Below are 54,866 nucleotides of genomic sequence, written 5' to 3' on the forward strand. Positions count from 1 at the left end.
CGGCGAGGCGAGCAGGGTCGCCGAACCCATGGTGTAGGAGGCGATGGCGGACAGGGGCTGGTTCAACTCGTGGGCGAGGGCGGCGGCCATTTCACCCATCGCGGTGAGCCGGGAGACATGGACCAGTTCGGACTGCAACTCCTGAAGCCGCCGCTCCTGCGCCCGCCGTTCGGTCAGGTCCCGGACGAAGCCGGTGAAGAAGCGGCCAGTCCCGATCCGCGCCTCGCCGACCGCCAATTCCATCGGGAAGGTCGAGCCGTCCTTGCGCTGACCAACGACGATGCGGCCGATGCCGATGATACGCCGTTCTCCCGTCGTCTGGTATCGGCCGAGATAGTCATCGTGCTCGGAACGGTAGGGTTCAGGCATAAGAAGACAGACATTCCGGCCGATCGCTTCCTCGGCGCTCCAGCCGAACAGTCGCACGGCCGTCGGGCTGAACGACTGCATGATCCCGGCCTCGTCGATGACGATCATGGCCTCCGGCACCGTCTCGAGAATGGATTGCAGGTGCGCCTGCCGGCTCTCGGCCTCGCGGGCGCCTCGCCGCAGTCGCTCCCCGACCACAGCGATCGCCGGCGCCATGACGAGGAAGACCAAGGTCTCGATCCGGTTGGCGGGGCCAAGCCAGAACGCCTCGTCCAGGACCAGGGCGTTCCCGATCAGGCACAGGCCCGCAGCCCACAGCGCCGGGCCCCGTCCGCCCAGGGCCGCCGCCGCGAGCATCACAGGGACATAGAGCAGCAGGAAGCTACGGTCATTGAAGGCCGGATCAGCCAATAGACGCAGAAGCAGGGCGATCAGGGCGCCAAAGACTGCAACCGCATAGCCCCAGCGGTCGGGCGTACAGTGCAGAATGGACGGCCGGATTTCCAACGCCTCTCCCATGCTCCAGGTTTTGGGAGAGTATAGCACGTCTCGGAATGCGGCGGTTCAGAATGCGGCGCTGGCGGCGAGGCTGGTCGGCCGAACTACGTTGAAGCGACGCGCGCCGGTGAAGCGGATCAAGCCATCCGATTGGAACCGGCTCAGCATCCGTGAGACGGTTTCGATCGTCAGGCCGAGGTAGTCGGCCATGTCCTGCCGGCTCATCGGCAGGATCGACGCGTCGCCCGAGCACCGCGCCTGGACGTCCAGAAGGAAGCGGGCCACCTTCTCTGCGGCAGTGGTCCGGCCAAGCAGCAGCATGTGAGACTGCGCCCGAGCCAGCTCCGACCCCGCCGCCGCCCACATCAGCCGGTCGATCTGGACGTCACGGCCGGACGCCGGGGAGGTTCGACGGATCATGGCGATTTCACAAGACGTGAGGGCTTCCGCCGAGAACCGGTGCGCCGACGACAACTCCAGGCCGAACACTTCGCCTTCGTAGTAGAAGTCGCCGATCTGGCGGCGTCCATCTGCCAGCAGGTGGGAGGTCCGCACCGCGCCGCGGATCACGCGGTAGATCAGGTCGGCGTCTTCGTCCTGGGCGTAAATCTCCTTGCCCTCGGCGAAACTCATCCGAGCCGCGCCGATCCAGGCGTCGTGGCCGATCGAACGGGCGGAGGCGAAGCTTTCAGCGGCGCTCATCGTCTGGTTCTCCCTGTCTGACCCGATCTGAGTAGAGAGCCGCCAATCTGCGCGACATTCAGGAGCGGCCCCTAAGGGTCGGTACGGAGGCGATCGAAACGCCCCGCCTTGAGCGAGATCAAGGCCGCCGCCCGTCGGTGGGGCATGGTTGGATCATGACCCAGTCCCTCCACATCGCCGTCATCGCCGCCCATCCTCGCCGCCGCAGCTTCACATTGGCGATGGCGACCGCCTTTGCGGACGCGTGCCGCGCCGACGGGGCGGTCGTGGAGGTGCGCGACCTCTATCGTCTGGGCTTCGATCCGCGACTGCGCGCGCGGGAGATGCCGGACCATCCCGGTTACGCGCCTCGGGCGGATGTCGTGCGCGAGCGCCAGGCGATCGGCGACGCTAATGTTTTCGCCCTGTTCTATCCGCTCTGGTTCAATGCGCCGCCGGCTATGCTGAAGGGCTATGTGGATCGCGTCTTCGGGATGGGCTTCGGCTATTCGCCGATCCAGCGCGGCGGCAATCAACCTCTGCTGGTCGGGCGCAGGCTCGTCAGCTTCACCTCTTCCGGCGCGCCTCAGGACTGGGTGGAGCGTAGCGGCGCCTGGGCCGCCATGCAGAAGCAATTCGACGAGCATCTCTCGCTCATGACTGGCCTGAAGATCGAGGGTCGTCACAACTTCGGCGCCATCGGGCCAGGACTGGCTCCAATACGGTTCAAGGAATGTTGCGCCGAGGTCGACCGCCGCGCCCGCCGACTGACGGCCAGCCACACACCGACCGCCTAGGTTCTGCGCACCCTGGGGCCCTGTTGACCTCCATCAAGTCGCGCCTTCACTCGCAGTGGCATCGTTCGAACATGCCCGGACAGGGTCCGCCTGGTCTCAAGCTTCATGTCCTCGCCCCTAGCAGCCTCTGACGTCGCGATCGCCTTCGACATCCAGGGGCTGACCAAGGTCTATGAGACCGAGGCCGGGGCCGTGCATGCGCTGCGCGGCGTCGATTTCCAGATCCGCGAAGGCGAGACCCTGGTGCTGATCGGTCCATCGGGTTCGGGAAAATCGACCCTGCTCAACATCCTCGGGGGTCTGGATCGTGCGACGGCGGGCTCGGCGAAATTCAGGACCTTCGAGCTGACGGGCGCGTCCGACGCGGCGTTGACCCGCTACCGACGGGCGTCCGTGGGTTTCATATTTCAGTTCTTCAACCTCGTGCCGAGCCTGACGGCCCGGGAGAATGTGGCCCTGATCACCGAAATCGCGACCGACCCGATGTCGCCGGAAGAGGCGCTGGAGCGGGTGGGGCTGGCGGATCGGATGGATCATTTCCCGGCGCAGCTGTCCGGGGGGCAGCAGCAACGCGTGGCGGTGGCCCGCGCCATCGCAAAACGGCCGCAGCTGCTGTTTTGCGACGAGCCGACCGGTTCGCTCGACAGCGAGAGCGGGATCCAGGTCCTGGAAGCCATCGCGGAAGTGACCGCCGCCGTGGGAGCCACCACCCTGATCGTGTCGCACAACGCCGCCATCGCGGACATGGCCGACCGGGTCGTCAAGTTCCGGGATGGACAGATCGCCGAGACGATCCGGAACAGCCGCAAGATCGCGCCGCGGGAGATGCGCTGGTGAAACCTTCGTCGCTGGATCGCAAGCTCCTGCGCGACCTCTGGCGCATGCGGCTGCAGGTGCTCGCCATCGCCCTGCTGATCACATGCGGGGTTTCGGTCGCCGTCATGAGTTTCTCGGCCCAGGAGGCCCTGGTCGTCGCCCAGGGCCGCTACTATGAGACGACCCGGTTTGCCGACGTCTTCGCCCGCGTCAAGCGCGCGCCTCTGGCCGCCGCCCGGGAACTGGCGACCATCGACGGCGTCGTCGCGGTGGACGCCCGCGCGGTGAACTACGGCCTGATGCAGATTCCGGGGCTGACGCGTCCGGCCACGGCCCAATTGATCTCTCTCCCGGACGATCCGCGGCAGGCGCTGAACAAGCTGGTCCTGATCCAGGGCCGGTATCCCGAGCCCGGGCGGACCGACGAGGCCCTGGCGCTCAAGACCTTTCTCGACGCCGCGCACATTCAGATGGGCGAACGGGTGACCATGGTCATCGACGGTCGTCAGGTCGCCTTCAAGGTGGTCGGCGCCGCCCTGTCGCCGGAGTTCGTCTATGTGCCCGGTCCTGCCTCCATGATGCCGGACGAAGCGCACCAGGGCGTGTTCTGGGCGCCGAGGACCACGGTCGAGAAGGTGACGGGCCTGGGCGGAGCCTTCGCCATGGTCTCGCTCAAGCTTGCGGCGGGCGCGCGCGAGGCGGCCGTTCTGGCGGCGGTCGACCGCATTCTCTCTCCCTATGGAGGGGTTCCGGCGGTGGGGCGCGCCGACCAGGTCTCGAACCGGTTCCAGCAGGATCGCATCGACCGGTTCGGCATCGTCGCCTGGGTCATTCCGCCGGTGTTTCTGCTGGTGGCGGCGGCTTTGGTGCAGATGGTTCTGGGGCGTCTGGTGCAGAGCGAGCGCGAACAGATCGGCCTGCTGAAAGCCTTCGGTTACGGCGATATCGACGCGGCGGCCGTCTATCTGAAGATGGCTGCGCTGATCGGCGTGGTCGGAGCGATCGGGGGCGGACTTCTGGGCGCCTGGATGGGCCGGGTCATCACCGAGCTTCTGGCGCAGTACATGCGCTTTCCGCGCCTCGACCTGCAGTTTTCCTGGCAGGCCTTTCTTGTGGCCTCGGTCTTCTCCGTCGCGGCCGCCCTGGGCGGATCGCTGTTCGCCGCCAGGCGCGCCGCCCGCCTCGAACCGGCGGTGGCCATGCGCCCGCCGGCCCCGGCGGCCTATCGCAAAGGTTTCCTTGAACGGATTCCGTTATGGGAGCGGCTGGACCAGTCCAGCCGGATGATCGTCCGCAATCTCGAGCGTTTTCCGACCCGGGCCGTATCGACGCTGCTGGGCCTGGCGGTGAGCCTGGCTCTGCTGGTCGGTTCGCAATTCATGTTCGGCAGCCTCAACGAGGTGATCGACCAGGCCTATTTCCGGGCGCGCCACTGGACGGACGCCGTGGCCTTCGCCGAGAACCGAGGCGTGGTCGCGGTGGCGGAGGTTCGACGGCTGCCGGGCGTGGTCGCGGCCGAAGGCGAGCGCTACGCCGCCGCGCGCATCCGCGCCCACGGTCGCGAGGAACAGGGGTACGTCGCCGGCCTTGAGCCGGACGCGGTGCTCTCCCTGCCCATCGACGCGGATGATCACCGCGTGCCCTTCAAGGGGCGGGGCTTGATCCTTTCGGAATCGCTGGCGGGACGTATGGGCGTCAAGCCGGGCGACCTGGTGGAACTCGAGGTCAGCGAGGGCCGGCGTCCCCGGGTGGTGCTGCCGGTTACGGGGACCACGCGGGACTACGCGGGCTTCTCCACCTATATGGACCGCCGGGCGCTCGGCCAGATCATGGGCGAGGGAGACCTGGTCAATCTGGTGACCCTCCAGGTCGCGAGCGACCGTCGCGCCGAATTCTACCGCTCCGTCGTGGGCGCGCCCGCGATCGTGGGCGCCGCGTCACGCGCGGATACGGTCGAGGCGTATCGGACCAATTTCATGCGCATCCTGAACGACGAGATGACCTTCTTCGCGGGCTTCGCCGCCGCCATCGCTTTCGGAGTCGCCTATAATGTCGCCCGGATCGCGCTCGCCGATCGCAGCCGTGATCTGGCCACCCTGCGGGTTCTCGGCCTCGACCAGTCGGAATGCGCCTACATCCTGCTGGGTGAGCTCTTCCTGTTGGCCCTCGTGGCCATGCCTCTCGGCGTCATTGGCGGCGTGGCGCTCGCCAGGACGCTCGTCGCGGCCTTTGCGGAGCAGGAGATGCAACTTCCGATGATCATCACCGCGCACGGCTACGGCGTCGCCGTCTGCGTCTATTTCGCCGCCGTCCTGGCCGCCGCCGTTCTCGTCGGTCAGCGTATCTGGCGCCTTGACCTTGTCGCCGCCCTCAAGACCCGGGAGTAATCATGGCCGCAAAACGCAACACACGCTGGATCGTCATGGGGGGGCTGGCGCTCGCGGCCGCGGCGATTCTGGCGGTCCTGTTCGCGCCCCGTCCGGTCACGGTGGAGGCTGCCGCCGTGCATCGCGGGCCGATCGCGGAAACCGTCTCGGACCAGGGGTGGGCGCGTGTACGTCAGGCCTATGTCGTGTCGGCCCCGGTCAGTGGTCATCTGACCCGGCTGCCGCTTGAGGTGGGCGACGCCGTGATCGCGGGGCGCACGGTCGTGGCGACCCTGCGCCCCGCGCGTTCTGCCTTTCTCGATCCACGCATGCGCGCCCAGGCCGAGGCCTCCATTTCAGCTGCGCGCGCGATGCTGGCCCAGGCCGAGGCGCAGCGCCTTCAGTTCAGGGCCGAGGCTGACCGGGCGGCGAGGGCGCAGGCGCGGCTGGAGCCGCTGGCGGCGCAGGGCGTCGTCTCACGCCAGGGTCTGGAGAACGCCCAGGCGGCGGCCACATCCGCGCGCGAGGCGCTTCGGGCGGGTGACGCGGCGGTTCTCGCCCGGCGCGCGGATGTGGCGGCGGCCCAGGCGGTTTTGACCGGTCCCGAAGCAGCGGGCGCCGGCCTGATCCCCATCACGTCCCCGACATCCGGCGTGGTGACGGCCCTGCTGCAGCAGAGCGAGCGCGACGTCGCCGCCGGCACGCCGCTGGTGGAGGTCGGGGCGACCGCAGGGCTGGAAGCGCAGATCGAATTCCTGTCCCAGGACGCCGTCAGGATCCGGCCGGGCGACCGGGCCGAGATTTATGACTGGGGCGGCGCCGCAGACCTTCCCGCCGAGGTGCGGCTGGTCGAGCCGCAGGCCTTCACAAAGATATCTGCTCTGGGGATCGAGGAGCAGCGGACGCGGGTCATGCTGCGTTTCACTGGTCCTGAATCCGGCCGCGCGGGGCTCGCGCCCGGCTATCGCGTCTGGGGACGGGTGTTCCTGCACGAAACCCCGTCGGCGGTGATCGCCCCGGCCGGTGCGCTGGTGCGCGACAGCGGAGGATGGGCCGTGTTCCGGATTGAGCAGGGCAGGGCGCGTTTGCGTCCGGTCAAGGTCGGGGCGATCACGGACCGGGACGCGGAAATTCTGGAGGGCGCAGCCGACGGCGATTCGTTGGTGGTCTTTCCTTCGGACCAGGTGCGGGACGGCGTCCGGGTGAAGGCCCGGCGCGCGGGGTGACGTCCGGCCGAGCTTCGTCGGCCGCACAGCGACGCCATTCCGAACGATGTCAGGGTCGGATACGGGTGCCCGATGCGCCGGCCAGGAGGCCGTCGATGTCGTCCAGCGTCCCGATCAGGGCGGGCCGCCCGGTCTGAAGCGCAAAGCCGCACGCGGCGCGCACCTTGGGCGCCATCGAGCCCTCGGCGAAGTCGCGGCCCAGCAGGTCTTCCGCCCGGGCGTCCCGAACCGCTCGCGCATGGGGCCGCCCCCAGTCGAGGTAGACCGCGTCGACATCGGTGAGGATCAGCAGTTCGTCGGCGTCCAGCCGCGCGGCCAGCAGGGCCGCCGCCAGATCCTTGTCGATCACGGCCTCGACGCCATGGCGGGACCCGTCCGGGGCGTCGGCGACCGGAACGCCGCCGCCGCCGGCGCAGACGGTGATCACGCCGGTCCCCACCAGCCGGGCGATGGTCGCCGCCTCGACGATCTCGAGCGGCGTGGGCGAGGCGACGACGCGTCGCAGTCCGGAGCCGTCGGGCGCGAAGGTCCAGCCCCGCGCCGCGCCCAACGCCTTGGCCACGTCCGACGCATAGACCGGGCCGATCGGCTTGGTCGGCCGAAGAAAGGCGGAATCGGCGGAATCCACCCGCGTCTGGGTCAGCACCACGGCGACCTCGCGGGCGGGAAGGGCGTTGCGCAGCGCCTGAGCGATGACATAGCCGACCATGCCCTGGGATTCCGCTCCCAGCACGTCGAGCGGCCAGCCAGGGGCCGCCTCATAGGCTTCCGCCTCCAGCGCCAGGAGGCCGATCTGGGGACCGTTGCCGTGGACCAGGGCGATCTCGTGACCGTCGCACGCCCGGCCCAGCCCCGGGGCGGCCGCCGCCATGGTGCGCCGTTGATTTTCGGCCGACAGCGGCTCGCCCCGGCGCAACAGGGCGTTGCCGCCCACGGCGATCACGCGCCGCATGTCACCGGGGCCGACTTGCGGCGCGCTCGCGCGCCCCCAGCGGTTCCTGCTGGGTGATGCAATGGATGTTGCCCCCGCCCAACAGGATCTCCCGCGCAGGCACGGAGAGGATTCGCCGGTTCGGGAACAGTCGGGCCAATGTCTCCATTGCGGGGGCGTCCTGCGGATCACCGAAGGCAGGCGCGACCACCACCGCGTTGGCGATGTAGAAATTCACATAGGAGGCCGCCATCCGGTCGCCGGGCTCGCGCGGCAGGGTGCCGGCCACCTTGTCGACGCCGGCGGCCTCTTCAGCGGTGATCAGCACCGGCGCCGGTTGGTGCAGCTTGTGCACCCGCAGAGGACGCCCGCGGGCGTCGCGATAACCCGCCAGGCGCTCCAGCGCCGCGGCCGAGCGGGCGTACTGCGGATCGGCGCGGTCGTCCGTCCAGGTCAGCACGACCTCGCCGGGGGCGACGAAGCGGCACATGTTGTCGACGTGGCCGTCGGTTTCGTCGAGATAGACGCCGTGCTCCAGCCACAGCACGGTTTCGACGCCGAGGTAGTCGCGCAGCGACTGCTCGATCTCCTCACGGGTCTTGCCGGGGTTGCGGTTGGGGTTCAGCAGACACTCCTCGGTCGCGAGCACCGTTCCTTCGCCGTCGACGTCGATCGAGCCGCCCTCCAGCACGAAGTCCGGGGCGTAGCGATCGTCGCGCTCAAGTTCGATGACCTTCTCGCCGACCAGATCGTCCTGGTCCCATGGGAAGTAGAGGCCGTCGGTCAGGCCGCCCCAGGCGTTGAATTTCCAGTCGACGCCGCGCACCACGCCCTGGTCGTTGACGACGAAGGTCGGGCCGCAGTCCCGGATCCAGCTGTCGTTGCTGGTCATCTCCACGACCCGCACGCCCGGCGCGAGCATGGCGCGCGCGATCACATACTGGGCGGGCGAGACGCAGACCGTGACCGGCTCGCCTTCGGCGATCGCGGCCGCCACCGCAGCGAAGGCGTGCTGGGCCGGCTTGGCGCCGCCCCGCCAATTGTCCGAACGCTCGGGCCACAGCATCCAGCAACCGATATGGGGCTCCCATTCGGCGGGCATTCGGAATCCGTCGGCGCGGGGCGTGGTGTCGAGAACCTCAGACATGGCGGACCTTTTCGGAAACGAGAGATTGGGTTCAGCGGACCGGGCCGGGGGGCGGTCCGCGCCGGTTGGCCTTCATCACGCCGATGACGATCTCGCCGAGCCCCAGGATCAGCAGCACGCCGGCCAGGATCGGGCCGGTCTTGCGCCAATCCACCGGCTGTCCTGGAACCCAGAGGAAGAAGAAGATCGCCTGAACGATGAACAGGGTGCAGACCAGCGCCATGACGCTGGCCCCGATCGCGCCTCCGGGAACCCGGTAGGGACGGGGCGTCTCCGCGTCGCGGGCCCGAAGACGCAGGAAGGCGGGGAACAGGACCAGGTAGGGCAGCAGGAAGATGACCGAGCTGAAGGCGAACAGCGACCAGAACAGGTCCTCGGCGCTGCTGGCGAAGACGCCATAGACGACGATCACGAAGGTCGAGACCAGGCCGGTGAGGAGATAGGCTCCGACCGGGGTCTGGTTGGACTTGCGCAGCCGCCCGAACACGGTCGGCAGTTCGCCGTCGGCCGCTGCGGCCTGGGCGGTGCGGTTGGCGCCCATGGACCAGGTGACCAGATTGGCCAGGATGGTGAAGACCGCCCCGACGCCGATGAGGAGGATGATCACGTCCAGCCCCGGAGCCCCGGCCATCAGCGACCTCAGGGTGTCGAGCAGGCCTTCGATCAGGCCGATGTCCTTGACGGGCAGGGCCACGAGAATGCCGAAGGTCGCCAGCAGGTAGAAGCCCGAGATCAGCAGGCCGGCCGTGATGACCGCGATCGGCACGTCGCGGGCGGGGTTGCGCATCTCTTCGCCGGCCCCCGAGACCAGTTCGAAGCCCATGAAATTGTAGACAATGACCGGAAGGAAGGCGAGACCGGCGCCCCATTGCGGGATCAGGCTCGGCCAGGACAGGTCGTTGGCCGGTCCCCGGGTGGTCAGGACGTAGATCCCCGCACCGCCGATCAGCAGCATGATGGCGGCCTTGATGACCGCCCCCAGATTGGGCACCCATTTGGCCGTCGCCAGGCTGGTGACGCCGATCAGGACGGTCAGCCAGGTGGCCCCGATCCCGATGCCGATCTTGCCCCACAGGCTCATCTCGACGCCTGCGATCTGGGCGACCAGTCCGGCCATCAGGATGTATCCCGACGGCATCCACAGGGCGACGTTGACCCAGTAGTACCAGGTCGTGCGCGCCGCCCAGCGATCGCCGAAGGCGCGCCGGATCCATTGCTGGATGCCGCCCTCGCCGGGATAGGCCGCCCCCAGTTCAGCGGTGATCAGGCCGTAGGGGATGAAGAACAGCAGGAAGGTGATCACCCACCACGACAGGGCCGAGGGGCCGATCGCCGCCGATGCGGCCAGGGTGTCGATCACCAGGATGGCGCAGACGGTGAACAGGGTGACGTCGAACAGGCCCATGACGCGCTTGAAGCGCGGGCGCGGCGTGGCGGAAACAGCGTCAGACATGGCGGTCGACCTCCGACAGGAGAGCCGGCGAAGCCGGCTCGGTGAGGGGATGGTGCTTGAGAAACTCTGCAATGCGCCCGGCATGCCAATGCGAGCGCGCGGCCGACCGCGGCTTCAGGCGCGGGGCGACGAAGGCGGCGAGAATGGCCTTTTCCGCGTGCAGCCGGTTCTCGGACTGGTCGTAGATGATCGAGCGAGGGCCATCCATCACGGCGTCCGTCACCTCGACGCCTCGCGAGGCGGGCAGGCAGTGCATGAATTTGGCGTGCGCCGGGGCATGGGCCAGCAAGGCCTCATTGATTTGGTACCGGGGCATGAAGGCGGCGGTGCGCTCAGGGATTTCGGCCTCCTGGCCGACCCACCACCACAGGTCTGTATAGACGAAATCCGCACCGGCCACGGCGGCCTGCGGATCCTCGGTGACCGTGAAGGAGCCGGCGGACGCAGCGCAGTTGGCCCGGGCGATCGCCTGCCACGCCTCGGGGGCCTGGTAGCGGGCGGGCGCGCAATGGGTGAAGTTCAGGCCCAGCCGGGTGCAGATCATCATCAGCGACGAGCAGACATTGGTCGCGTCGCCGATGAAGGCGACCCGCAAATCCTCGAGCCGTTTCCCGTCCGGACTGTGCTCGATCATGGTGAAGACGTCGCACAGCACCTGGGTCGGGTGATTGTAGTCGGTCAGGCCGTTGATCACCGGGACGGTCGCCCAGCGCGCCAGTTCGGTCACCGTGGCGTGTTTCAGGGTCCGCGCCTCGATGGCGTCGACCATCCGGCTCATCACCCGGGCGGTGTCCTTGATGCTCTCGCGAACGCCGAGGTGAATCTCCCCGGGCTTCAGATAGAGGGCGTGCCCGCCGAGCCGCGTCATGGCGACCTCGAACGAGATGCGGGTTCGGGTCGAAGGCTCCTCGAAGATCATCCCGAGGGAGGCCCCCGCCAGCAGAGGCGGCAAGCCTCCCTGTCTGTCGGCGGCCTTGAGCAGGCCGGTCAGCTCCAGCAGCGACCGGAGCTCTGTGCTCGTGAAATCTTGCGTGTCGATGAAATGACGCATCGTCCTGTCCCGCGCTTCGAGCCCTGGATACTAGGGGCAAGGTCGGGAGACGATCTGATCCAGATCAAGTCGGTGATCATCGCTCGCTGTCGGCTCGTCAAAGGCAGTAGGTCGTGACCACCGTCGGCAACAGCGTCCAGACCGCCGCGATCAGTCCCACCCAGGCTGTGGCGCGGCTGACGAAGCGCACGAACGGCGAGGGCGAACTGAAGCGCGCGGCGTGAAGGGCCAGGATCAGACCCAACTGCAGCAGCACCGCCAGCCCATAGCCCCCCCCCATCAGCAGGCGCGGGACGGAGACCAGGCCGAAAGCCGACCCGCCGATCCCGTGTCCGCAGATCAGCCCGTGCAGGCCGTACACAGCGCTGAAGCTGGCCAGCCAGACCAGGGGCGCGACCAGGATGCGCAGGATATCCTTCACGTCAGCAATCCCGGAAGATGGGCGACGACGAGGATCAGCGTCGAGGCGCCGGCCAGGTAGTCGACCCAAAGGGTCACCACCGGGAATTCGGCCTGACGGCTGGGCGAGGTGAAGCCCCTGACGACGCGGGCGGTGAGGAAGGCGGCCATCAGGGCCGCCAGGACGGCGTGAAACAGGGCGTAGGATCCGAGCACCAGGAGCGTCGCTCCATAGGCGTGGTCGCCGGGCGTCGGGGCCCGCAGGACCACCCCGCCCGCCGCCGCCGCAACCCCCAGGGCGGCGACGAAGGTCAGGCCCAGCCAAGGCCGGGCGTCCTGGCCCTCTCGATTGGTCCGCGCGGCGCGTCGGATCGCCACCACGCCAAGCCCGGCCCCGATGAGGCCCAGCGCCAGCTCCGGCGCCGACGAAGTCAACCAGGCGGGCGGCGGCCAGGACGGGGCGACCGTCCACAGGAAGGCGAAGCCGAACAGCAGCGAGCCGAAAAAGGTCGCATTGGCCGTCAGCAGGAGGGCCGACCCCCACCAGCTGGGCGAACGGCTGACCTGGGTGGCGTTGGGCAGCGTCAGGCCGCGACCGATCGACCGAGGGGGCAGATCGGTCGTGCGTCCCAGCGACCAGGCCCAGCGCCACGCCAGGATCGTCACCCCGACCACCGCCAGCGGAACCGTCCAGTAGAACTTCAGCAACAGGGAGACGAAGAACACCCCGGTGACCGCCGCCATCAGGATCGGCAGGCGGGTGTTTGTCGGGTAGATGATGTGAAAGTCCGGCTTGCCGGTCGCGATCTCGACCGTCAGGCTTTCGCGCCACCCCTGTTCGGGTTCCGAGAGATAGCCTTCACCGCGCGCAAGGCGGAGCGTCAGCTCGGGATCGTCGGCGAGCGGCTGGCGGCTGTCGACATGGGGCAGGCTGGCGAAATTATACGCCGGCGGCGGCGTCATCATCGCCCACTCCAGGGTTCCGGCCTGCCAGGGGTCGCGACGGCTGCGTCGCGCGGTGAAGGCGTGGAGCACCAGATCGACGATCACCATGGCGATGCCGATGGCCAGCACGAAACTGCCGATCGACGAGATCAGGTTGACGGTCGTCCAGCCGTCCTCCGGCAGATAGGTCGAGATCCGCCGCCGCTGGCCCAGCAGACCGACCCAGTGCATGGCCAGGAAGGTGACATGGAAGCCGATGAAGACGAGGGCGAAGGCCAGCTCGCCCAGCCGGAAGAACCGCGCACGGCCGCTGACGTGCGGCATCCAATAGTAGAGGCCGGCCAGGATCGGAAAGACGAAGCCGCCGAACAGGACGTAGTGGAGGTGGGCTGTGATGAAGGCGGTGTCGTGCGCCTGCCAGTCGAAGGGAACCACAGCGACCATGACCCCGGTCAGCCCTCCGATCACGAAGGTGAAGAAGAAGCCGAGCAGGTGCAGCATCGGCATGCGCAGACTGGGCCTGCCCTTCCACATGGTGCCGATCCAGGCGAACAGCTGGACCCCCGTCGGCACCGCCACCAGGGTCGAGGCGGCCGAGAAGAAGGCCAGCCCCATGTGCGGGATTCCCGTCGTGAACATGTGGTGGACCCAGATGCCGAAAGACAGGAAGGCCAGTCCCGTGGCCGAGGCCACGATCCAGCCATAGCCGAGCAGGGTCGTTCGGCACATGACCGGCAGAATGGTCGAGATCACCCCCGCCGCCGGCAGGAAGATGATGTAGACCTCCGGGTGACCGAACAGCCAGAACAGGTGCTGCCACAACAGGCTGTCGCCGCCGAACTCGGCCTGGAAGAAGGGCAGTCCGAACGCCCGTTCCAGCTCCAGCAGGATCGAGCCCAGGATCAGCGGCGGAAAGCCGGTCAGGATCATCAGGGCGGTGACCAGCGCGTACCAGGCGAAGATCGGCATCTTGTCCAGCGACATGCCGGGGGCGCGGTATTTGAGGATCGAGACGGTGATCTCGACCGCCGCCGCAATCGCCGAAATCTCGACGAAGGTGATGCCGATCAGCCAGAAATCCGTGTTGATGCCCGGCGAGTAGATCGGCCCGGTCAGCGGGGGATACATGAACCAGCCGCCATCCGGCGCGATGCCCAGCACCATCGACACCAGCAGCATCGTCCCGCCGAAGACATAGCACCAGAAGCCGTAGGCGGAGAGGCGGGGGAAGGCGAGATCGCGCGTGCCCAGCATCTTGGGTAGCAGATACATGGCCAGTCCCTCGAACGTCGGGATGGCGAACAGGAACATCATGATGGTCCCGTGCATGGTGAAGATCTGGTTGTAGATCTCCGGCCCGGCGAAGGCCGAATGGGGCGTCGCCAGCTGGGCCCGGATCAGCATGGCGAGCACGCCGCCGACCAGGAAGAAGAAGAAGGACACGGCCAGGAACATCCGGCCGAGGTCGGTGTGGTTGACGGTCGAGAACAGGCCGCGAGCGCCGGGCTCGGACGACCAGATTTCGGTCAGGCGGCGGTGGCGCTGGAGCATGTTCATGGCGTGCCGCTTCGGACGAAGCGCTCCCAGGAGGCGGGGTCGTGGGCGACCACGGTGAAGGCGAAATCGTCGTAGCCGACGCCGCTGAACTCGGCGCTTCGGCCGGCATAGACGCCGGGGGCGTCGGCCTCGATGCGCAGGATGTTCACATGGCCGGGAATGGCGTCGATCTTGCCGGCCAGGCGCGGCGCCCAGAAGCTGTGGATCACGTCCGTGGATGTGATCGCGACATCGACGGGCCGCCCGGCGGGAATGTGCAGCACATGGTCGGTCCTCAGCCCCGCAACATCGGCGTAGCTGAAGGCCCAGGCGGACCGGCGGGCCTCGGCGCCGACGCGGACGACATCCGCGCCCTGCCTGGGCAGCAAGCGCTCCCCCGCCGCCAGCCCATAGGCGAGAAGGGCCAGCAGCACGACGACCGGAAAGGCTACGCCCAGCTTGATCACCCACAGGCGCTCGTGCCGCGTCTCGTCAACGGGGCCGCGCGCCCGGAACGCCAGCGCGACCAGGGCCATCACGAGGGCGAAGATGGCGACGGCCCCCATCAGCATCACCCACCAGATCTGAGCGATGGTGCGGGCGGCGGGGCCGGCCGGATCGACGGTCGACAGGGCCCCCTCGCAACCCGCCAGCGCCAGCGCCGTTGTCAGAACCACCATGGGACGCGGCAGGGACGGGAAATGACGGACAAGATCGAAGAGGAAGCCGAGGCCCTGATCGACCCGATTGCGGCCGCGCCCGGATTTTCCGCGACCGAGTCGCGCGTCGCGGTGTTCGGTCACCCGATTCATGCGATGAGCGTCGCCTTCCCCGTGGCCCTGACCTTCTGCACCCTGGGTGCGGACGCCCTGTACTGGTGGACGGGCGACGGCTTCTGGGCCCGGGCCGCCCTGTGGTCCGCCGGCACGGGTTTTCTGTTCGGCATGTTGGCGGGCGTTTCCGGCACGGCTGAACTTCTGATGGTGTCGGGCATCCGGGCGCGGGCTCCGGCCTGGACCCATTTCATCATCGCGGTGACCCTGCTGGCGCTGCTCGGGGCGAACTGGGGGCATCGTCTCTATGGATATGAGACGGCCGTTTTGCCTTACGGCATCCTGCTCTCGGCCCTGTGTGTCGGGGTGGTGGCGGTAACGGGCTGGCATGGCGGCAAACTCGTCTTCGACTATCGACTGGGCGTGTCGAACAAGAGCTGACCGCTCCGGGGGTCCGTCAGCCAGTCCGGCAGGACGACCCAGGCCAGCGTCGGCTTGGCCAACACCAGGGTGAGGATCATCAACATCGGCAAGAGAACCAGGGCGATCGGGATATAGGGCCGGGGCGGGGTGTGTTCGTCAGGGTCTTCGCCGATCCGCGCGAGGGTGTGGCCGATCCAGCCATGGGCCATCACCAGCATCGCGACGAACGCCAGTTTGGCGAACAGCCACGGCACATAGACCTCGCGCAGGAAGATCAGCCAGGTGCCGGCGATCACGGCGATGACGGCCGCCGGCGTGACGCACATCGTATAGGTCAGGTGCGAGGCGTTCCGGACGACGCGATAGTCTTCAATCGAGATGTTCGGGTCATGGCGCGTCAACATCAACGGCAGGGCCAGCAGCCCTCCGCACCAGATCACCAGGGCGACGATATGGGCCGCCTTGAACAGCGGAACGGCGGGTGCGAGCCAGTCGATCATGCGCGCGTCGCCTTCAGTCGCGACCAGCCCTGGCGCGCGATCCAGATGGTTGCGATCGCGTAGGGTATCCCCGCCGGCGCCCACATGATCAGCCCTCCCAGGGCCTGATCCTCAAGCGGGGTCATGCCCCAGGCCAGGGGCGCGAATCTGTGCGCCGCATAGAGGGACGTCGGGGCGAAGGTCAGCAGGGCGCCGAGCAGCCCCATCTGGGCGAAGGCGGCGATCACAAACCCGAGGCGATCCACAGGCGCGCCGTCCCCGGCCAGGACCGCCCGCCAGAACAGCATCGCGCTGCCGAGCAGCGAGATTTGCATCACCCAATAGACTGGGATGTTGGTCAGGGCGGCGTCATAGGCTGCGGGAATGTGCCAGATCCAGAGGACGGCGGTCGAGACCACGAAGGGAATCACGATCCCCCCCGGCCGTGGCGCCGGGACCGCCAAGGCCAGAAGCGGTGCGGCGACGGCGATGAGCAGGACGTGGTGCACGACCCGCGCTGAAAACAGGGCCGCCGACAGGGCGCAGAGCGGAGAGACGAAGGCGATCGCCAACACCGCCACGCCGGCCAGTCCGGCCCGGTCGCGCCGCAGGCCCACGCCCAGCGCGAACAGCGCGGCGAGAAGAATCGGGTCCAGATTCCAGCTCGTGGCGAGTTCGCCGGGAAGCGGCGCAGGACCGCAGTAAGTGGCGTGCATTCAGGGCGTTTCCCTGCCGATTGATGAGTGTCGTGCGTCCGTGGCCCCGGCTTGTCTTCGCGGCCGTCAGATACCTAAGCCGTATTGGACAAGGATGTTCCGACCTGAGTGTTTCGGCGCGATCGGCGTCTCGCCACCCTTCAGGGCTCGGCTATGGTCAAAGCCATACCGCGTGGTCGCCCGTGCCTTCCCGACTGAAACGCCGTGAAAGCGCACCCGTTCGATATCGGTCTGTGATCCGCTGCGCCCTCAAGGCGCCACCTGCAAAACTGCAGGGCCAAGTCGTGAAGAGATGGTGCCGGTTGCAGGAATCGAACCCGCGACATCCAGTTTACAAAACTGGCGCTCTACCAACTGAGCTAAACCGGCCCCGGTCTTGAGGACTGGCTGGCCTTATGCGGACGGATTCACGCCTGTGCAAGACGGATCCGCCACGCTCAGGCCAGTTCTGCGGCGATCCGGTCGGCCAGGGGCCTCAAGGCGGCGGCTTCGGCCATGGGCGCGTGGCCGTGTCCCTTCATCGGCCGGTCGGCCCAGCGGGGGATGATGTGGAAATGCAGGTGGAAGACGGTCTGGCCGCCGGCGTCGCCGTTGAACTGCATCACGGCGATCCCGTCGGGCTTCAGCGCCCTTTCGACCGCCACGGCCGTGCGTTGCAGGGCGGCCGTCAGCCGGGCCAGGATGTCCGGCTCGACCTCCAGCAGGTTCCGCGCCTGCGACTGTTTGGCGATGATCAGGACATGGCCTTCCGACTGGGGAAACACGTCCATGAAGACCAGGACGTGGTCGTCCTCCCACACCTTCACCGAGGGGATCTCGCCGCGCAGGATCTTGGCGAAGATGTTGTCGGGGTCGTATTCGCCGTGAAGGCTCATGGCCGGTCTCCGTATCGTGTCGCAGTCTGGATCAGCGCCCTGACTAGCAGCCGGGGCGGGCGAGGGGGAGCCTTTGCCGGCATGCCGCGTTATGGTGACGCTTCCACATCATTGAGGACAACATGATCCGTTTCATCATCCAGGCCGTCGTCACCATGGCCGGCCTGTGGCTGTCGGCCCAGATCGTGCCGGGCGTCGACTTCACCAATAACGGCTCGCTGATCGCGGCGGCGATCATTCTGGGCCTGGTCAACGCGATCGTGCGGCCGATCATGGTGGTGCTGACCTTCCCGATCACGGTCGTCACCCTGGGTCTGTTCCTGCTGATCGTGAACGCGGCGATGATCGGCTTGACCGCCCTGTTCCTGAACGGCTTCGCCGTGGACGGCCTGTGGGCGGGAATCGGGGCGGCCATCGTCACCGGCGTGGTCAGCTGGATCGCCGGCGCCTTCATCGGCGGTGACGAAAAGCGCGGCTAAAGTCGGGAAAAGGCGCGACCTTCCGCGTCGAACAGATGGGCCTGGTCGGCGGGGACGTGCAGGGTCAGCGATTCGCCGACCCTGGCCGGAGCCCCGCCCGCCAGCTGGACCGTCAGGGTGTCCTGCGACGCCGGATGTTTCAGATGGGCCATGGTCGTCGCCCCCAGGGGCTCGACGAACAGGACCTTGGCGGTCAGCCCGTCGCCCTCGGCCGCCAGGTTCAGATGTTCGGGCCGGACGCCCAGGGTGATGCGGTCGCCGGCCTTGGCCGAGGCGGCGTCCACCGCCACGCGGATCGTCTCGCCTGCCGTCGTCCGCACCGTGGCCCCGGCGGCCGAGGCGGCGACCACCTCGCCCGCCAGCAGGTTCATGCGCGGACTGCCGATGAAGCCGGCGACGAACAGATTGGCCGGGCGCTGGTACAGGTCCATCGGCGCCCCGACCTGTTCGATCCGGCCGCCGTTCAGCACCACGATCCGGTCGGCCAGGGTCATGGCCTCGACCTGGTCGTGGGTCACATAGATCATCGTCGTCTTCAGCTCGGCGTGCAGGCGTGCGAACTCGTAGCGCATCCGAACCCGCAGGGCGGCGTCCAGGTTCGACAGCGGCTCGTCGAACAGGAAGACGTCGGGTTCGCGCACGATGGCGCGGCCGATGGCGACGCGCTGGCGCTGTCCGCCGGACATGGCCTTGGGCTTGCGGTCCAGATAGTCGGTGATGCTCAGGGCTTCGGCGGCGGCGCGCACGCGGCGATCGATCTTGGCCCTGTCCGTCTTGGCCAGTTTCAGCCCGAAGGCCATGTTTTCATAGGCCGTCATGTGCGGATACAGGGCGTAGGACTGAAACACCATGGCGATGCCCCGGTCGGACGGCGACAGGTCGTTGACCACCCGGTCGCCGATGGAGACTTCGCCCGTCGTCGCCTCTTCCAGCCCGGCGATGGTGCGCAACAGGGTGGACTTGCCGCAGCCGGACGGGCCGACGAAGACCACGAACTCGCCGTCGGCGATCTCCAGATCGACGCCCTTCAACACCTCGACGGCGCCGAACGCCTTCTTCACGTCGACCAGACGGACGTTCGCCATGCTTCTTCCCTGAACTGTTTCCATTTTTCTCTACCGTAACCGGTTACATCGCCGGATCAATGGCTCGCGATATTCCAGAGCGTATGCAGAATCGCTAATTTGCAAATCTGCAAAATTACTCTTTCGCAAAATACCCGCCCTCGCTAGAAGCCGCCGTCACGGTTTTGGGGAGCACAGACATGGCGCGGCGTAAAATCCTGATGGCGACGGCTTCGGTCGCCTGGCTGGCGGGCGTGTGTGCGGTTCAGGCGCAGGAGGGGCCGTCGCGCGTGGACGATATCGTCGTCACCGGATCGCGCATCGCCGGCGGCGACCGGATCGCGCCGGTCGAGACTTTGGAGCGGAACGTCATCGCGGCCGCCGGCGTCGCCGACGCTTCGCAACTGGTCCGCCTGATCACCGCCAACTCGGGCTCCGAGGCCCAGGTGGATCAGCTGAATCAGCCGCAGAGCTCCGGCACGGCCCAGTTCAATCTGCGCAATCTCGGCCTGGGTTCGACCCTGGTCCTGGTCGACGGCCAGCGCTGGACGACCAGCGCCGTGGTGGCGACCGACGGCTCGGCCTTCGTCGACATCAACTCGCTCGTTCCCATGATCGCCTTGCAGCGGGTCGAGGTGGCCAGGGACGGCGCCTCGGCCGTCTATGGCTCGGACGCCGTGGCCGGGGTGGTCAACTTCATCACCCGTTACAATGTGGCGGAGCCCGAGATCAGCGCCAAATACGCCGTGGCCGACGGATCGGAAGAGAGCGTGATCCAGGCCATCGGCGGTTTTGCGCTGCTGGGCGGCGACCTGACCCTGGCGGCCTCGCATTTCCACCGGTCGGCGCTCAGCACCGACGAGCGCGACTTCACCCAGGCGGACCGTTACGGCCGCGCGTCCTGGACCGCCGTGACCAGCTACGGTCAGCCGGGCTCCTATTACCGGCCCGGCACGGGGGGCTATGCGCCGGACCCGGTCTGCGACAATCCCGCCTTCGACGCCGCCTATCGCAACAGCGCCGGCGACGCCTTCTGCCGCCTCGACTATTCCGACTTCTTCGACCTGACGCCGGAGGAGACGCGCACCCAGGTCTTCGCCGACTATCGCCGTCCGGTCGGGGACATGAGCCTGTCGCTTCAGGCGGCCTGGTCGACCTCCGAAACCCGCGCCCGCCAGACGCCGTCGCTGCCCATCCTGGCTCAGTCCCTGACCGTGCCGGCCTCGCACCCCGACAATCCGTTCGGCGAGGACGTCCTGTTCCGGGGCCGGCTTCTGGGCGCAGAGGCCGGGGCTTCGACCGCCGTGTTCGAGTATGAGACCTGGCGCCTGGCCGCCGGTCTGGACGGTGACTTCGCCGGCGGCTGGACCTGGAGCCTGGCCGCGACCGCCAGCCGCCAGCATGTCGCCTATGACAAGCCGGACGTGATCGGCAGCGCGCTGCGGAACGCCCTGAATGGTCTGGGCGGCGCCGGCTGCGATGCGGCGACGGGGTCGCCGGGCGTCGGCGCCTGTCAGTATTTCAATCCCTTCGGCAGCGCCTATCTCGGGACCGGCACGGCCAACAGCGCCGAACTGATCGACAGCCTGACCGGCTCAACCGGTCTGCGCGGCGCGTCCAGCCTGACCACGGCCGACGCCTCGACCGGCGGCCAGGCCCTGGCCTGGGCCGGGGGGCGGGTCGATGTGGCCCTGGGCGCCCAGTATCGCCGCAGCGTTTTCCGTCATGACTGGAGCGATCTGGTCAACGCCGGCGAACTGCTGACCGCCGGGTTTTCGCCGGACTTCGAGGGCGACCAGCAAACCCTGGCCGGCTTCGCCGAGGCCAGAATCCATCTGGGCGGCCGGATCGAGGCGCAACTGGCCGGGCGTTATGAGTCCTATGACGGCGATCAGGGGCGGTTCAGCCCCAAGGCGGCGGTCCGCTGGGACGTGACCGACGCCCTGGCGCTGCGCGCCTCGTGGGGGCAGGGGTTCCGCGCCCCGTCCGTCTACGCCCAGTCCGGCGCCCAGGCCTCTCAGCCGTCGGTGTTCGATTGGGGGGCGTTCGTCTTCGTCAACACCCTGACCTCGGGCGACGCCGACCTGAAACCCGAAAAGTCCGAGAGCCTGACCTTCGGCGCCCTGTGGCGTCCGATCGAGGGGCTGGAACTGGGCCTGGACGCCTGGCGCTTCGACTATGCCGACCAGGTGGTCAAGGAATCGGCCCAAGCGATCATCGATCAGGCGGCGGCCGATACGGCGGCGGGCCGCACCGGCACGGACGCCCAGTCGCGCATCACCCGTTCGGCCGGCGGCGCCCTGACCTTCGTCCAGCTCTATTTCGTCAACGCCTCTTCCATCGAGACGCAGGGGATCGACCTGGCGGCGCGTTACGGTCGCGAGCTGTGGGGCGGGCGGGCCTCGGCCTCGGCGACCTGGACCTATGTGGACCGTTACGACATCCGGCTCAGCGACGGCGCGGCCCAGGTGTCGGGCGTGGGCTCGACCAATCTGAACAATATCGGCCGGTCCCTGCCGCGCAATCGCGGCGAATTCGCCCTGTCCTGGAGCGGCGGCGGTCACGCCCTGACCGGCCTGGTCCACTACACAGCCGGTTATCGTAACGACCGCAGCGGGATCAACGACACCACCATCGCCAGCCAGACCACCGTCGATCTGCTCTACACCCGCACGCTCGGCCTCGATCTCGACCTGGCCCTGGGCGTGGTCAATCTGGCGGACAAGGCGCCGCCTCTGGCCCAGTACGCCTTCGGCTACGACCCGGTCGTCGCCGACCCGCGTGGACGGGTGTTCAGCCTGGGCCTGACAAAACGATTCTGATCAGGGCGCGGGAGTCAGGCGGCCAGCGTGTGGGCGGGCGGCAGGGCGGCGCTCATCGCCTCGATCAGCATATGGATGTCCAGCGGCTTGGCGACGAAGCCGTCCAGACCGGCCTCACGGCCTTGTTGGCGCACCGACGCGGAGACGTCGCCGGACAACAGGATCAGGGGCGTGCGCTGGCCGGGCGTCTCTTCGGCGCGAATTCGGCGGGCGGCCTCGAAGCCGTCGCAGAGCGGCATGCGCAGGTCCAGCAGCACCAGATCATAGGCGCCCTCACGCCAAGCGGCCACGGCCTGGTCGCCGTTTTCGACCACCGTCAGCTCGACGCCCAGACTGGGCAGGATGGCGGACAGAACCTGGCGATTCACGGCGTTGTCGTCGGCCGCCAGGACATGCAGGTCGGCCAGGCTTCTTGCGCTCTCGGGCTCGGTCGCGGCCGAACGCCCGCGTTGCAGCGGAAGCTCCAGGGTGAAGCAGGAGCCCTGACCGAGCGCGCTGGTGACGGTTATGTCGCCCCCCATCATCCGCGCCAGCGAGCGCGAGATCGCCAGGCCCAGGCCGGTGCCGCCATGCGTATGCGCGGTTTCGGCGCTGGCCTGCGCATAGGGTGAGAACAGGCGGTCCAGGGTGGCTTCATTCATGCCCATGCCGCTGTCACGCACGGCGATCCGAAGCAGGCCTGCGCTCGGGACGTCGACGGACAAGGCCACTTCGCCCTGATCGGTGAACTTCACGGCGTTCGAGATCAGATTGGCCAGGATCTGGCCGATCCGCACCTTGTCCCCGATCCAATCGCCTGCCGCTTCGGGCGCGATGTCGATCCGCAGCAGCACGCCCTTCTTGCGCGCCGTCTCGCCGAAGGCGGTCTCCATGCGCGCGAGCAGACGCGTCAGGTCGAAATCGGCCTCCAGCAACTCCAGGCGTCCTGCCTCGATCTTCGACGCGTCCAGCAGATCATTGAGCAGGGCCGTCAGGGTTTCTCCCGATTCAAGCGCGACCTCGAGCCGTTCCTTCTGGGTCGCCGCCATCGGCTCGGCCGCCATGGCCTGCAACATGCCCAGCATGCCGTTCAGCGGCGTGCGGATCTCGTGGCTGACGACGGCCAGGGTTCGCGTCTTGGCCTTGGCGAAGGCCACGGCTTCGCGTTCACGTCGCGCCGAGGCGCGGACGGCCCAAAGACCCAGGCTCGCCCCGAACCCCAGCGCCGCCAGGCCGACACCGCCGACGACGATCCGTGCGGTCGTATAGGCGCGATCACGCGCCTTCTCGCGTTCCTGGGTGGCCAAGGCCTCCTCCGCACGAAGATCGTCCAGCAATTGGCGCACCTCGTCCATAGCGGCTCGACCTCGGTCCGCCAGGGCGGGATCGGCGATCTGGCTTTGGGGACGGGCCAACTGAGGGCTTGCATAGACGGAACGCCAGCGGTCCAGCCCCTCACGCAGGGCGTCCAGTCGGGCGGTCTGCTGCGGACTGTCGCTCGACAGACGGTAGAGGGTCTGCAGTTCTTCGCTGAACTTCGCCTGGCCTGCAAAATAGGGTTCGAGCGCAGCCGGTTCGCCCCGGCTTTCGCCATATCCCCTGACGCCGGTTTCCTGATCCAGGCTGGACGCCAGAAGATCGGCCGCCGCGGTTTCGACAACCCGGGTGTGGTGAACCGCGCGGTCTGCGGCCTCGATGGTGGACAGGTTCCCGAACACCACGACGATCATGGCGGCCATCATCGCCGTCATCGTCGCCATCATGGAGACTGCGGACAGCGCCGCCCTGGTCCTCATCAAGGCCAGGACACGTTTTGAAGCGGCGCGGATCGACATGGGAAACCGTGTTCTGGCGGGGCGATGAGTATTGGGTCCCCGCTCATGAACAGCGGGTTTCCAGGCTTGTCAGGAGGACTATCTACAGGCACAGCGGCCGCCCCAAGGAAAAGGACCGCCCATGACCGTCGTCCTCTACGGCATTCCCAACTGCGACACCGTCAAGAAGGCCCGCGTCTGGCTGGACCAGCACGGCGTCGATTATGTCTTTCATGACTACAAGAAGGCGGGCGTCGACTCGGTCCAACTGGGCCAGTGGATCGACGAACACGGCTGGGAGACGGTGCTGAACCGCGCCGGCACGACCTTCAGGAAACTGCCCGAGGCCGACCGGGCGGACATTGATCGGGACAAGGCCGTCGCCCTGATGACGGCCCAGCCCTCGATGATCAAGCGGCCGGTCCTGGATCTGGGGGACCGGCGCCTGGTCGGCTTCAAGCCCGAAGCCTACGCCGCCGTCTTCGAATAGGGGCGGGGGCCGTCAGTCTTCGACGTCGGTCGCCGGGCGGTCGTGTCCGTCGGCGCTTTCCGTGACCCAGCGGCCGTCGGCGGTTTCGTATTCGATGGCGGCGTTTTCGTCCGGCACCTTCTGTTCGCGCGCGGCCCGGACCGCAGCGGCCTTGGCGGCCTCGTGGGTGGCGAAGGTCTCGGAATAGGTGCCCCCGGACTGGTAGGCCCATCCGCCGTCGTGCTCGACGATGCGATAGGTGACGTGGGCCATGGGAATCTCCTTCAGGGGGTCAGGCCATGACGTTAGCCCGAACCCGTTGTCGCGTCATGGGCTTCGCGTCGCGACCTTACGAAGATTTCACGTCGGGCCGCGCATCCGTACGCGCATCCCACAGCCTCTTGTGATCAGAAGGCCGCCGCATCAGGCTGTCGCATCGGATCAAAAGGGCCCACGCCATGGAAGACTTCATCCCGCTGTTCGCCATATTCGCCGTCTTCGGCACCATCACGGCCATCGTCTTCGGTCCGACATTCCTGAAGTATCGCGAGAAGCGCGACATTCAGGAGACCGTTCGTCATGCGGTGGACAAGGGACAGCAATTGCCGCCTGAGTTGATCGACGCCCTGACCAAGGACGTGCAGAAAAGTCTCCCCTCGCGCACCAAGGATATCCGTCGTGGCATCATCTGGCTGGCGACGGGCATAGGCATTGCAGCATTCGGCATCGTCAGTGATCTCGGCGGCAATGCCTGGAACGGCGGTATGCAGAACCCCCTGTTGGGCGTCTCCTGCATACCGATCACCATCGGCCTCGCCTTCATCGTCCTCAGCTTTTTCAACAAGCACGCGGACTGACGGCCGCGATCGGGGAAAGACGCCATGAGGCCGTCATTGCTGCGCGATCTCCACGACGTCGAGCTGGCCGCCCAGGCGGCGGCCGGCGGACGGCGGGAGTATGGCGAACTGGTCCGTCGGCACGGGTCGGCGGTCCGGGGCCTGCTCCGCCGCATGGGCGCGGCGCCGTCCCTGGCCGACGACGTGGCCCAGGACGCCTTCCTGCTGGGGTTCCAGCGCTGCTCGGAGTTTCGGGGGCAGGGGACCTTCGCCGGCTGGATCAAGAAGATCGCCGCCCGCCTGTATCTGAAGCGCGTCGCGCGCGAGGCCCGTTATGTCGCGGAAGTCGAGGCGGACGAGGCCGACGTCGTGGTCGATCACGCCGGCTTCATGGACCTGGACGAGGCGATGAAGACGCTCAACGAAACCGAGCGGGTCTGCGTCTCCCTGTGCCACGGCGCAGGAATGTCCCACCCCGAAATCGCGGCGGCCATGAATTTGCCGCTCGGCACGGTGAAGTCTCATGTCAAACGTGGTCTGGATAAACTCCGCGCCCGGCTTCAGCCGGCGCAGGCATCAGGCGGGAGGTCGACCCATGTCGGCTGATGAATTCGATCCGATGATCGAGCGGCTGTTCGCGCAGAGCCCGCGACTGGCCGACGAGGCCCTGTTCCTGGCGACCGTCCAGGCCAGTATGGAGAAACGGTCGCGCTGGCGCACCCTGGCCCTGACCGGGGCCGGCCTGGTCGGCGGCGTCCTGGCGGTGCGCGAGGGGGTGAATTTCAACTTCTCTGCGGACGGAGAGACGACTCTGACGCAGGGCGTGCGGACGGCGGCGGCGACGGCTCAGGGCGCGGCCCAATCTGGGCTGGAGGGCTTGGGTGTCGGATCGTTCGATCTGATGGACGGGTCGGGCATGATGGCCTTCTGGATCGTGGCTGGAGCCCTCGTCGCCGTGCTGGCGGCGGGCCTGGTGAAACTGTCTCAGGACGTGTGAGGGTGACTTGCGGGATCGCGGGGCTTATCTGACCCGACTTGAAGTCAGGAGCCTCTCGATGTCCGTTCACACCCAGGAGAAGATCAAGCGCGTCTCCGTGCCTGATATCGCTGGCCGCAAGGGCGGCGAGCCCATCGTCTGCCTGACCGCCTATGACGCCCCGATGGCGGGATTGCTGGATCCGCACTGCGACGTGCTGCTGGTGGGCGACAGCCTGGGCATGGCGGTCCATGGCCTTCCGAACACCGTCGGCGTGACGCTGGAGATGATGATCCTGCACGGCCAGGCGGTGGTGCGGGGCTCGCGCCGGGCCCTGGTCGTGGTCGACATGCCCTTCGGCTCGTATGAGGGCGGCAAGGAAGCCGCCTATGACAACTGCGTGCGCGTCATGAAGGAAACCGGCGCCCAGGCGGTGAAGCTGGAGACCAGTGTCGAACTGGCCGAGATCGTCGCCTTCCTGGTCAAGCGCGGCATCCCGGTCATGGGCCATGTGGGACTGCGGCCTCAGGCGATTTTGGCCGAGGGCGGGTTCAAGGCCAAGGGACGCACCGATTTTGAACGCGACCGTGTCATGGCGGAAGCAAAGGCCACGGGCGAGGCCGGCGCCTTCTGCATCGTCATCGAGGGCGTGGCCGAATCGCTGGCGCGCGAGATCACCGAGAGCATCGACGTCCCCACCATCGGCATCGGCGCCTCGGCCGCCTGCGACGGCCAGGTTCTGGTGGTCAACGACATGCTGGGACTGTTCGACTGGACCCCGAAATTCGTGCGCAAATACGCGGATCTGCGCACCGAGATCGACCGTGCGGCGGCCGCTTTCGCCAATGATGTGAAAACCCGCCGTTTTCCTGCCGAAGTCGAGACCTACTTCTCGAAAAAGCCGGCTTCGCAGTAACGGGCTACGTTGCGGCGGCAAGGGCGAACCTCTAGGGTCCGCGCCGGTTTGCTTTTAGCGATTTTGGGGCGACGTTTCAGTGGTTGATGTCTTCGAGCAGGTCGAGGAGGAGCTTCGCTCCGACCGGTACAAGCGCCTGGCCCGCACCTGGCTGCCCGTCGTGGGCGTCATTCTTGTGGTCGCCCTGGTCGCCGCCCTGGGCTGGTGGGGCTGGGACAGCCTGAATTCGAGCAAGGCCGCCAAGGGCGCCGAGGCCTATGATCGCGGCATGGAGGCCCTGCGCGCCGAAAAGCCCGCCGAGGCCCGTCTCGCCTTCGAGGAGACGGTCAAGGAAGGCAATGACGCCTACAAGGTCCTGGCCCTGCAGCAGCAGGCCGGCCTGGCCGTGACCGCCGACAAGATCCCTGACGCCGTCCGCCTGTTCGACCAGGCCGCCAAGACCTCCAGCGATCCGATCCTGTCGGACCCGGCGGCGTTCAAGGCGGCCCTGCTGATCATGGACACGGCGCCCCTGGCCGATATCGAGGCTCGCCTGACGCCCCTGGCCGAAGACAAGCGCCCGCTGCACGCCTTCGCCCAGGAAGCCCTGGCCCTGGCCCGCCTGCAGCACGGCAAGACCAAGGAGGCCCGCGAGGCCTTCGTCCTGCTGCAACTGGGACAGGACGTGCCTGATGATGTTCGTCAGCGCGCCAACGTTGCTGTCGCCACGATCGACGCCGGCACGGCGGGGGCGCTCAAGAGCATCGCCGATGCGGCCAAGAACGCGGCTCCGCCGGCCGCCGGCGCCGCCAATGCGCCCACTCCCATCGCCCCGGCCCAACAGTGACGACCCCCTACAGGACGCCCAAGATGAACCGAGTTCTGAAAGTCGCGCTGATCTGCGGCGTCGCCGCCACCATGGCCTCATGCGGCACGGTCAGCCGTAACCTGCCGTTCGGCCTGGGCAAGAAGGACGACGCCAAGGCGACCGCCTCGGCCGGCGAACGCATCTCGGTGCTCGAGTTCGAACAGCAGCTGGCGCCGTCGGCCGCCCTGTCCGGCCGCGACTACTTCCTGCCGGGACCCCAGGCCGCCACGGCCTGGACCCAGCCGGGCGGGACCTCGGAAAACCTGGTCGAACACGTCATCGCGGCCCCCAATTTCCAGATCGCCTGGAAGCGCAGCGTGGGCGAGGGCTCGGCCCGCGTCGGCAATGTCATGGCGCCCATCGTCGCCGCCGACGGCAAGATCTTCGTGCTGGACGGCGAATCGACCGTCTCGGCCGTCTCGGCCGACACCGGCGACATCCTGTGGAAGGTCAACGTCAAGGACGCCGAGCGTGACCGCAGCGGCGGCTTCGGCGGCGGCGTCGCCTTCGCCGGCGGCAAGGTCTTCGTCTCGTCCGGCTATCGCTCGGTGACGGCCTTGGACGCCGCGACCGGCGCCGTGGTCTGGACCCAGCAGGTCGATTCCCCGATCCACGGCGCCCCGACGGTCGTCGGCGCGCATGTCTTCGTCGTCGATGTGGACAGCCAGCTGTTCGCCTTCGACGTCAACAGCGGCGCCCAGGACTGGACCTATCGCGGCATCGCCGAGCCGGCGCGCGTCATGCGCGCCTCCAGCCCGGCCGTGACCGGAAACACCGTCATCGCGCCGTTCTCGTCGGGCCAGTTGGTCGCGCTCAGCGCCCTGAACGGCCAGCCGCTGTGGGAACAGACCCTGTCGCGCACCAGCCGCACCAGCGCCCTGTCGGAAGTCCGCGACGTCGCCGGCCGCCCCGTCATCAGCCGGGGCATGGTCTATGGCGTCAGCCATTCGGGCGTTCTTTCGGCCCTGGACCTGCGCTCGGGTCAGCCCAAGTGGCAGCTGCCGGTCACCGGCGTGAACGCCCCCCTGCCGGTGGGCGACGTGGTCTTCATCGTCTCCACCTCGGGCGAGCTGATCACCGCCAATCGCGACACGGGCCAGATCTACTGGACCCGCGAACTGAACGAGGGGCGCAAGCGCAAGGTCGGCGGGTTCCTCAACTTCGGCCGTCGGACCATCTATCCCCAATGGTCGGGTCCGCTGCTGGCTTCCAACCGTCTGGTGATGGTCAACTCCTACGGCGAGGCCGTGGCCTTTGATCCCAAGACGGGCGTCGCCCAGACGACGCTGAAACTGGGCGCCCCCGCCTATATCGCCCCCGCCGCCTACAACGGCGCCCTGTACGTGCTGACCGACAACGGCCAGCTGATCTGCATTCGCTGACTCTTCAGCCCGAATTAAGCTAGAAAGCCGAAATGGCTCTGAAGGTCGCGATTGTCGGCCGCCCCAATGTGGGCAAATCGACACTGTTCAACCGCCTCGTCGGCAAGCGCCTCGCGCTTGTCGATGATCGCCCCGGCGTGACCCGCGACCGGCGCTACGCCGACGGCAATATCGGCGATATGGACCTGACGCTGATCGACACGGCGGGCTACGAGGACGTCACCGACGACAGCCTGGAAGCCCGGATGCGCGAGCAAACCGAGGCCGCGCTGGAAGACGCCGAACTGGTCATGTTCATGATGGACGCCCGCGAAGGCGTCACCTCGCTGGACCGGATCTTCGCCGAGCGCCTGCGCAAGGTGCACAAGCCCATCATCCTGCTGGCCAACAAGTCCGAGAGCCGCGAGAGCGGCGGCGGCGTCGGCGAGGCGCACGCCCTGGGCTTCGGCGAACCCGTCGCCATCTCGGCCGAGCATGGCGAAGGCATGGCCGACCTGTACAAGGCCATCCGCACGGCGTCCGAAGACATCTTCATCGAAGAGATCGACGAGCCGGACAAGCCGATCCGCATCGCCGTGATCGGTCGTCCGAACGCCGGTAAGTCCACTCTGATCAACCGCCTGATCGGCGACGACCGCCTGCTGACCGGGCCGGAAGCAGGCATCACCCGCGACTCCATCTCGGTTGACTGGACGTTCGAGGGCAAGAACATCCGCCTGGTCGATACGGCCGGGATGCGTCGCAAGGCGCGGGTGCAGGAGAAGCTGGAGAAGCTGTCGGTCGCCGACACCATCCGCGCCATCACCTTCGCCGAAGTCGTCATCCTGATGATGGATAAGGACGACGCCTTCGACACCCAGGACCTGCAACTGGCCGACCTGGTCGAGCGCGAAGGCCGCGCCCTGGTCTATGTCGCGTCCAAATGGGACCTGGAGGACGAGCCCCAGGCCCGCATGGCCAAGCTGAAGGGCATGGCCGAGGACAAGCTGCCGCAGCTGAAGGGCTCGCCCTTCGTGGCCCTGTCCTCGCACTCGGGCCGGGGCGTCGAACGCCTGATGCCGGCCGTGCTTCAGGCCTATGACACCTGGTCGGTCAAGGTGAAGACCAAGGACCTGAACACCTGGCTGTCCATGGCCACCCAACGACATCCGCCCCCCGCCGTGGACGGCAAGCGGATCAAACCGAAATACATCGCCCAGACCAAGGCCCGTCCGCCCACCTTCGTGCTGATGGCCAACCGCGCCGAGTCGATGCCCGAGCATTACAAGCGCTATCTGGTCAACTCGATCCGCGAGAGCTTCGACCTGCCGGGCACGCCGATCCGGCTGAACGTCAAGTCCAGCGGCGTGAACCCCTATGCCGAGGGCGGCGCCAAGTCCGGGCCGGAACGCTACAAGGGCGACGCCAAGACCGCGCCGCGCCGGATCAAGAAGGCCGAGAAGGAAGAGGCCCTGTCCAAGCTGCCCGGCAAGGCGCTGGAGCAGAAGAAGACCCGCAAGGCCCAGCCCAAGGTTCTGGGCGGGCTGAAGTCCAGCGCGTCGAAGAAGGCCGGCTCGTCGGTGGCGGTCCAGAAGGGCGCCCGCGGCGGCGCCCGCCAGGTCTCGCGCTCCGGGCGTATCCGCACCGGCCAAAAGGGCGGCGCCAAGAAGTGAGCCTGTGATGCAGGTCGCGCCCGTCCTTCCCGACCGGCCGACCTCGCGCTGGCTGATTCTGGACGGGAAGGGGCGGGTGCTGCTGTTCCGCTTCGTCTACGCCGACGGGCCGATCGCCGGCACGGCCTTCTGGGCCACGCCCGGCGGCGGCTGCGAACCGGGCGAGACCTATGCCGACGCTGCTCGCCGCGAACTGTTCGAGGAGACCGGCCTGATGGTCGCCGATCCTGGCCCTGAAGTCGCCCGCCGCCTCGTGGATTTCCACCTGCCCGACGGCCGCCTGTCCCATGTGGACCAGCGCTTCTTCCTGCTGCGCACCGAACCCTTCGACCCCTCGCCGACCGGCTGGACCGAGGAAGAACGTCGCGTCCTGATCGAGCATCGCTGGTGGACGACGGCCCAGATCACGGCGTCGGAAGATACGATCTGGCCGGACGATCTGCCTGAAATTCTATCGACGCTCTAAACCATCCGTCCACAGCATTCGCGAGCGAGTTTCGCTTGCATTTAAACTTCTTGCCACGGCCTAAAAACCGGCGCTTGGATTTTCGCTCTACTGGAGCGATTATGACAACCACCCCGATTTTCGATCTTCAAGCGATTCAAAAAGTGCGCAAGGGCGCCGTCCTGATCGCCCTGCTGGCGCTTGTCGGCCTGACCATGGTGTCACAGTCCGCTTTCGGCCTGGACAGCCCCATGCACGAAGGGGTGGAGGCCGTGGGTCTCGCCGCCATCGTCTTCGCCATCGTCGGTCGCGCCTGGTGTTCGCTCTATATCGGCGGGCGCAAGAAGGCCGAGATCGTGTCGCGCGGCCCGTATTCGATCAGCCGTAATCCGCTCTACATCTTCAGCTTCTTCGGCGCCTTCGGCATCGGCGCCCAGAGCGGCAGCCTGACCCTGGCGGTGCTGTTCACCCTCGCGTCCCTGGCGGTCTTCTATCTGACCGTTCGCCGCGAAGAGGCCTGGCTGGGCGCGACCTTCGGCGCCGCCTACGCCGCCTACAAGGCCCGCACGCCGCGCTTCCTGCCCAACTTCGCCCTGTGGCGTGACGAGGCCGAACTGTCGATCCGCCCGTCCTTCTTCCTGACCACCATCCGCGACGGCCTGGTCTTCCTTCTGGCCATCCCCCTGTTCGAAGCCATCGACCTGGCCCAGGCCGAAGGTTGGCTGAAGGTGCTGGCGCACCTGCCCTAGGCGGCTCGGATCCCGGCCAAACCCTCGACCACCAGGGTCTCGCGCATCCGCGCCGCGTCCCGGCCGGGCGGCAGACCGAACTGGCGGGCGTATTCGCGGCTGAACTGGGACGGGCTGTCGTAGCCGACCGCGAAACCCGTCTCCGCCGCCCCGTCGGCGCCGCTCAGCAGGCGGGCGCGGGCTTGTTGCAGCCGCACCTGCTTTTGGAACTGCAACGGGCTCATGGTCGTCACCGTCCGGAAATGCCGGTGGAAGGTCGACAGGCTCATCCCGGCCAGGTCCGACAGGGCCTCAAGCCGCATCGGCTCGGCGTAGTGGGCGCGGATCCAGTTGATGGCGCGGCTGACGCCCGACAGGCGGCTTTCGGCCGAGCCGATCTGGCGCACCGTCGCGGCGTGCCGGCTGTGCAGCAGCCGCCACACCAGTTCCCGCTCGATCATCGGCGTCATCACCGCGATCTCGTGCGGCCGGTCCAGCAGGCGCAACAGGCGCGCCATCGGTTCCAGCAGTTCGTCCTCCAACTGTGTCACATGGATGCCCGACGGCGGCGACGGGTCCGAGGCGGCGGGGGCGCCGATCTCCACCATCAGGCCGGCGATCGTCGCCGGGTTCAGGTCGAAGCTCAGGGCGCGGTACGGCGCTTCGATAATGCTGCCGCAGACCGGCAGTTCCGCCGACACCACCAGGCAGTCGCCGGCCCGATAGGAATAGACGGTCTCCCCCAGGATCGTCTGTTTGCCGCCGGACACCACCAGGCACAGCATGGGGTCATAGCCGACCGACACCATCCGCGTCGGCGCGTCGCTGCCATACAGGCGCAGGCCCGGCACGGCCGAGCGCGACAGGTCGGGCGGCGCATGGCGCGCGACGATGGCGCTCATTTCGGGCAAGAGGATCATGTCAACATCCAACGCCTGTCGTCGGGCCCGCGCAAGCGGCGGAGCGCGCTTTGGCAGGATCGTGCAAGACTTCGCCTGGATCGCCCTAACGCCTGGAAGGCGAAGGCGCGTCTTCTCCGTCCCGTCAGACAGAGGAGACATCTCATGACCACCCCATCCCGGAAGACCTGGTTCGTCACCGGCGCCGCCCGCGGCCTGGGCGCCGCCATCGCCCGCGCCGCTCTGGACGCCGACGACCGGGTCGTCGTCGCCGGCCGCAACCGCGACGCCCTGGTCGAGGCCTTCGGTCCCGACAGCGACACGGTCCTGTCCGTGACGCTCGACGTCACCGACGCCGCCGCCATCGCCGCCGCCGTCGAGGCGACGGTCGCCCGCTTCGGCCGCATCGACGTCCTGGTCAACAACGCCGGCTACGGCCACCTCGGCCTGTTCGAGGAGACCCGGCCCCAGGACGCCCGGACCCAGTTCGACACCAATGTCTTCGGCCTGTTCGACATGACCCGCGCCGTCCTGCCGGTCATGCGGGCCCAGCGGTCGGGCCATGTGTTCAACATCTCGTCGATCGGCGGCCTGCGGGGCGGCGAGAGTGGGTCGATCTACTGCGCGTCCAAGTTCGCCGTCGAAGGCTTCACCGAGTCGGTCGCCGCCGAAGTCAGGCCGTTCGGCGTCCGCATGACCATTGTCGAGCCTGGCTTCTTCCGCACCGACTTCCTCGATGCGACCTCGGTCCGATTCGCCGACAGTCCCATCGCCGACTACGCCGAGGCCTCGGCCGCCCTTCGCGCCTTCTATGAGGGGCGCAACCAGAACCAGGCCGGCGATCCGGCCAAGCTGGGCCAGGCCCTGGTGACCCTGGCGAATGCGGAAAACCCGCCCCTCCGCTGGTCGGCGGGCACGGACGCCGTCGCCGTGGTCGAGGGCAAGGCCGCCGACCTTCTCAGCGAACTCGACGCCTGGCGGTACCTGTCGGCCTCGACCGACGGAAGCTTCGCCTTCCGCGCGGAACCGGGGCTGGACACCGCCTGGAGCTGATCAGACCAGCGCCTCCGTCGTCGGCGCGTCCCGCCAGTCGCGGAATCGCACCGTCAGCGGCGGCGTCAGGTCGCCGCGCGCCAGCTCGACTATCAGCGGGCCGATCTCGGACGGGTGGGGCAGGGTCTGCGGATCCTCGCCGGGGAAGGCCTGGGCGCGCAGGGCGGTGCGCATCCGGCCGGGATCGACGATGCTGACGCGGATCGGGGTGCTCTCCACCTCGTCCGCCCAGGCCTTGACCAAGGCCTCGGCCCCGGCCTTGGTCGCGGCGTACATGCCCCAGAAGGCGCGCGGCGAGGTGGCGACGCTGGAGGTGAGGTGGATGGCCCGCCCGGCGTCGGAGGCCCGCAGCAGCGGCTCCAGCGAGCGGATCATCCGATAGACGGCGGTGAAATTGACCTTCTCGACCTTGGCGAATTCACGCGGGTCGGCATGGGCCACCGGCGTCAGGCCCGACGGCCCCATGGTGGCGGCGGCGTTGACCCAGACGTCCAGCTTCTTGAACCGTTCGAAGATGGCCCCGCCCAGTCGGTCGATCCCGCCGCCGTCGACCAGGTCGAACGGAACCAGGGTCGCGTGCTGGCCGGTGGCGGAGAAGACGGCGTCGTCCAGTTCCTCAAGCCCGCCCTGCGTCCGGGCTGTGGCCACCACATGCGCGCCGGCCTTCGCCAGGGCCAGGGCGCTCTCATAGCCTATGCCGCGCGAGGCCCCGACGACGAGGGCGATACGGTCTTTGAGGGGCAGGTCTGACATAGCCCTGCTTAGCCCGCGTGGGCGGCGGTCGCCAAGCGGGATCAGGCAGAAGGCGACCACAGGTTGATGCTGACGCCCTGATCGTCAACGACCACGACATTGCGTCCCGAGGGCATCCGGATGCGGCTCAGTTTCCGCCGGAGGCTGCCTGGGCGAGGCTGTATGACGCCGCAGCGGCGACCAAGATCATCAGCAACCCGACGCCCAGCCAAACCATAGACGGGACGCGAATGCGGCGCTTGCCGGGGAGTAGCTGCCCCGCGCCCAAGCCCGTCGTCAAACCAGCGAGGGTCCAAGGCGACAGGGCGGCTTGGTTTCCCGCCAGGATCAGGTTGAAGACGAAGAACACCCCGACAATCGCCAAAAGTCGGCCGCCAAATCTGATCAGGAAGAGCCTCCCCTCCTGCAACTGGCTAGTTTGAACAGGGTGGTGCGCCATCAACCCAAGATATCAGGCGCTGACCAGCAGGGAAAGTTGCCGCGCCGAAACCTCCCGGCCGCCTTCCTCGATCTCGCGATCCAGCAGGCGGGTGGGGTAGTCGCCGGTGAAATAGTGGTCGGTGTACTGGGGACGGGCGTTGTTGCGGCCCGTCTCGCCCATGGCGCGGTACAGGCCGTCGATCGACAGGAAGCCCAGCGAATCGACCTCCAGCAGTTCGCGCATCTCTTCCAGCGTCTTGTTGGCCGCCAGCAGTTGCGCCCGTTCCGGCATGTCGATGCCGTAGAAGTCGGGGAAGAGGATCTGCGGGCTGGCCGAGCGCAGGTGGACTTCCTTGGCGCCGGCGGCGCGCACGGCGCGGACCAGTTTGACCGAGGTGGTGCCGCGCACGATGGAATCGTCGATCAGCACGACCCGCTTGCCTTCCAGCGCCGACTTGTTGGGGCTGTGCTTCATGCGCACGCCCTTCTGCCGGGCGCCCTGACTGGGCTGGATGAAGGTGCGGCCCAGATAGTGGCTGCGGATGATGCCCATCTCGTAGGGAATGCCGCTCTCCTGGGCGTAGCCCAGGGCCGCCGGCACGCCGGAGTCGGGCACCGGCACCACGATGTCGGCCTCGACACCCCATTCGCGGGCCAGACCCCGGCCCATCTCCTTGCGGACCTCATAGACCGAGCAGCCGTTCACGACCGAATCCGGGCGCGAGAAATAGACGTATTCGAACAGGCAGGGACGGGCGGCGCGGGCCGGGAAGGGCTTGATCGATTCCAGGCCGTTCTCGTCGATGACCACGACCTCGCCGTGTTCGACGTCGCGCACGAAGGTGGCGCCCATCATGTCCAGGGCGCAGGTCTCGGACGCCAGCACCCAGGCCTCGCCGACCTGGCCCAGCACCAGCGGGCGGATGCCCAGCGGGTCGCGGGCGCCGATCATCTTGTGACGGGTCTGGGCGACCAGGGCGTAGCCGCCCTCGATCCGCGCCAGGGCGTCAATGAAGCGGTCGACGATCTTGGCCTTACGGCTGCGGGCGATCAGGTGAAGGATGACTTCCGAGTCCGACGTCGACTGGAAGATGGCGCCTTCGCTGACCAGCTGGCCGTGCAGGAATTTGAAGTTGGTCAGATTGCCGTTGTGGGCGATGGCGATGCCGCCCTGATCCAGGTCGGCGAACATCGGCTGGATATTGCGCAGGAAGCTGCCGCCGGCGGTCGAATAGCGGGTGTGTCCCACGGCCGCGCGGCCGGGCATGCGGGTCATCAGGTCGGCGCCGCCGAAGGCCTCGCCCACCAGGCCCTGGTGGCGTTCGGTGTGGAAACGCTCATCCTTGACGCTGGCGATGCCGCAGGCTTCCTGGCCGCGATGCTGCAGGGCGTGGAGGCCCAGGGCGACGATGGCCGAGCCTTCGTCCTCGTCCGCCCCCCAGACGCCGCAGACGCCGCACTCCAGCCGCAGCTGGTCGTCCTCCGGCTCGCGCCAGTGCTCGCGGTGGACGACAGGATCGGCGATATGGTGGCGCATCGTGGGGCTCCGATGACCGGGGGAAACTTAAGGGGCGGCTTCGCGCGGCGAGTTAGTCTCGGATTGCGTCCGAGGCAAGGCTTCGTCGTTCGAAAACCCTTTGCGCACGGATGAATCGACCACGGGCGTGATCGCATCGGCGCCCCGCCCGATGCCGGGCAGGATGATCTGGATGGCGCGGGCGCCTACGGCGCTGACCTTGTAGAGGGCCGCCTCGCTCAGCCAGCGCGGCGTCCGTTCGCCCGGCATGGCCGCGACGATGACCAGATGGACGGCCCCCAGCAGCACCAGGGCCCGGCCCGCGCCGACAAAGACGCCGATGAACCGGTCGATCCCGCCCAGCTGCGGATGCGCCTGCGCCCGCTTCGACAGGAAGGAGCCGAACAGCCGGACGCCGAAATAGACGATGAAGAAGGCGACCACCGCCGCCAGTACGGTCCCCGCCCAGTCAGGATTGACCAGGGCGCGCCCCAGGATCGCCGTCCACGGCAGGGTCACCAGCGCCACCAGCGCGGCCAGCAGGGCGCTGAGCAGGGTGATGATCTCGCGCACCCCGCCGCGCACCCAGCCGGCGGCGGCGGAGAACAGGATCACCACGATGGCGAAGACGTCGTAACCGGTCACTCAGAGGTCCAGCGGCTGTTGCGTCTGTCTAATAGCGGTTTTGCGAGATTCGTTCGACCACATCCGTCAATCGGGTCGCCGACGTCACCTTGACCCCCTTGGTCTTGCCGCCGTTCTGGGCCAGGGGCGGGCAGAGCACATGTTCAAAGCCCAGTTTCTGGGCCTCCCGAACCCGCGCTTCGGCCCGGCCGACGCTGCGGACCTCGCCCGACAGACCGATCTCGCCGAACACGACGCAGCCCTGGGGCAGGGGCATGTCCAGCGCCGAGCTGATCAGGGCCGCCGCCGCCGCCAGGTCCGCCGCCGGCTCGTTGATCCGCAGGCCGCCGGCGACGTTCAGATAGACGTCCTTGTCCCCGAACCCCAGGCCGCACCGGGCCTCCAGCACCGCCAGCAGCATAGCCAGGCGACCGGAATCCCAGCCGACCACCGCCCGGCGCGGGGTGCCATAGGCGGACGGCGCCACCAGGGCCTGGATCTCGACCAGCACCGGCCGCGAGCCCTCGATCCCGGCGAAGACCGCCGCGCCGGGCGCCCGGTCCTTGCTGTCGCCCAGGAACAGGGCCGACGGATTGGCGACTTCGCGCAGGCCGCTGTCGCCCATTTCGAACACCCCGATTTCGTCGGTGGCGCCGAACCGGTTCTTGCCGGCGCGCAGGATGCGGAACGGATAGCCGCGCTCGCCCTCGAAGGTCATGACGGCGTCAACCAGGTGTTCGACCACGCGCGGACCGGCGACCTGGCCGTCCTTGGTGACGTGTCCGACCAGGACGACCGCGACGCCTTGGGTCTTGGCCAGGCGCACCATCTCGCCGGCGCAGGCCCGGACCTGGGTGATCGATCCCGGCCCGCTCTCGTGAACGTCGGACCACAGGGTCTGGATCGAATCGACGATGACGATGTCGAACTGTTCGCGCTTCAGCGTGCCCAGGATGTCGCGCAGGGCCGTCGCCGCCGCCAGATTGACCGGCGCCTGCTCCAGTCCCATCCGCTTGGCCCGCGCCCGGATCTGTTCGACCGCCTCCTCGCCCGAGATATAGGCGATGCGCGCGCCCCTCAGGGCCGCCTTGGCCGCCACCTCCAGCAGCAGGGTGGACTTGCCCACCCCAGGATCGCCGCTCAGCAGTATGGCCGAACCGGGCACCACGCCGCCGCCGCAGACCCGGTCGAACTCGGCCACGCCCGTGGTGATGCGGGGCGGTTCGGGGGTGTCGGACTGAAGCGTCTCGAACTGCAGGCCGCGCCCGCGCGCCGAGGCCGCCGCCGACGGCTTGATCGCGCCCGGCGGCGCCGACCGGCTCTCTTCCGTCAGGGTGTTCCACTGGCCGCACGACGCACACTGGCCCGACCATTTGCCGTGGACCGAGCCGCAGGACTGACAGACATAGAGGGCGGAATCGCGAGCCATGGGCATCCTTTAGCAGGCCGAAGGGCGGACGGACCGCTCAATCCGGTGGCCCTTTGCACCGTCGTCACGTCATTTCCGGTCGCAACCGCAACCTTTGCCTTAGTTCCGGGTTGAGATCGTGTCGCAAATGGCTTGCGTCGTCAGGTGACGTGACGTCAATATTCCGCTTCGCCCCCACTGTCTTACAGGCCCTTGTCCATGACCGAACCCTCCACCCCGTCGACGCAACCCGCCGTCGATCCGGCCCTGATCGCCCGGGTCAAGGGCATCATCCTGCAGCCGAAGACCGAATGGGCGCGCATCGACGGCGAGTTCGCCACGACCCGCAGCCTGTTCACCCGCTACGCCATGATCCTGGCCGCCATCGGCCCGATCTGCAGCCTGATCGGCGGCCAGCTTCTGCCCCTGTTCGGCACGCCCATGTCGATCCTCGGCGCGCTTCTGGTCGCGGTGGTCAGCTATGGGCTGTCCCTGGTCGCCGTCTATCTGCTGGGCCTGATCATCAACGCCCTGGCCCCCAGTTTCGGCGGGGCCAGCGATCCGGTCCAGGCGATGAAGGTGGCGGTCTATTCCTATACGGCCATGTGGCTGGTCGGGGTCTTCGGCCTGATCCCGATGCTGGGCGTCCTGGCCATCCTGGGCCTGTACAGCTTCTATCTGCTGTACCTGGGTCTGCCGATGCTGATGAAGGTCCCGGCGGACAAGGCTGTCGGCTATTTCATCGTCACGGTGATCCTGGGCCTGGTCATGACCTTCATCATCAACGCCATCGTCGGCATGATCGGCGCCAGTTTCTTGGTCGCCGGCGCCGGCATGGCGGCCATCACCGGCGGTTACTGACCGACATAGGCGCGGGGAACGCGGACGGTGACGGCGGTCAGCAGTTCATAGCTGATGGTCCCCGCCGCCGCCGCGGCCGCATCGATGGGGTGATGCGCCCCGAACAGTTCGACCCGGTCGCCGACCGCGACCTCCAGCCCGGTCACATCGACCGTGCAGACATCCATCGAGATCCGGCCCAGCAGCGGCCGGGTCTCGCCTGCGACCCAGACCGCGCCGCGCGGTCCATAGGCGCGCAGGACCCCGTCGGCATAGCCCGCCGCGACCACAGCCGCCCGCATCGGTCGTTCGGCCACGAAACCGCGCGAATAGCCGACGCTCTCGCCCGCCCGCACGTCGCGCACCAGCAGGACCTCCGCCGTCAGGGCGGCGACGGGGGCGATCCGCTCATCCGGCCGCCCCTCAGGTCCACCGCCGTACAGGCAGACGCCCGGCCGCACCGCATCGAAGGCGAAATCCGGCCCCAGGAAACAGCCGCCCGAATTGGCGAAGGACCGTGTCACGCCCGGATAGCGTTCGACCACCCCCGCGAACCGGTCACGCTGGCGCAGGTTCATCGGCTGGTCCGGTTCGTCGCCGCAGGCCAGGTGGCTCATGACCAGGCTCAGCCCGTCAAAGACTTCGGGCGCATCCTCCGGCCGGAAGCCCAGCCGGTTCAGGCCGGTGTCGATCTGAATGCCGCAGGCTCCGCCGCCGGCCTCGGCCCAGGCCTTCATCTGCGCCGGCTGGTTCAGCACGGGCCGCAGGTCCGCCGCCTTCAACAGCCCCGCCGCCTCGCCGTGACAGCCGTCCAGCACATAGAGGACGGGTTCCGGGCCCAGCGCCGTCCGCAGGGCTGCGCCTTCGCCGGCCCGCGCCACGAAAAAGGTCCGCGCCCCTTCCGCCATCAAACGTTTCGCACAGACCTCGGCCCCCAAGCCATAGGCGTCGGCCTTGACCACCGGATGCACCGGCACGCCGGTCACGGCCTCCAGGGTGTGAAAATTGCGGGCGAGCGCGTTCAGATCGACGGACAGCAGGGCGGGGGAGGGCATGGCGGCCCTTATTGGCGCAACTTCCCGGCGATGGAAGGCCTGACCCGATCAATCCTCGTCGCTGAACGGCGGCGGCAGTCGCCCGGACTTGAAGATGATGGTCGGCTGCTCGTCGTAATCGCCCATCTCGGTGTCCGCCGAGACCGAAAAGGCCACCACGCCCAGCCGCAGGGGCGCCATGCGCTCGGCCTTTCGCCGCGCCTCCTCGGCGTCCTTGCAGCCGACCTGCGGCTCGGCCTTCAGCCCCTTGCCGCGCCCCTGCACATAGGTCTGGAGAATATAGACGGTTTCGCTGGCCATCCGCACCCAAGGGGCCTGTTCGCGGTCGAGGTCAACCGACCTAATCCGTCACGCCTTGTTGCATCGGTTGAATGGTCAGATGCTGGCATCATTTTTGCCGAAAGACGTCTCGGCATCATGTAACTTTTGCGTGCTTTTGCAATCGGTCTGATTGTAACTTCCGTTGTTTGAGTCATGCTCGACCACCCACCCATTCTGGTGGGCTTTCGGGAGCCATGTGAAATGAAAATCTTCTCGCGCGCCAACGTTCGTATTGGAACACTCGCTGTCCTCTTAGGGTCGGGTCTCGCTGGACTATCGACCGCAACCGCGGCTCCGAGCGAACCAACAGCCTATTTCCAGAGTGCGCAGCAATGTCTCCGCGACGGGATTAAATATTGCACCGAAACCTACCCTGTAGGTGAAGAGCGCACACTATGCATCGCGGATGTCCGGGCAGCATGCAACGGTTCCTGAATGTCGTGCTCGCCGTTCGGTTTATTGGAGCGGCGAGCACTTACCACTCACCAACAAGGGCGCCCTATTCGTAGCTGACTTCTTCATAGCCGTGCGCCAGGTTGCCGAACCGCACCGTCTCGGCGTCGAAGGCCAGTTTGACGATGCCGATGGGGCCGTGGCGTTGCTTGCCGATGACGACCTCGGCCTGGCCCTGCAGCCGGTCCATGTCCTGCTGCCATTGCAGGTGTTCCTCGGTGCCTTCGCGCGGCTCGGCCCGGCCCAGATAATAGCTCTCGCGATAGACGAACATCACGCAGTCGGCGTCCTGCTCGATCGAGCCGGATTCGCGCAGGTCGGACAGTTGCGGCCGCTTGTCCTCGCGCTGCTCGACCTGACGCGACAGCTGGGACAGGGCGATGATCGGCACCGACAACTCCTTGGCCAGGGCCTTCAGGCCGCCGGTGATCTCCGACACCTCCTGCACCCGGTTCTTCTGCCCGCCGCTGTCGCCGGTCGTCACCAGTTGAAGATAGTCGACGATGATCAGATCCAGCCCGTGCTCCATCCGCTTCAGCCGTCGCGCCCGCGCGGCCAGCTTGGACATGGACAAACCGCCGGTGGCGTCGATGTAGAGGGGGCTCTCGCCGATCTCGACCGCTGCGTCGCGCAGCTTGCCGAAGTCGGTGGCGTCGATCTCGCCCTTGCGCAGCTTGTCGGACGACACGCCGGACGCATCGGCCAGGATACGCATGGCCAGCTGTTCGGCGCTCATTTCCAGCGAATAGAAGGCCACCACCCCGCCGTTGACCGTCTTGCGGCCCTCGGGCGTCGGCTCCCACTGATAGGCGCGGGCCACATTGAAGGCCATGTTGGTGGCCAGGGCCGTCTTGCCCATCGACGGACGGCCGGCGAGGATCAGAAGGTCGGAGGGGTGCAGCCCGCCCAGTTTGCGGTCCAGGTCGTTCAGGCCCGTCGCCAGACCCGCCAGCTTGCCTTCGCGCTGATAGGCTTCGGCCGCCATCTGAACGGCGCCGGACAGGGCGTGGGAAAAGCTGACGAAACCGGACGACGGCTTGCCGGTCTCGGCCAGCGAATACAGGGTCTGTTCGGCCTGTTCGATCTGTTCGTCGGCGGGCGTCTCCGGGTTGGGCGCCTCCTTGATGATCTCGCCGCCGATGCGGATCAGGTCGCGCCTCAGGGCCGTATCATAGACCACCCTCGCATAATCCGGCGCATTGGCCGCCGGCGGCGCCCGGTCCACCAAATCTGCGAAATAGCGCAGGCCGCCAAACTCCTGGAAGGCCGGATCCTGTTTGAACCGTTCCATCAGGATCGTCGGTTCGGCCAGCATGCCCTGGCGGATATGATCCTCGATTGCCTCGAACAGCCGCTGGTGGAAGGGCTCGTAGAAATGCTGGCCGCGCAGGCGGTCGCTGAGCCGTTCGAACACGCCGTTGTCGAACATCAGCGCGCCCAGCAGCGCCTGTTCCGCCTCCAGATTGTGGGGCATCGAGCTGACGCCGCTGGAGTCCATCGGCGAGGACGAGAAGGGCATGGGGGCGAACGCGTTCATTGTCTTAACGCTCTAGCCCTGACACGCGCCTGCGTCAGTCGTGGACGTCGCTTCGACCGTGGACAGATCGTCCACCCTGTGGGCGAACGGGAATTCCTCAACCGCCGTTCATGCCGAGCAGGGATATTTCTCGGCCATCCACTCACGCACGGCCTGGGTCGTGCTGATGCCGCGCCGCTCGGCGGGGATGGCGTGGAACCGGGCTAGAATGGCGTCGGCTGACAGGCCGACCTTGTCCGGCATACAGGTGGCCGAGCGGCGACCGGCCGCTGTGGCCGCCGTCTGTTCAGCGCGCACCGTCTGCACCGCCCCGCGAAACTCGCCCATCAGCCGCCGGGTGTCGGACCGCAATAGGGCGGTGGGGTTGCGGGGAATGGCGTTCGCCGTCGTCAGAAACTCCTGCACCGTCATGGCGCGCGCCGTCCCGGCCACGAGCGACAGGGCCAAGGCCCCCGCGATGATCCTGGTCTTCATTGATCCCCTCCGAACAAGAGGGCCAGATTGAGCGGCGATATGTGGCGCAACGACGGCGCGAATCTCGTGTGGTTCTGAAGCTTCGGTAGTGTTTCCGCTCGGCATTCTCATCACGAAAAAGGAGCGCTCCGGCGAGCGCCCCTTTCGTTGCTCCAGATTGGATCAGAAGCTGTAGCTGAGCCGCGCGTACAGGAACCGACCGTTGAAGCCGAACGGCGAATAGCTGGGGAAGCCCACCGACCCGGTCGCCCCGTTCAGGGCCGCCGGCGTATATTCCGGATACTCGTCGAACAGGTTGTTCGCCCCCACCGCCAGACCGACCCCGTATGGGAACTGATAGCGGCCTTCCAGATCGATCAGGGTCTTGTCGCCGGTCTCGTAGTCCAGGCTGGCGGCGTTGTTGGCGACCAGGACGCTGGCGTAATAGGTCGCCTTGGCCGACACGCCGAAACCGCCCAGGCTCCAGTCGATCCCGCCGACCACCTTGGTCTTGGGCGTGCCCTCCTCGAACGCCAGGATGTTGGACCGGTCGAACAGGAAGAAATCCGACGTCGGAATGCCGATGGAGGGCGTCTCCGGCGTCTTGTCCACCGTCGTCTCGTTGTAGTTTCCGGCCAGGGTGAAATCGAACCGGCCGAGCGTGTCTGTCGGCAGGCGATACCGACCGACCACGTCGATTCCCTTGGTCGTCGTGTCGACGCCGTTCAGGAAGAAGCGGGCGGCGCTGACGCCGAAGGGCGCCAGCAGGGTCTGGACCGCGGTGGTGGTCGCTGCCGACTGGCTGGGGCGCGTCGTCCCCAGGCTCTCGGAATAGATGATCCGGTCTTCAAGCTCGATCTGATAGGCGTCGATGGTCAGTTCGAATCCGCCGGACCGGAACACCGCCCCCACCGAATAGTTGACCGAGGTCTCGGGCTCGAGCGGCTTGGAGCCGAGGGCCAGGGCCACGGGGTCGTCCACGCGGAAGGTGCCGGCCTGGATCAGGCTGGTCACGGGCAGGCCGCCGATCAACTGGGTCACCAGATTGGTGGCGGTATAGCTGAAGTACTGCTGCTGCAGGGCCGGGGCGTGGAAGCCGGTGGAGACCGCGCCGCGCAGGGCGAAGGCCGGCGAGAAGTCGTAGCGCGCCGAGACCTTGCCGGTGAACTGGTCGCCGAAATCGGAATAGTCTTCGTAACGGCCGGCCACGCCGACCGTCAGCCCCCGGGTCAGCTTGCCTTCCAGATCGACATAGGCGCTCCAGTTGTTGCGGTCCTCGTCCGCCGCATTGGCCGGCGAGAAGCCGGGGAAGCCCTGGGCTCCGCCGCCGCCGGCGCTGGGTCCGCGATTGTAGGAGGCGGGCTCACCGGCATAGACCTCGAAACGCTCGGTCCGGTATTCGACCCCGAACGCCAGATTGACCGGTTCGATCAGTCCGAACTCCAGCGGCCTGACCCCGTCGACGCCCAGCGTCAGCTGGTCGTACTTCAATCCCCCGGCCTCGAACTCCTGCTGCGACGCCGCGCCATACGAAGCGTTCAGCGAGTTGGTGACGCGATAGTCCAGCACATTTCGCCCGTAGCCGACCGAGACGTCCCAATCGATCCCGGCCGCCTCGCCCTTGACCCCGCCGTAAAGGTTGTAGTCGACGATCTGGGTGTTGATCAGCGGCAGGAAGCCGTTGGGATAGATGGCCAGGACATTGTTGGCGTTGTTGTAGGCGCGGGCGGTCGCGCCGGATTCGCTTTCCTTGTGCTGGATGCCGCCGAAGGCATAGGTCTCCCAGTCGGCGTTGATCGGCTTGCCGGCGTTGAACCACAGGGACTGGGATTCCACCGCCGGATCGCCGAACCGGCCCAGGACCGTGTTCGTGGACGTATTGCCGACCACGGCCGATGGCGCGGCGTAGTCCGAACGGTTGGTCGGATCGCGTTTCTGCAGTTCGCCCGATACGGTGACGAACCCGTCCTCGCCCAACGGCAGGCCGATCCAGCCGGCCAGGGACGTCTGTTCGCCGTCCGTGGCCTCGTGCGATCCGCGCGCGGTGTCGTATTCGGTGTCGTAACGCCCATGGTTCAGCGTCAGGCCGCCGCCGTCGCGGGCCTGGCGCAGACGCAGGTTGATCACCCCGGCGATGGCGTCGGAGCCGTACTGGGCCGAGGCGCCGTCGCGCAGCACCTCGACGGAGCCCAGGGCGACCGAGGGAATGGTGTTCAGATCGAAGGCCGTGGATCCGCGTCCCAGGGCGCCGTTCACATTGACCAAGGCGCCGACGTGGCCCCGCTGTCCGTTGATCAGCACCAGGGTCTGGTCAGGGGCCAGACCGCGCAGGGTCGCCGGGCGGACGTGGTCGGAACCGTCCGAGATGGCGGGACGGGGGAAGTTGATCGACGGAGCGGCGGCGGCCAGGGCGGCGGCGGTCTCCGTGCCCGTTCCGCTACGGGTCAGGGTCTCGCCGGTGATCACGTCCACGGGGGCGATCGTGTCCAGGCGGGTTCGACCAATGGCGCGGGTGCCGGTCACCACGATCTCGCCGATGTCGGCGGCGTCCTCCGCCGGTGTCGCCTCCTGGGCGAAGGCGAGCGGCGCGGACATCAGCGCGCTGGTGGAGACAAAGGCCAACAAGACGGAACGACCGGAATTCAGCTTCATGACTATCCCCAAACGACAGCGGCCTGTTGGGAGGGGCGGCGACCGGCCACGATTTCGACACCCTGGCTGGGATGAAAGGCGCAATAAATTGGTCGCGCCGTCGACAAATCTCAGCCTTAGTTGAGAGTGTTCACCGCTGTTTACGTCGGTCAAGAAAGGAGTTTGCGCAAACTCTCATCGCCGCCCCAAACCTTCGTGGCTGTTGCAAACTTGTCATGGATTGCGTGAAGGCGCGCCCGGCCTCCTGCCGAGGGCCCACGCAGCAAAAAGGGCGCGTTCCTTGCGGAACGCGCCCCTGATGTTTCCGGCGATCCGGCCTCGAAAGGCCGGCGGGATCAGGCTTCGTCGCCGAAGCCTTCCTGTTGACCGGCGCCGCCTTCGATCAGTTCCTGGGCCGATTGCTCGGCGGCCTGGCGCTCATCGTCGAACTGGCTGCGGATCACGTCCTCGCCCTTGGCTTGACGCTCGGCTTCATCCATCGAACGGGCGATGTTGATCTTGACCGATGCGCGGACCTCGGCGTGCAGGCGAACCGGCACTTCGTGGACGCCCAGGTTCTTGATCGCCGTGTTCAGGACGATTTGCGAACGCTCGACCTTGCCGCCTTCGGCCTGGATGGCCTCGGCGACGTCGCGGCCGGCGACCGAACCGTACAGGTGACCGGTTTCACCGGCCTGACGGATCATGATGTAGGTCTGGCCGTCGATCTTGTCGGCGACCTTCTGTGCATCGGCCTTGTTCTTCTCGTTGCGTTGCTCGATGGCGACGCGGTCGAGTTCGAACGCCTTCAGGTTGGCGGCGGTGGCCCGACGGGCCTTGTCGCGCGGCAGAAGGAAGTTACGGGCGAAGCCGTCCTTGACGGACACGACGTCGCCGATGGCGCCGAGATTCTCGACGCGTTCCAGCAGAACGACCTTCATCTTACTTCACCACATACGGCAGGAGGGCCAGATAGCGGGCGCGCTTGATGGCCTTGGCCAGTTCGCGTTGCTTCTTCTGGGAGACGGCGGTGATGCGCGAAGGCACGATCTTGCCGCGTTCGGAGACGTAACGCTGCAGCAGCTTCACGTCCTTGTAGTCGATCTTCGGCGCATTGGCGCCCGAGAACGGGCAGACCTTGCGGCGGCGATAGAAGGGGCGGCGGCCGGCGGCGCCGGAGCCGGCCGGGGCGCCCGGGGTCGGGGCGGTGGTGTCGGTCATGTTCCGGTTTCCTTATTCGGCGTCAGCGGCGGCGTCGTCGCGCGGGGTGCGCTCGCGCTCACGCTCGCGTTCACGCTCGCGGCGGGCCAGCAGCGGCGACAGTTCCAGGTCGAGTTCCTCGACGCGGACGGTCAGCCAGCGCAGCACGTCTTCGTTGATGCCCAGCTGACGCTCGACTTCGGCCATGGCGGCCGGAGGGGCGTCGACGGCCAGCAGCGAATAGTGAGCCTTGCGGTTCTTCTTCACGCGGTACGTCAGGTTGCGCAGACCCCAGTACTCGATCTTGGCGACGGAACCGCCACCTTGCACGATCAGGTCCTTGATGGTGTCGTTCAGCGCTTCGGCCTGCTGCGCCGAGATATCCTGGCGCGTCATGACCGTGTGCTCGTAAAGAGCCATGCGGTAGTCTCCCTTGTGGGCGTCGGCGTGGAAACGACCGGGTAAGTCGATCCCCACGATGGCTCCTGGCGCGGCGGCCGGACCGAACGTCCAACCCTTTGGTGTTCCACGACAGGACCGAAGCCCTGGAAAGGCGGGGCCTATAGGGGAAAAGGGGGCGATGCGCAACATTTCTCCCTCCCCCGCGGGGGAGGGTGGTCGAGCCGCAGGCGAGACCGGGTGGGGAGGGCGGGGCGACCCATCACAGATCTGTCCCGATTCCGGCAGTGCGCCCCTGCCGGGCCGCCCCCGCCCCGTCGCTGCGCGACGCCCCTCCCCGGAGCGGGGAGGGAGAATTCCTTGTGACGTCCCGCGACCCCGCCTAAACCAACCCCATGCCGAAGCTGACGTCAGCGGTCGATCCGCAAAGCCCCAAATACAAGTCCCTGCACGCGCACAACAGCGCCCTGGTCGCCGAACTGCGCGACCATGTGGCCCACGCCGCGCGCGGCGGGTCCGACAAGTCGCGCGAACGGCATGTGGCTCGAGGCAAGCTGCTGCCCCGCGACCGGGTCGAGCGTCTGCTGGATCCCGGCTCGCCCTTCCTGGAGATCGGCCAGCTGGCCGCCCACGCCATGTACGACGGCGAGGCCCCCGGCGCCGGCCTGATCACCGGAATCGGCCGCGTCTCGGGCCGCGAGGTGATGATCGTCGCCAACGACCCGACGGTGAAGGGCGGCGCCTACTTCCCCATGACGGTGAAGAAGCATCTGCGCGCCCAGGAGATCGCCGAGCAGAACCGCCTGCCCTGCGTCTATCTGGTCGATTCCGGCGGGGCCAACCTGCCGCACCAGGCCGAGGTCTTCCCCGACCGCGACCATTTCGGCCGCATCTTCTTCAACCAGGCCCGGATGAGCGCCAAGGGCGTCGCCCAGATCGCCTGTGTCATGGGCCTGTCCACCGCCGGCGGCGCCTATGTGCCGGCCATGTCGGACGAGACGATCATCGTGCGCAACCAGGGCGCCATCTTCCTGGCCGGCCCGCCCCTGGTGAAGGCCGCCACCGGCGAGGTCATTTCGGCCGAGGAACTGGGCGGCGCCGAGACTCACGGCCGTCGCTCGGGCGTGGTCGACCATGTGGCCGAGAATGACGAACATGCGCTGGAGATCGTCCGTTCCATCGTCGCCAATCTGAACACGACCAAGTCCGTGGACATGGACGTGCGCGAACCTCGCGCGCCGGCCTTTGCGGCCGAAGAGTTGTACGGCCTGATCCCCGACGACGTGCGCGCCCCCTATGATGTGCGCGAGGTCATCGCCCGCCTGGTGGACGGGTCCGAGTTCGACGAGTTCAAGAGCCTGTACGGCTCGACCCTGGTCTGCGGCTTCGCCCGCATCTGGGGCTATCCGGTCGCCATCCTGGCCAACAACGGCGTCATCTTCTCCGAAAGCGCCCAGAAGGGCGCCCACTTCATCGAACTGGCCTGCAAGCGCAAGATTCCGCTGCTGTTCCTGCAGAACATCTCGGGCTTCATGGTCGGCGGCAAATATGAGGCCGGCGGCATCGCCAAGGACGGCGCCAAGCTGGTGACCGCCGTCGCTTCGGCCGAGGTGCCCAAGTTCACCGTCCTGATCGGCGGCAGTTTCGGCGCCGGAAACTACGGCATGTGCGGCCGCGCCTATTCTCCGCGCTTCCTCTTCACCTGGCCCAACAGCCGGATCGGCGTGATGGGCGGGGAACAGGCAGCGTCGGTGCTGGCCACCGTCCACCGCGACGCCGAGACCTGGAGCGCGGAAGACGCCGAGGCCTTCAAGGCCCCGATCCGCCAGAAATACGAGGACGAAGGCAATCCCTATTACGCCACCGCCCGCCTGTGGGACGACGGCGTCATCGACCCGGCCCAGACCCGCGACGTCCTGGGCCTGGCCATTTCCGCCAGCCTGAACGCCCCGATCCCGGAGACCACGTTCGGCTTGTTCCGGATGTAACCTATTCTTCCGCCCCCCGTTGCAACGCGGACCCTCAGTTTGGAGATGACCATGGCCGATCAACCCACCGACGCCGACCTCAACGCCCTGGACGTCACCGACGCCGAGGAAGCCGAGATCAACCGCATCGCCCATCCGCTGCTGGCCGACGCCGCGCCGGACGCCAATGACGACCTGGTGCGGATCGACGCCACCAGCGACGGGGTGGTCTTCATCACCCTGGACCGGCCCGAGAAGAAGAACGCCTTCGACGCCGCCACCATCGCCGCCCTGCATGAGGCGTTCGAGACCCTGCACGGCGCCGACCACGTCCGCCTGGTCTTCATCCGCGGCGCGGGCGGCACCTTCAGCGCCGGGGCCGATCTGAACTGGATGCGCGACGCCGCCGACTGGTCCGAGGCCGACAATCGCGACGACGCCCTGGGTCTGGCCCGGATGCTGAAGGCCCTGCACGACGTCCCCGCCCTGACCGTCGCCCTGGTCGAGGGCGCCGCCATGGGCGGCGGGGCCGGCATCGTCGCCGCCTGCGACATGGCGGTGGCGGTCGAGGGCGCGCGCTTCGCCTTTTCCGAGGTCAAGCTGGGCCTGATCCCCGCGACCATCGCTCCCTATGTCATCGAGGCCATCGGCGCGCGGCGCGCGCGCCAGCTGTTCCTGACCGGCAACAGTTTCGACGCCGACTACGCCGCCCTCGCCGGTCTGATCGACCTGGTCCTGCCCGAGGGTTCGGTGGATGAGTTCGTCGCCATGCTGACCGACAGCCTCAGCGGCAACGCGCCCGGCGCCATGGGCGAGGCCAAACGCCTGGTCAACGACATCGCCGGCCACAAGATCGACAGCGGCCTCTTGGACGACACCGCCAAACGCATCGCCCGCGCCCGCGTCTCCCCCGAAGGCCAGGAAGGCGTTCGCGCCTTCCTGGACAAGCGCAAACCCGACTGGGCGGTTTAGGGGCAGGGCTAGGCTCACAGGCCCCCTCCGTCTCGCCGGCTTCGCCGGCGATCCACCTCCCCCAAGGGGGGAGGAATGCGAACACCGAAATCCTCCCCCCTTGGGGGAGGTGGCGCGGCGCAGAGCGCCGTGACGGAGGGGGCCCGAACGGGTCCAACTGTGACAATGACGCTGGTCTCACTCCAATGATTCCAACGGCTTGTCAGTTTCTCGCCCCGACTTCCCCGCCTGGGTTTCCCCGTCCCCTATAATCCTCCTCGGTCTCGTCGCTTGGAGGGCTCGTAAGGCCTGCGACCTTGCGGCGGCGGGAGCGGATGGAACGGGAGTGGGGGCGAAATCCCTCCGCGCCGGCGGCGTCTCAGGACGTCGCCGGAGGGTCGAGGGGGATACTCGGCCGCACTCGGGACGGTTCTTCGCAGGGACCGCCGACCCGTCGCAGGCTTATGGGGTTAGGCGATAAGACCGCCACCGCTCGGCGCCCCGAGCTTGCAGGCCAACCATTCGCGCGGAGCGTCAAACCTTCGTCGAAACGGTAAACACTAAACCAACCCCGGGCGAAGGCCCGGCGCCCCGCCCAGCCCTCCGCTTCCAAAGGGCCTCCAACTCCGCCGAAGGGACGGAGCGCCTCCGTTCGTCTGCACGACGCTGCGGGAACGGGCTGAAAGCTTGTCCGTTGATGTCGCGCCGACGCCTTGATCCGGCCCGAAACACGGTGCGGTATGGTGTGGCTTGAAGCCTGTTCTCCTCGGATGATTATGCAGACCCGATCGATCGTGCTCGTCGCCGCCCTGGCCCTGTCGGCCTGCGGCAACCCCAGCAATTCCAAGGCGCAGGAGGGCGAGTTCGCCCAGCCGACGCGCACCGCGCCCAGCGATGCGGCGGGGATGAAGTCCAGCTTCGCGCCGGTGGTGCGATCCGCCGCCCCGGCCGTGGTCAATATCTCGGCCCGCAGCGTCCAGCGGGTCCAGGCCGATCCCTTCTTCCAGTTCTTCGGCGGCGGCATTCCCCAGGCGCGGGTGGCGGAATCGGTCGGGTCGGGCGTGATCGTCCGCTCGGACGGGATCGTCGTCACCAACAACCACGTCATCGACGGCGCCCAGCAGATCAAGGTCGTGCTGAACGACCGGCGCGAGTTTCCCGCCACCGTCATCCTGGCCGACGAACGCAGCGACATCGCCGTGCTGCGGCTGGAGAACGTCAGCGACCGGCTGCCGGTCCTGGCCATCGACGATCAAGAGGAACAGCAGGTCGGCGATCTGGTCCTGGCCATCGGCAATCCGTTCGGCGTGGGCCAGACGGTGACCAACGGCATCATCTCGGCCCTGAACCGGACCGAGACCGGCATTTCCGACAGCGGCTCCTTCATCCAGACCGACGCGGCCATCAACCCCGGCAATTCGGGCGGGGCCCTGGTGGACATGGACGGCGACCTGATCGGCATCAACACCGCCATCTTCTCCCGCTCGGGCTCGTCCGCCGGGGTCGGCTTCGCCGTGCCCGCCGCCATGGTCAAGCGCGTGGTCGATTCGGCCCTGGGCGGCGCCAAGGCCGTAGTTCGTCCCTGGCTGGGCGTGAAGGGCGACACCGTCACCGGCGACATCGCCGGCAGCCTGGGCCTCAGCCGGCCGCAGGGACTGGTCGTCACCGACGTCTACGCCAACGGTCCCGCCGCCCGCGCCGGTCTGCGCCAGGGCGATGTGATCACCGCCGTGGACGGTCAGGAGATCAACGACCAGAACGGGCTGAACTATCGCGTCGGCTCGCGCAATCCGAACGACCAGGTCCAGGTCGCCATCCTGCGCGACGGCCGGCCCCAGACCCTGACCGCGCGGGTCCAGACCCTGCCCGGCGACGCCGACCCCCGCCAGGGCGTCGTGATCCAGTCCGGCCCCTTCGCCGGGGCCCAGGTCGTGGCCCTGAACCCGGCCCTGGCCGACCGCCTGGGCGGCGACCCGTTCGCCACGGGCGTCATCGTCACCGGCGTGTCGGGCCGGGGCTACGCCGCCCGCGCCGGCTTCCGCCAGAACGACCTGATCGTCAGCATCAACGGCCGCGCGATAGCTTCGGCGCGCGACGTCGAAGCCGCCGGCGCCGGCCGAGGGCCGTGGGAAATCGTGGTCAATCGCGGCGGGCGCCAGATTCGGGGCGTGTTGCGCTAAGAAGGCTTGCTCTGCGCTGTCCGCCGATTACCTTGGGTTGGCGACCTGCTCGCTGAGGTCGTGGCGAATTCAGGGGAAGGGGAGCGGCGTGAACCACGGGGTTGGTCTGACCTGCGCGATGGGACTGGCTCTCTCGCTTTTGAGCTTTGGAGGCGCCGAGGCCGCCTACCGTGACGATCTGTGCTATCAGGCCACGCCGGAGACATTTGTTCTGTCCGGGCCCATCGATGCGGCCATGACCGCCTGCGTCGAAAGCCGTTTCGCCCCTACGACAACCGAACTGATTCTGACCAGTCGTGGCGGCTCGGCGGATCAGGCGATGCGGATCGCCGAGGGGTTTGAGGGGCGGCGTCTGACCATGACGGTCAAGGAGGAGTGCAACTCCTCCTGCGCCAACTATTTCCTCCCTCTGGCGGGTCGGCTGATCGTTGAGCCGGGCGCGGTGATCGTGATCCACGGCGGTATTGATCCCAGCCTGATCTCGCGACAGTTGGTTCCGGACGGCGGAATGGCCGCTGCCGGGGTCGATCTCCAACCGATCGCGGAACGTCAGCGAGCCTTCGTTGCGCGTAACGGAATCAATCCCGGTTGGCTCATGTACCGAGAAGCCAACTCCTTGAGCGTCCAACGTCTGGACGGCGAACTGGCGAATGCCGATGCGCGCACCAAGGCCTGGCTGGTCGAGGAGACGATGGCGAAATCCTGCCTGCCGAATACGGTGGTCGAATACCGGACCGACCGGCGCGGCGAATGGCTCAGCGAATCCCGTCGGCGTGCCCTCCGGCGTCAGAATATCGCCCGCTCCAACACCGTAGTTTGCAACTGATGACGCTTGAGCTCAACGTTCTTGAAGTCGAGGCTGAGCCAAGCCGTCTGTTGTCGCAGCCATGAGCGAACCAACCGCCTTCGAGTTTTTCATTGCGGCGGTCGGCCTTGCGGTCTTCCTAGTCGCCGCCTGGAAACTTGCCTCCTGGTTCACCAGACGGGGCCAAATCATACGCCCTCTCACTCTGATGGATTCCCTCATGACAAAGACGGAGAAGGTCGCAGCCAAGAAGAAACGGGCGTTGGGGTCTTCTGAAAAGGACGTTTGACCTCCTCTCAGCTCCTCTTCGGTCCGCCGATCGACCAGGTGTGACCGAAGGGGTCGCGCAGGACGCCGTAGCGGTCGCCCCAGAACTGGTCGGCCATGTCCATGACCGGTTCGGCGCCGCCGACGGTCATGGCGCGGGTCCACCAGGCGTCAGGATCGAGGACCTGCAGGTGAAGCGTCACGCCGGCGGGTCGCACGTCCTGAACGCCGGTGTATTCCGGGAACTCGTCATTCAGCATCAGGCTGGCGCCGTTGATCTTCAGATGGGCGTGGATCAGTCGTTCGCCGTCGTCGGCCAGGCGGCGATCCAGCACCTCGGCCCCGAAGGCGATGACGTAGAAGTCGATGGCGGCCGAGGCCCCGCGCGACGGAATCGTCAGATGCGGGGTGAGGCCTGAGGTCGGACCTTGGTTCGGATGGGCGTCGGTCATGATGAATCTCTGAGGCGCTGAACCATACTAACGGGTGAAAACCGCTTTAGGCACGACTACATAGGTCGCAATGACCGACCTGTTCGAAGCCTCCGGCATATTGCCGCCCGACGCCCCCCTGGCCGACCGTCTGCGTCCGCGCACGCTGGATGAGGTGGTGGGCCAGGATCATCTGCTCGGCCCCGGCGGGCCGATCCGTCGGATGATCGAGGCGGGGCGTCTGGGCTCGATGATCCTGTGGGGGCCGCCCGGCACCGGCAAGACCACCATCGCCCGGCTGCTGGCCCAGGCGGCGGGCTATGAATACCAGTCGATCAGCGCCGTCTTTTCCGGAGTCGCCGACCTGAAGAAGGCGTTCGAGGCGGCGCGGATGCGGCGGGCGGCGGGGCAGAGCACCCTGTTGTTCGTCGATGAGATCCACCGCTTCAACCGCGCCCAGCAGGACGGCTTCCTGCCCTTCGTCGAGGCCGGGGTCGTCACCCTGGTCGGGGCCACCACTGAGAACCCCAGTTTTGAGCTGAACGGGGCGCTGCTGTCGCGGTCGCAGGTCTATGTGCTGAAGCGGCTGGACGATGCGGCGCTGGATCAACTGTTGAGCCGCGCCGAGGCCCATATGGAAAGAGGCCTGCCGCTGTCGCCGGAAGCGCGTCAGGCCATGCTGGCCCTCGCCGACGGCGACGGGCGCTATCTGCTGACCATGTCGGAGGTGCTGTTCAACCTGCCCGCCGGCGAAACCTTGGATGTTCAGGGGCTGGCCGGTGTGCTGCAGCGCCGCGCGCCCGCCTATGACAA

At 67.4% G+C, this 54,866-nt stretch carries 55 protein-coding genes and 1 tRNA gene (2 of these 56 cut by a window edge); 25 read left to right on the forward strand and 31 right to left on the reverse strand.

What is annotated here, in order from left to right; genetic code table 11:
* Both ACP7CK_RS05010 and ACP7CK_RS05015 read right to left on the reverse strand, forming a co-directional pair.
* Positions 1-888: the 5' portion of a PAS domain S-box protein gene (locus tag ACP7CK_RS05010; protein ID WP_426025304.1), read on the reverse strand. Its footprint begins 585 nt before the window's first position; 888 of the gene's 1,473 nt are visible here — the first part of the coding sequence; its start codon is at positions 886-888; its stop codon lies beyond the left edge, outside the window.
* A gap of 45 nt (positions 889-933) precedes the next feature.
* Positions 934-1,569: a helix-turn-helix domain-containing protein gene (locus ACP7CK_RS05015; protein ID WP_426025305.1), complete on the reverse strand. Its 636-nt coding sequence runs from the start codon at positions 1,567-1,569 to the stop codon at positions 934-936.
* Positions 1,570-1,724: 155 nt separating this feature from the next.
* Here ACP7CK_RS05015 and ACP7CK_RS05020 point away from each other — a divergent pair, with 155 nt between their 5' ends.
* The 4 genes from ACP7CK_RS05020 (at position 1,725) to ACP7CK_RS05035 (ending at position 6,753) form a co-directional block, all read left to right on the forward strand.
* Positions 1,725-2,345, forward strand: coding sequence for an NAD(P)H-dependent oxidoreductase (locus ACP7CK_RS05020; RefSeq protein ID WP_426025306.1), 621 nt, complete (start codon positions 1,725-1,727; stop codon positions 2,343-2,345).
* Between the two features lie 105 nt (positions 2,346-2,450).
* Entirely contained in the window at positions 2,451-3,182 is a 732-nt protein-coding gene (locus ACP7CK_RS05025; RefSeq protein WP_292147533.1) for an ABC transporter ATP-binding protein, read from the forward strand.
* Complete coding sequence (locus ACP7CK_RS05030; RefSeq protein ID WP_154726045.1) at positions 3,179-5,548, forward strand: ABC transporter permease; 2,370 nt, start codon at positions 3,179-3,181, stop codon at positions 5,546-5,548. The genes ACP7CK_RS05025 and ACP7CK_RS05030 overlap by 4 nt, the downstream gene beginning before the upstream one ends.
* A gap of 2 nt (positions 5,549-5,550) precedes the next feature.
* Positions 5,551-6,753 (forward strand): efflux RND transporter periplasmic adaptor subunit, encoded by a 1,203-nt coding sequence (locus ACP7CK_RS05035; protein WP_292147535.1) that lies wholly within the window; start codon positions 5,551-5,553, stop codon positions 6,751-6,753.
* A gap of 49 nt (positions 6,754-6,802) precedes the next feature.
* Here the strand turns inward: ACP7CK_RS05035 and ACP7CK_RS05040 are convergent, their stop codons facing one another.
* The 7 genes from ACP7CK_RS05040 to ACP7CK_RS05070 form a co-directional block, all read right to left on the reverse strand.
* On the reverse strand, positions 6,803-7,705 hold the full coding sequence (locus tag ACP7CK_RS05040; protein WP_426025307.1) for a carbamate kinase: 903 nt from the start codon (positions 7,703-7,705) through the stop codon (positions 6,803-6,805).
* A 1-nt stretch (position 7,706) separates the two neighbouring features.
* On the reverse strand, positions 7,707-8,831 hold the full coding sequence (gene aguA, locus ACP7CK_RS05045) for an agmatine deiminase (RefSeq protein WP_426025308.1): 1,125 nt from the start codon (positions 8,829-8,831) through the stop codon (positions 7,707-7,709).
* 31 nt (positions 8,832-8,862) lie between these two features.
* Positions 8,863-10,284 carry an APC family permease gene (locus ACP7CK_RS05050; protein ID WP_426025309.1) on the reverse strand — a complete coding sequence of 474 codons (1,422 nt, stop codon included), beginning with the start codon at positions 10,282-10,284 and terminating at the stop codon, positions 8,863-8,865.
* Complete coding sequence (gene ptcA / locus ACP7CK_RS05055; protein ID WP_426025310.1) at positions 10,277-11,335, reverse strand: putrescine carbamoyltransferase; 1,059 nt, start codon at positions 11,333-11,335, stop codon at positions 10,277-10,279. Before ptcA ends, ACP7CK_RS05050 begins: the two co-directional genes overlap by 8 nt.
* A 97-nt stretch (positions 11,336-11,432) precedes the next feature.
* Positions 11,433-11,756 carry a hypothetical protein gene (locus tag ACP7CK_RS05060; RefSeq protein ID WP_426025311.1) on the reverse strand — a complete coding sequence of 108 codons (324 nt, stop codon included), beginning with the start codon at positions 11,754-11,756 and terminating at the stop codon, positions 11,433-11,435.
* Positions 11,753-14,236, reverse strand: a complete 2,484-nt coding sequence (gene ctaD / locus ACP7CK_RS05065) for a cytochrome c oxidase subunit I (RefSeq protein ID WP_426025312.1) — start codon at positions 14,234-14,236, stop codon at positions 11,753-11,755. The genes ACP7CK_RS05060 and ctaD overlap by 4 nt, the downstream gene beginning before the upstream one ends.
* Positions 14,233-14,895, reverse strand: coding sequence for a cytochrome c oxidase subunit II (locus ACP7CK_RS05070; protein WP_426025313.1), 663 nt, complete (start codon positions 14,893-14,895; stop codon positions 14,233-14,235). The genes ctaD and ACP7CK_RS05070 overlap by 4 nt, the downstream gene beginning before the upstream one ends.
* A gap of 21 nt (positions 14,896-14,916) precedes the next feature.
* Here ACP7CK_RS05070 and ACP7CK_RS05075 point away from each other — a divergent pair, with 21 nt between their 5' ends.
* Complete coding sequence (locus ACP7CK_RS05075; RefSeq protein WP_008264091.1) at positions 14,917-15,429, forward strand: DUF2231 domain-containing protein; 513 nt, start codon at positions 14,917-14,919, stop codon at positions 15,427-15,429.
* Here ACP7CK_RS05075 and ACP7CK_RS05080 read toward each other — a convergent pair.
* The 4 genes from ACP7CK_RS05080 to ACP7CK_RS05095 all read right to left on the reverse strand — a co-directional run bounded on the left by ACP7CK_RS05080 (position 15,399) and on the right by ACP7CK_RS05095 (position 17,481).
* Entirely contained in the window at positions 15,399-15,911 is a 513-nt protein-coding gene (locus tag ACP7CK_RS05080; protein ID WP_426025314.1) for a CopD family protein, read from the reverse strand. The genes ACP7CK_RS05075 and ACP7CK_RS05080 overlap by 31 nt on opposite strands.
* Positions 15,908-16,606: a cytochrome c oxidase assembly protein gene (locus ACP7CK_RS05085; RefSeq protein WP_035307395.1), complete on the reverse strand. Its 699-nt coding sequence runs from the start codon at positions 16,604-16,606 to the stop codon at positions 15,908-15,910. Before ACP7CK_RS05085 ends, ACP7CK_RS05080 begins: the two co-directional genes overlap by 4 nt.
* 293 nt (positions 16,607-16,899) lie before the next feature.
* Positions 16,900-16,975, reverse strand: a tRNA-Thr gene (locus tag ACP7CK_RS05090).
* A 68-nt stretch (positions 16,976-17,043) separates the two neighbouring features.
* Entirely contained in the window at positions 17,044-17,481 is a 438-nt protein-coding gene (locus tag ACP7CK_RS05095) for an HIT family protein (RefSeq protein WP_426025315.1), read from the reverse strand.
* A 122-nt stretch (positions 17,482-17,603) separates the two neighbouring features.
* Here ACP7CK_RS05095 and ACP7CK_RS05100 point away from each other — a divergent pair, with 122 nt between their 5' ends.
* Positions 17,604-17,960 carry a phage holin family protein gene (locus ACP7CK_RS05100; RefSeq protein WP_008260563.1) on the forward strand — a complete coding sequence of 119 codons (357 nt, stop codon included), beginning with the start codon at positions 17,604-17,606 and terminating at the stop codon, positions 17,958-17,960.
* On the opposite strand, the gene ACP7CK_RS05105 is transcribed toward ACP7CK_RS05100, so the two are convergent.
* Complete coding sequence (locus tag ACP7CK_RS05105) at positions 17,957-19,045, reverse strand: ABC transporter ATP-binding protein (RefSeq protein WP_426025316.1); 1,089 nt, start codon at positions 19,043-19,045, stop codon at positions 17,957-17,959. The two genes, ACP7CK_RS05100 and ACP7CK_RS05105, sit on opposite strands and share 4 nt — an antisense overlap.
* Before the next feature lie 179 nt (positions 19,046-19,224).
* Here ACP7CK_RS05105 and ACP7CK_RS05110 point away from each other — a divergent pair, with 179 nt between their 5' ends.
* Positions 19,225-21,846 carry a TonB-dependent receptor domain-containing protein gene (locus tag ACP7CK_RS05110; protein ID WP_426025317.1) on the forward strand — a complete coding sequence of 874 codons (2,622 nt, stop codon included), beginning with the start codon at positions 19,225-19,227 and terminating at the stop codon, positions 21,844-21,846.
* 14 nt (positions 21,847-21,860) lie between these two features.
* On the opposite strand, the gene ACP7CK_RS05115 is transcribed toward ACP7CK_RS05110, so the two are convergent.
* Positions 21,861-23,576 carry an ATP-binding protein gene (locus tag ACP7CK_RS05115; protein WP_426025318.1) on the reverse strand — a complete coding sequence of 572 codons (1,716 nt, stop codon included), beginning with the start codon at positions 23,574-23,576 and terminating at the stop codon, positions 21,861-21,863.
* Here ACP7CK_RS05115 and ACP7CK_RS05120 point away from each other — a divergent pair.
* Positions 23,554-23,688: a hypothetical protein gene (locus tag ACP7CK_RS05120; RefSeq protein ID WP_255343239.1), complete on the forward strand. Its 135-nt coding sequence runs from the start codon at positions 23,554-23,556 to the stop codon at positions 23,686-23,688. The genes ACP7CK_RS05115 and ACP7CK_RS05120 overlap by 23 nt on opposite strands.
* 93 nt (positions 23,689-23,781) lie before the next feature.
* Positions 23,782-24,129 carry an ArsC family reductase gene (locus tag ACP7CK_RS05125; protein ID WP_426025319.1) on the forward strand — a complete coding sequence of 116 codons (348 nt, stop codon included), beginning with the start codon at positions 23,782-23,784 and terminating at the stop codon, positions 24,127-24,129.
* Between the two features lie 12 nt (positions 24,130-24,141).
* Here ACP7CK_RS05125 and ACP7CK_RS05130 read toward each other — a convergent pair whose 3' ends face one another.
* Complete coding sequence (locus tag ACP7CK_RS05130; protein ID WP_183195572.1) at positions 24,142-24,381, reverse strand: DUF2188 domain-containing protein; 240 nt, start codon at positions 24,379-24,381, stop codon at positions 24,142-24,144.
* Between the two features lie 185 nt (positions 24,382-24,566).
* Here ACP7CK_RS05130 and ACP7CK_RS05135 point away from each other — a divergent pair, with 185 nt between their 5' ends.
* The 9 genes from ACP7CK_RS05135 to ACP7CK_RS05175 all read left to right on the forward strand — a co-directional run bounded on the left by ACP7CK_RS05135 (position 24,567) and on the right by ACP7CK_RS05175 (position 31,911).
* Positions 24,567-24,965, forward strand: coding sequence for a DUF6249 domain-containing protein (locus tag ACP7CK_RS05135; RefSeq protein WP_292147558.1), 399 nt, complete (start codon positions 24,567-24,569; stop codon positions 24,963-24,965).
* Between the two features lie 24 nt (positions 24,966-24,989).
* Positions 24,990-25,550 carry an RNA polymerase sigma factor gene (locus ACP7CK_RS05140; protein ID WP_426025320.1) on the forward strand — a complete coding sequence of 187 codons (561 nt, stop codon included), beginning with the start codon at positions 24,990-24,992 and terminating at the stop codon, positions 25,548-25,550.
* Positions 25,540-25,941, forward strand: a complete 402-nt coding sequence (locus tag ACP7CK_RS05145) for a hypothetical protein (RefSeq protein WP_292147561.1) — start codon at positions 25,540-25,542, stop codon at positions 25,939-25,941. The genes ACP7CK_RS05140 and ACP7CK_RS05145 overlap by 11 nt, the downstream gene beginning before the upstream one ends.
* Before the next feature lie 58 nt (positions 25,942-25,999).
* Positions 26,000-26,836, forward strand: coding sequence for a 3-methyl-2-oxobutanoate hydroxymethyltransferase (gene panB, locus ACP7CK_RS05150; RefSeq protein ID WP_426025321.1), 837 nt, complete (start codon positions 26,000-26,002; stop codon positions 26,834-26,836).
* Between the two features lie 79 nt (positions 26,837-26,915).
* Entirely contained in the window at positions 26,916-27,662 is a 747-nt protein-coding gene (locus ACP7CK_RS05155; protein WP_426025322.1) for a tetratricopeptide repeat protein, read from the forward strand.
* 23 nt (positions 27,663-27,685) lie between these two features.
* A complete protein-coding gene (locus ACP7CK_RS05160; RefSeq protein ID WP_040349441.1) occupies positions 27,686-29,065 on the forward strand; it encodes a PQQ-binding-like beta-propeller repeat protein in 1,380 nt (459 codons plus the stop codon).
* A gap of 32 nt (positions 29,066-29,097) precedes the next feature.
* A complete protein-coding gene (der, locus tag ACP7CK_RS05165) occupies positions 29,098-30,717 on the forward strand; it encodes a ribosome biogenesis GTPase Der (protein WP_008259997.1) in 1,620 nt (539 codons plus the stop codon).
* Between the two features lie 7 nt (positions 30,718-30,724).
* Entirely contained in the window at positions 30,725-31,183 is a 459-nt protein-coding gene (locus tag ACP7CK_RS05170) for an NUDIX hydrolase (protein WP_426025323.1), read from the forward strand.
* 101 nt (positions 31,184-31,284) lie between these two features.
* Positions 31,285-31,911, forward strand: coding sequence for a methyltransferase family protein (locus ACP7CK_RS05175; protein WP_426025324.1), 627 nt, complete (start codon positions 31,285-31,287; stop codon positions 31,909-31,911).
* On the opposite strand, the gene ACP7CK_RS05180 is transcribed toward ACP7CK_RS05175, so the two are convergent.
* Complete coding sequence (locus ACP7CK_RS05180) at positions 31,908-32,810, reverse strand: AraC family transcriptional regulator N-terminal domain-containing protein (RefSeq protein WP_426025325.1); 903 nt, start codon at positions 32,808-32,810, stop codon at positions 31,908-31,910. The two genes, ACP7CK_RS05175 and ACP7CK_RS05180, sit on opposite strands and share 4 nt — an antisense overlap.
* A gap of 144 nt (positions 32,811-32,954) precedes the next feature.
* Between ACP7CK_RS05180 and ACP7CK_RS05185 the strand changes: the two genes are divergently transcribed.
* Positions 32,955-33,842, forward strand: a complete 888-nt coding sequence (locus tag ACP7CK_RS05185; protein WP_426025326.1) for an oxidoreductase — start codon at positions 32,955-32,957, stop codon at positions 33,840-33,842.
* On the opposite strand, the gene ACP7CK_RS05190 is transcribed toward ACP7CK_RS05185, so the two are convergent.
* The 5 genes from ACP7CK_RS05190 to radA all read right to left on the reverse strand — a co-directional run bounded on the left by ACP7CK_RS05190 (position 33,843) and on the right by radA (position 38,584).
* Positions 33,843-34,595, reverse strand: coding sequence for an SDR family NAD(P)-dependent oxidoreductase (locus ACP7CK_RS05190; RefSeq protein WP_426025327.1), 753 nt, complete (start codon positions 34,593-34,595; stop codon positions 33,843-33,845). It lies immediately after the preceding gene.
* Positions 34,596-34,722: 127 nt separating this feature from the next.
* The gene (locus ACP7CK_RS05195) at positions 34,723-35,037 is read right to left on the reverse strand and encodes a hypothetical protein (protein WP_426025328.1); all 315 of its coding nucleotides are present in this window, start codon (positions 35,035-35,037) and stop codon (positions 34,723-34,725) included.
* A gap of 9 nt (positions 35,038-35,046) precedes the next feature.
* Positions 35,047-36,552: an amidophosphoribosyltransferase gene (gene purF, locus ACP7CK_RS05200; RefSeq protein WP_008260342.1), complete on the reverse strand. Its 1,506-nt coding sequence runs from the start codon at positions 36,550-36,552 to the stop codon at positions 35,047-35,049.
* A 27-nt stretch (positions 36,553-36,579) separates the two neighbouring features.
* Entirely contained in the window at positions 36,580-37,176 is a 597-nt protein-coding gene (locus ACP7CK_RS05205; RefSeq protein WP_008258948.1) for a CvpA family protein, read from the reverse strand.
* Between the two features lie 28 nt (positions 37,177-37,204).
* Positions 37,205-38,584 carry a DNA repair protein RadA gene (gene radA, locus ACP7CK_RS05210; protein WP_035307418.1) on the reverse strand — a complete coding sequence of 460 codons (1,380 nt, stop codon included), beginning with the start codon at positions 38,582-38,584 and terminating at the stop codon, positions 37,205-37,207.
* Positions 38,585-38,782: 198 nt separating this feature from the next.
* On the opposite strand from radA, the gene ACP7CK_RS05215 reads away from it, so the two are divergent.
* On the forward strand, positions 38,783-39,424 hold the full coding sequence (locus tag ACP7CK_RS05215; RefSeq protein WP_154726153.1) for a Yip1 family protein: 642 nt from the start codon (positions 38,783-38,785) through the stop codon (positions 39,422-39,424).
* Here ACP7CK_RS05215 and alr read toward each other — a convergent pair.
* The 8 genes from alr to rpsF all read right to left on the reverse strand — a co-directional run bounded on the left by alr (position 39,418) and on the right by rpsF (position 47,473).
* Positions 39,418-40,458: an alanine racemase gene (gene alr / locus ACP7CK_RS05220; protein ID WP_426025329.1), complete on the reverse strand. Its 1,041-nt coding sequence runs from the start codon at positions 40,456-40,458 to the stop codon at positions 39,418-39,420. The genes ACP7CK_RS05215 and alr overlap by 7 nt on opposite strands.
* Before the next feature lie 48 nt (positions 40,459-40,506).
* Positions 40,507-40,758, reverse strand: a complete 252-nt coding sequence (locus ACP7CK_RS05225; protein WP_008260004.1) for a hypothetical protein — start codon at positions 40,756-40,758, stop codon at positions 40,507-40,509.
* A 520-nt stretch (positions 40,759-41,278) separates the two neighbouring features.
* The gene (locus ACP7CK_RS05230) at positions 41,279-42,769 is read right to left on the reverse strand and encodes a replicative DNA helicase (protein ID WP_035307425.1); all 1,491 of its coding nucleotides are present in this window, start codon (positions 42,767-42,769) and stop codon (positions 41,279-41,281) included.
* 108 nt (positions 42,770-42,877) lie between these two features.
* Entirely contained in the window at positions 42,878-43,243 is a 366-nt protein-coding gene (locus ACP7CK_RS05235; protein WP_426025330.1) for a hypothetical protein, read from the reverse strand.
* A gap of 162 nt (positions 43,244-43,405) precedes the next feature.
* Positions 43,406-45,874 (reverse strand): TonB-dependent receptor plug domain-containing protein, encoded by a 2,469-nt coding sequence (locus tag ACP7CK_RS05240; RefSeq protein WP_426025331.1) that lies wholly within the window; start codon positions 45,872-45,874, stop codon positions 43,406-43,408.
* A 335-nt stretch (positions 45,875-46,209) separates the two neighbouring features.
* The gene (gene rplI, locus ACP7CK_RS05245; RefSeq protein WP_008261897.1) at positions 46,210-46,794 is read right to left on the reverse strand and encodes a 50S ribosomal protein L9; all 585 of its coding nucleotides are present in this window, start codon (positions 46,792-46,794) and stop codon (positions 46,210-46,212) included.
* 1 nt (position 46,795) lies between these two features.
* Complete coding sequence (gene rpsR / locus ACP7CK_RS05250; RefSeq protein ID WP_008259463.1) at positions 46,796-47,074, reverse strand: 30S ribosomal protein S18; 279 nt, start codon at positions 47,072-47,074, stop codon at positions 46,796-46,798.
* Between the two features lie 12 nt (positions 47,075-47,086).
* Complete coding sequence (gene rpsF, locus ACP7CK_RS05255; protein WP_040349448.1) at positions 47,087-47,473, reverse strand: 30S ribosomal protein S6; 387 nt, start codon at positions 47,471-47,473, stop codon at positions 47,087-47,089.
* A 374-nt stretch (positions 47,474-47,847) separates the two neighbouring features.
* Here rpsF and ACP7CK_RS05260 point away from each other — a divergent pair, with 374 nt between their 5' ends.
* The 4 genes from ACP7CK_RS05260 to ACP7CK_RS05275 all read left to right on the forward strand — a co-directional run bounded on the left by ACP7CK_RS05260 (position 47,848) and on the right by ACP7CK_RS05275 (position 53,376).
* Positions 47,848-49,440, forward strand: coding sequence for a carboxyl transferase domain-containing protein (locus ACP7CK_RS05260; protein ID WP_426025332.1), 1,593 nt, complete (start codon positions 47,848-47,850; stop codon positions 49,438-49,440).
* A gap of 51 nt (positions 49,441-49,491) precedes the next feature.
* Positions 49,492-50,391 carry an enoyl-CoA hydratase-related protein gene (locus tag ACP7CK_RS05265; RefSeq protein WP_426025333.1) on the forward strand — a complete coding sequence of 300 codons (900 nt, stop codon included), beginning with the start codon at positions 49,492-49,494 and terminating at the stop codon, positions 50,389-50,391.
* 755 nt (positions 50,392-51,146) lie between these two features.
* Positions 51,147-52,550 carry a Do family serine endopeptidase gene (locus ACP7CK_RS05270; protein ID WP_426025334.1) on the forward strand — a complete coding sequence of 468 codons (1,404 nt, stop codon included), beginning with the start codon at positions 51,147-51,149 and terminating at the stop codon, positions 52,548-52,550.
* An 88-nt stretch (positions 52,551-52,638) separates the two neighbouring features.
* Complete coding sequence (locus ACP7CK_RS05275) at positions 52,639-53,376, forward strand: hypothetical protein (protein ID WP_426025335.1); 738 nt, start codon at positions 52,639-52,641, stop codon at positions 53,374-53,376.
* Between the two features lie 275 nt (positions 53,377-53,651).
* Here the strand turns inward: ACP7CK_RS05275 and ACP7CK_RS05280 are convergent, their stop codons facing one another.
* A complete protein-coding gene (locus ACP7CK_RS05280; protein ID WP_035308166.1) occupies positions 53,652-54,074 on the reverse strand; it encodes a VOC family protein in 423 nt (140 codons plus the stop codon).
* A 70-nt stretch (positions 54,075-54,144) separates the two neighbouring features.
* On the opposite strand from ACP7CK_RS05280, the gene ACP7CK_RS05285 reads away from it, so the two are divergent.
* Positions 54,145-54,866, forward strand: partial view of a replication-associated recombination protein A gene (locus tag ACP7CK_RS05285; RefSeq protein ID WP_426025336.1) — the 5' portion only. It continues 607 nt past the right edge of the window; 722 of the gene's 1,329 nt are visible here — the first part of the coding sequence; its start codon is at positions 54,145-54,147; its stop codon lies beyond the right edge, outside the window.

The organism is Brevundimonas sp. TSRC1-1, assembly GCF_049898245.1.
Classification (GTDB): domain Bacteria; phylum Pseudomonadota; class Alphaproteobacteria; order Caulobacterales; family Caulobacteraceae; genus Brevundimonas; species Brevundimonas mediterranea_A.

Bases quoted from the DNA above. Each gene is read 5' to 3' on its own strand.
- ACP7CK_RS05015 (WP_426025305.1), bottom strand. From the start codon at position 1,569: ATGAGCGCCGCTGAAAGCTTCGCCTCCGCCCGTTCGATCGGCCACGAC.
- ACP7CK_RS05020 (WP_426025306.1), top strand. From the start codon at position 1,725: ATGACCCAGTCCCTCCACATCGCCGTCATCGCCGCCCATCCTCGCCGC.
- ACP7CK_RS05025 (WP_292147533.1), top strand. From the start codon at position 2,451: ATGTCCTCGCCCCTAGCAGCCTCTGACGTCGCGATCGCCTTCGACATC.
- ACP7CK_RS05035 (WP_292147535.1), top strand. From the start codon at position 5,551: ATGGCCGCAAAACGCAACACACGCTGGATCGTCATGGGGGGGCTGGCG.
- ACP7CK_RS05040 (WP_426025307.1), bottom strand. From the start codon at position 7,705: ATGCGGCGCGTGATCGCCGTGGGCGGCAACGCCCTGTTGCGCCGGGGC.
- aguA (WP_426025308.1), bottom strand. From the start codon at position 8,831: ATGTCTGAGGTTCTCGACACCACGCCCCGCGCCGACGGATTCCGAATG.
- ACP7CK_RS05050 (WP_426025309.1), bottom strand. From the start codon at position 10,284: ATGTCTGACGCTGTTTCCGCCACGCCGCGCCCGCGCTTCAAGCGCGTC.
- ptcA (WP_426025310.1), bottom strand. From the start codon at position 11,335: ATGCGTCATTTCATCGACACGCAAGATTTCACGAGCACAGAGCTCCGG.
- ctaD (WP_426025312.1), bottom strand. From the start codon at position 14,236: ATGAACATGCTCCAGCGCCACCGCCGCCTGACCGAAATCTGGTCGTCC.
- ACP7CK_RS05070 (WP_426025313.1), bottom strand. From the start codon at position 14,895: ATGGTGGTTCTGACAACGGCGCTGGCGCTGGCGGGTTGCGAGGGGGCC.
- ACP7CK_RS05075 (WP_008264091.1), top strand. From the start codon at position 14,917: ATGACGGACAAGATCGAAGAGGAAGCCGAGGCCCTGATCGACCCGATT.
- ACP7CK_RS05080 (WP_426025314.1), bottom strand. From the start codon at position 15,911: ATGATCGACTGGCTCGCACCCGCCGTTCCGCTGTTCAAGGCGGCCCAT.
- ACP7CK_RS05085 (WP_035307395.1), bottom strand. From the start codon at position 16,606: ATGCACGCCACTTACTGCGGTCCTGCGCCGCTTCCCGGCGAACTCGCC.
- ACP7CK_RS05095 (WP_426025315.1), bottom strand. From the start codon at position 17,481: ATGAGCCTTCACGGCGAATACGACCCCGACAACATCTTCGCCAAGATC.
- ACP7CK_RS05100 (WP_008260563.1), top strand. From the start codon at position 17,604: ATGATCCGTTTCATCATCCAGGCCGTCGTCACCATGGCCGGCCTGTGG.
- ACP7CK_RS05105 (WP_426025316.1), bottom strand. From the start codon at position 19,045: ATGGCGAACGTCCGTCTGGTCGACGTGAAGAAGGCGTTCGGCGCCGTC.
- ACP7CK_RS05110 (WP_426025317.1), top strand. From the start codon at position 19,225: ATGGCGCGGCGTAAAATCCTGATGGCGACGGCTTCGGTCGCCTGGCTG.
- ACP7CK_RS05120 (WP_255343239.1), top strand. From the start codon at position 23,554: ATGGCGGCCATCATCGCCGTCATCGTCGCCATCATGGAGACTGCGGAC.
- ACP7CK_RS05115 (WP_426025318.1), bottom strand. From the start codon at position 23,576: ATGACGGCGATGATGGCCGCCATGATCGTCGTGGTGTTCGGGAACCTG.
- ACP7CK_RS05125 (WP_426025319.1), top strand. From the start codon at position 23,782: ATGACCGTCGTCCTCTACGGCATTCCCAACTGCGACACCGTCAAGAAG.
- ACP7CK_RS05130 (WP_183195572.1), bottom strand. From the start codon at position 24,381: ATGGCCCACGTCACCTATCGCATCGTCGAGCACGACGGCGGATGGGCC.
- ACP7CK_RS05135 (WP_292147558.1), top strand. From the start codon at position 24,567: ATGGAAGACTTCATCCCGCTGTTCGCCATATTCGCCGTCTTCGGCACC.
- ACP7CK_RS05140 (WP_426025320.1), top strand. From the start codon at position 24,990: ATGAGGCCGTCATTGCTGCGCGATCTCCACGACGTCGAGCTGGCCGCC.
- ACP7CK_RS05145 (WP_292147561.1), top strand. From the start codon at position 25,540: ATGTCGGCTGATGAATTCGATCCGATGATCGAGCGGCTGTTCGCGCAG.
- panB (WP_426025321.1), top strand. From the start codon at position 26,000: ATGTCCGTTCACACCCAGGAGAAGATCAAGCGCGTCTCCGTGCCTGAT.
- ACP7CK_RS05160 (WP_040349441.1), top strand. From the start codon at position 27,686: ATGAACCGAGTTCTGAAAGTCGCGCTGATCTGCGGCGTCGCCGCCACC.
- der (WP_008259997.1), top strand. From the start codon at position 29,098: ATGGCTCTGAAGGTCGCGATTGTCGGCCGCCCCAATGTGGGCAAATCG.
- ACP7CK_RS05170 (WP_426025323.1), top strand. From the start codon at position 30,725: ATGCAGGTCGCGCCCGTCCTTCCCGACCGGCCGACCTCGCGCTGGCTG.
- ACP7CK_RS05175 (WP_426025324.1), top strand. From the start codon at position 31,285: ATGACAACCACCCCGATTTTCGATCTTCAAGCGATTCAAAAAGTGCGC.
- ACP7CK_RS05180 (WP_426025325.1), bottom strand. From the start codon at position 32,810: ATGATCCTCTTGCCCGAAATGAGCGCCATCGTCGCGCGCCATGCGCCG.
- ACP7CK_RS05185 (WP_426025326.1), top strand. From the start codon at position 32,955: ATGACCACCCCATCCCGGAAGACCTGGTTCGTCACCGGCGCCGCCCGC.
- ACP7CK_RS05190 (WP_426025327.1), bottom strand. From the start codon at position 34,595: ATGTCAGACCTGCCCCTCAAAGACCGTATCGCCCTCGTCGTCGGGGCC.
- purF (WP_008260342.1), bottom strand. From the start codon at position 36,552: ATGCGCCACCATATCGCCGATCCTGTCGTCCACCGCGAGCACTGGCGC.
- radA (WP_035307418.1), bottom strand. From the start codon at position 38,584: ATGGCTCGCGATTCCGCCCTCTATGTCTGTCAGTCCTGCGGCTCGGTC.
- ACP7CK_RS05215 (WP_154726153.1), top strand. From the start codon at position 38,783: ATGACCGAACCCTCCACCCCGTCGACGCAACCCGCCGTCGATCCGGCC.
- alr (WP_426025329.1), bottom strand. From the start codon at position 40,458: ATGCCCTCCCCCGCCCTGCTGTCCGTCGATCTGAACGCGCTCGCCCGC.
- ACP7CK_RS05225 (WP_008260004.1), bottom strand. From the start codon at position 40,758: ATGGCCAGCGAAACCGTCTATATTCTCCAGACCTATGTGCAGGGGCGC.
- ACP7CK_RS05230 (WP_035307425.1), bottom strand. From the start codon at position 42,769: ATGAACGCGTTCGCCCCCATGCCCTTCTCGTCCTCGCCGATGGACTCC.
- ACP7CK_RS05235 (WP_426025330.1), bottom strand. From the start codon at position 43,243: ATGAAGACCAGGATCATCGCGGGGGCCTTGGCCCTGTCGCTCGTGGCC.
- ACP7CK_RS05240 (WP_426025331.1), bottom strand. From the start codon at position 45,874: ATGAAGCTGAATTCCGGTCGTTCCGTCTTGTTGGCCTTTGTCTCCACC.
- rplI (WP_008261897.1), bottom strand. From the start codon at position 46,794: ATGAAGGTCGTTCTGCTGGAACGCGTCGAGAATCTCGGCGCCATCGGC.
- rpsR (WP_008259463.1), bottom strand. From the start codon at position 47,074: ATGACCGACACCACCGCCCCGACCCCGGGCGCCCCGGCCGGCTCCGGC.
- rpsF (WP_040349448.1), bottom strand. From the start codon at position 47,473: ATGGCTCTTTACGAGCACACGGTCATGACGCGCCAGGATATCTCGGCG.
- ACP7CK_RS05260 (WP_426025332.1), top strand. From the start codon at position 47,848: ATGCCGAAGCTGACGTCAGCGGTCGATCCGCAAAGCCCCAAATACAAG.
- ACP7CK_RS05265 (WP_426025333.1), top strand. From the start codon at position 49,492: ATGGCCGATCAACCCACCGACGCCGACCTCAACGCCCTGGACGTCACC.
- ACP7CK_RS05270 (WP_426025334.1), top strand. From the start codon at position 51,147: ATGCAGACCCGATCGATCGTGCTCGTCGCCGCCCTGGCCCTGTCGGCC.
- ACP7CK_RS05280 (WP_035308166.1), bottom strand. From the start codon at position 54,074: ATGACCGACGCCCATCCGAACCAAGGTCCGACCTCAGGCCTCACCCCG.